Origin of the sequence: Polaribacter sp. IC066 (assembly GCF_007997085.1) — a bacterium.
Lineage (GTDB): Bacteria > Bacteroidota > Bacteroidia > Flavobacteriales > Flavobacteriaceae > Polaribacter.
The window spans coordinates 1-57,671 of sequence record NZ_VORR01000013.1 but is presented as its reverse complement, the minus strand read 5'-3'; the positions used below and the strand labels follow the sequence as shown (position 1 = coordinate 57,671).

General features: G+C 31.0%; 52 protein-coding genes and 1 other RNA gene (1 of these 53 running past the window's edge). 30 read left to right on the top strand and 23 right to left on the bottom strand.

What is annotated here, in order from left to right; all coding sequences use genetic code 11:
• The 3 genes from ES044_RS06290 to ES044_RS06280 form a co-directional block, all read left to right on the top strand.
• A protein-coding gene (locus ES044_RS06290) for a PIG-L family deacetylase (RefSeq protein WP_147118458.1) crosses the window boundary here: on the top strand, positions 1–817 show its 3' portion. 1,673 nt of this gene lie to the left of the window's left edge; only the last 817 of its 2,490 coding nucleotides appear in the window; its start codon lies off the left edge, out of view; it ends in the stop codon at positions 815–817.
• A gap of 430 nt (positions 818–1,247) precedes the next feature.
• Entirely contained in the window at positions 1,248–2,972 is a 1,725-nt protein-coding gene (locus ES044_RS06285; RefSeq protein ID WP_147118459.1) for a sodium:solute symporter, read from the top strand.
• Positions 2,973–3,095: 123 nt separating this feature from the next.
• Positions 3,096–4,067, top strand: a complete 972-nt coding sequence (locus ES044_RS06280; RefSeq protein WP_147118460.1) for a Gfo/Idh/MocA family protein — start codon at positions 3,096–3,098, stop codon at positions 4,065–4,067.
• Positions 4,068–4,217: 150 nt separating this feature from the next.
• On the opposite strand, the gene ES044_RS18830 is transcribed toward ES044_RS06280, so the two are convergent.
• The 3 genes from ES044_RS18830 to ES044_RS06265 all read right to left on the bottom strand — a co-directional run bounded on the left by ES044_RS18830 (position 4,218) and on the right by ES044_RS06265 (position 6,767).
• Positions 4,218–4,373, bottom strand: coding sequence for a hypothetical protein (locus ES044_RS18830; protein ID WP_223269133.1), 156 nt, complete (start codon positions 4,371–4,373; stop codon positions 4,218–4,220).
• A 788-nt stretch (positions 4,374–5,161) separates the two neighbouring features.
• Positions 5,162–5,629, bottom strand: a complete 468-nt coding sequence (locus ES044_RS18825) for a hypothetical protein (RefSeq protein WP_223269134.1) — start codon at positions 5,627–5,629, stop codon at positions 5,162–5,164.
• 574 nt (positions 5,630–6,203) lie between these two features.
• Positions 6,204–6,767 carry an acyl-CoA thioesterase gene (locus ES044_RS06265; protein ID WP_189663206.1) on the bottom strand — a complete coding sequence of 188 codons (564 nt, stop codon included), beginning with the start codon at positions 6,765–6,767 and terminating at the stop codon, positions 6,204–6,206.
• Positions 6,768–6,979: 212 nt separating this feature from the next.
• Between ES044_RS06265 and ES044_RS06260 the strand changes: the two genes are divergently transcribed.
• From ES044_RS06260 to ES044_RS06250, 3 genes are all read left to right on the top strand, one after another.
• Positions 6,980–7,603, top strand: a complete 624-nt coding sequence (locus tag ES044_RS06260; protein ID WP_147118461.1) for a T9SS type A sorting domain-containing protein — start codon at positions 6,980–6,982, stop codon at positions 7,601–7,603.
• A 37-nt stretch (positions 7,604–7,640) separates the two neighbouring features.
• Positions 7,641–8,036, top strand: coding sequence for a hypothetical protein (locus ES044_RS06255; RefSeq protein WP_223269135.1), 396 nt, complete (start codon positions 7,641–7,643; stop codon positions 8,034–8,036).
• A 241-nt stretch (positions 8,037–8,277) separates the two neighbouring features.
• The gene (locus tag ES044_RS06250) at positions 8,278–9,453 is read left to right on the top strand and encodes a GlmU family protein (protein ID WP_147118462.1); all 1,176 of its coding nucleotides are present in this window, start codon (positions 8,278–8,280) and stop codon (positions 9,451–9,453) included.
• A 659-nt stretch (positions 9,454–10,112) separates the two neighbouring features.
• On the opposite strand, the gene ES044_RS06240 is transcribed toward ES044_RS06250, so the two are convergent.
• Positions 10,113–11,063: a hypothetical protein gene (locus tag ES044_RS06240; RefSeq protein ID WP_147118463.1), complete on the bottom strand. Its 951-nt coding sequence runs from the start codon at positions 11,061–11,063 to the stop codon at positions 10,113–10,115.
• Positions 11,064–11,246: 183 nt separating this feature from the next.
• Here ES044_RS06240 and lon point away from each other — a divergent pair, with 183 nt between their 5' ends.
• Entirely contained in the window at positions 11,247–13,718 is a 2,472-nt protein-coding gene (gene lon / locus ES044_RS06235) for an endopeptidase La (protein ID WP_147118464.1), read from the top strand.
• A 210-nt stretch (positions 13,719–13,928) separates the two neighbouring features.
• Here the strand turns inward: lon and ES044_RS06230 are convergent, their stop codons facing one another.
• A complete protein-coding gene (locus ES044_RS06230; protein WP_147118465.1) occupies positions 13,929–14,147 on the bottom strand; it encodes a hypothetical protein in 219 nt (72 codons plus the stop codon).
• A gap of 579 nt (positions 14,148–14,726) precedes the next feature.
• Here ES044_RS06230 and ES044_RS06225 point away from each other — a divergent pair.
• Together ES044_RS06225 and ES044_RS06220 are read left to right on the top strand one after the other, a co-directional pair.
• Complete coding sequence (locus ES044_RS06225; protein WP_147118466.1) at positions 14,727–15,533, top strand: SHOCT domain-containing protein; 807 nt, start codon at positions 14,727–14,729, stop codon at positions 15,531–15,533.
• A gap of 666 nt (positions 15,534–16,199) precedes the next feature.
• Positions 16,200–16,379 (top strand): hypothetical protein, encoded by a 180-nt coding sequence (locus tag ES044_RS06220; RefSeq protein WP_147186946.1) that lies wholly within the window; start codon positions 16,200–16,202, stop codon positions 16,377–16,379.
• Positions 16,380–17,034: 655 nt separating this feature from the next.
• On the opposite strand, the gene mazG is transcribed toward ES044_RS06220, so the two are convergent.
• The 4 genes from mazG to ruvX form a co-directional block, all read right to left on the bottom strand.
• Positions 17,035–17,814, bottom strand: a complete 780-nt coding sequence (mazG, locus tag ES044_RS06215) for a nucleoside triphosphate pyrophosphohydrolase (protein ID WP_147118467.1) — start codon at positions 17,812–17,814, stop codon at positions 17,035–17,037.
• A gap of 104 nt (positions 17,815–17,918) precedes the next feature.
• The gene (locus ES044_RS06210; RefSeq protein ID WP_147118468.1) at positions 17,919–18,344 is read right to left on the bottom strand and encodes a DUF5606 domain-containing protein; all 426 of its coding nucleotides are present in this window, start codon (positions 18,342–18,344) and stop codon (positions 17,919–17,921) included.
• Between the two features lie 99 nt (positions 18,345–18,443).
• Entirely contained in the window at positions 18,444–19,034 is a 591-nt protein-coding gene (def, locus tag ES044_RS06205) for a peptide deformylase (RefSeq protein WP_147118469.1), read from the bottom strand.
• 51 nt (positions 19,035–19,085) lie between these two features.
• Complete coding sequence (gene ruvX, locus ES044_RS06200; protein ID WP_147118470.1) at positions 19,086–19,496, bottom strand: Holliday junction resolvase RuvX; 411 nt, start codon at positions 19,494–19,496, stop codon at positions 19,086–19,088.
• 186 nt (positions 19,497–19,682) lie between these two features.
• On the opposite strand from ruvX, the gene ES044_RS06195 reads away from it, so the two are divergent.
• The 4 genes from ES044_RS06195 (at position 19,683) to ES044_RS06180 (ending at position 23,471) form a co-directional block, all read left to right on the top strand.
• Complete coding sequence (locus ES044_RS06195; protein WP_147118471.1) at positions 19,683–20,498, top strand: 2,3,4,5-tetrahydropyridine-2,6-dicarboxylate N-succinyltransferase; 816 nt, start codon at positions 19,683–19,685, stop codon at positions 20,496–20,498.
• A 15-nt stretch (positions 20,499–20,513) separates the two neighbouring features.
• A complete protein-coding gene (locus ES044_RS06190; protein WP_147118472.1) occupies positions 20,514–21,266 on the top strand; it encodes a glycosyltransferase family 2 protein in 753 nt (250 codons plus the stop codon).
• Positions 21,263–22,252, top strand: coding sequence for a glycosyltransferase family 2 protein (locus tag ES044_RS06185; protein ID WP_147118473.1), 990 nt, complete (start codon positions 21,263–21,265; stop codon positions 22,250–22,252). Before ES044_RS06190 ends, ES044_RS06185 begins: the two co-directional genes overlap by 4 nt.
• 217 nt (positions 22,253–22,469) lie before the next feature.
• A complete protein-coding gene (locus tag ES044_RS06180) occupies positions 22,470–23,471 on the top strand; it encodes a Stealth CR1 domain-containing protein (RefSeq protein ID WP_147118506.1) in 1,002 nt (333 codons plus the stop codon).
• Between the two features lie 131 nt (positions 23,472–23,602).
• Here the strand turns inward: ES044_RS06180 and ES044_RS06175 are convergent, their stop codons facing one another.
• A complete protein-coding gene (locus tag ES044_RS06175) occupies positions 23,603–25,624 on the bottom strand; it encodes an LTA synthase family protein (protein WP_147118474.1) in 2,022 nt (673 codons plus the stop codon).
• 174 nt (positions 25,625–25,798) lie between these two features.
• Positions 25,799–26,602, bottom strand: a complete 804-nt coding sequence (locus ES044_RS06170; RefSeq protein ID WP_147118475.1) for an alpha-1,2-fucosyltransferase — start codon at positions 26,600–26,602, stop codon at positions 25,799–25,801.
• Between the two features lie 127 nt (positions 26,603–26,729).
• On the opposite strand from ES044_RS06170, the gene ES044_RS06165 reads away from it, so the two are divergent.
• A complete protein-coding gene (locus ES044_RS06165; protein ID WP_147118476.1) occupies positions 26,730–28,142 on the top strand; it encodes a CCA tRNA nucleotidyltransferase in 1,413 nt (470 codons plus the stop codon).
• A gap of 178 nt (positions 28,143–28,320) precedes the next feature.
• Positions 28,321–31,773, top strand: coding sequence for a pyruvate carboxylase (locus tag ES044_RS06160; RefSeq protein WP_147118477.1), 3,453 nt, complete (start codon positions 28,321–28,323; stop codon positions 31,771–31,773).
• Positions 31,774–32,180: 407 nt separating this feature from the next.
• Here ES044_RS06160 and ES044_RS06155 read toward each other — a convergent pair whose 3' ends face one another.
• The 4 genes from ES044_RS06155 to ES044_RS06140 all read right to left on the bottom strand — a co-directional run bounded on the left by ES044_RS06155 (position 32,181) and on the right by ES044_RS06140 (position 37,319).
• Positions 32,181–34,010 carry an ABC transporter ATP-binding protein gene (locus ES044_RS06155; protein ID WP_147118478.1) on the bottom strand — a complete coding sequence of 610 codons (1,830 nt, stop codon included), beginning with the start codon at positions 34,008–34,010 and terminating at the stop codon, positions 32,181–32,183.
• Positions 34,010–35,725, bottom strand: coding sequence for a phospho-sugar mutase (locus ES044_RS06150; protein ID WP_147118479.1), 1,716 nt, complete (start codon positions 35,723–35,725; stop codon positions 34,010–34,012). The genes ES044_RS06155 and ES044_RS06150 overlap by 1 nt, the downstream gene beginning before the upstream one ends.
• Positions 35,726–35,765: 40 nt before the next feature.
• On the bottom strand, positions 35,766–36,722 hold the full coding sequence (locus ES044_RS06145) for a glycosyltransferase family 2 protein (protein ID WP_147118507.1): 957 nt from the start codon (positions 36,720–36,722) through the stop codon (positions 35,766–35,768).
• 75 nt (positions 36,723–36,797) lie between these two features.
• On the bottom strand, positions 36,798–37,319 hold the full coding sequence (locus ES044_RS06140) for a DUF4199 domain-containing protein (protein ID WP_147118480.1): 522 nt from the start codon (positions 37,317–37,319) through the stop codon (positions 36,798–36,800).
• A 174-nt stretch (positions 37,320–37,493) separates the two neighbouring features.
• On the opposite strand from ES044_RS06140, the gene ffs reads away from it, so the two are divergent.
• Both ffs and ES044_RS06130 read left to right on the top strand, forming a co-directional pair.
• Positions 37,494–37,592: signal recognition particle sRNA small type (ffs, locus tag ES044_RS06135), an RNA gene on the top strand.
• Positions 37,593–37,809: 217 nt separating this feature from the next.
• Positions 37,810–38,613 (top strand): SDR family oxidoreductase, encoded by an 804-nt coding sequence (locus ES044_RS06130; protein WP_147186944.1) that lies wholly within the window; start codon positions 37,810–37,812, stop codon positions 38,611–38,613.
• Here ES044_RS06130 and ES044_RS06125 read toward each other — a convergent pair.
• Positions 38,610–39,635, bottom strand: a complete 1,026-nt coding sequence (locus ES044_RS06125) for a hypothetical protein (RefSeq protein ID WP_147118482.1) — start codon at positions 39,633–39,635, stop codon at positions 38,610–38,612. The genes ES044_RS06130 and ES044_RS06125 overlap by 4 nt on opposite strands.
• 215 nt (positions 39,636–39,850) lie before the next feature.
• Here ES044_RS06125 and fsa point away from each other — a divergent pair, with 215 nt between their 5' ends.
• The 4 genes from fsa (at position 39,851) to ES044_RS06105 (ending at position 43,645) form a co-directional block, all read left to right on the top strand.
• Positions 39,851–40,504, top strand: a complete 654-nt coding sequence (gene fsa / locus ES044_RS06120) for a fructose-6-phosphate aldolase (RefSeq protein ID WP_147118483.1) — start codon at positions 39,851–39,853, stop codon at positions 40,502–40,504.
• A gap of 263 nt (positions 40,505–40,767) precedes the next feature.
• Complete coding sequence (gene menD, locus ES044_RS06115; protein WP_147118484.1) at positions 40,768–42,498, top strand: 2-succinyl-5-enolpyruvyl-6-hydroxy-3-cyclohexene-1-carboxylic-acid synthase; 1,731 nt, start codon at positions 40,768–40,770, stop codon at positions 42,496–42,498.
• Positions 42,498–42,953, top strand: coding sequence for a DNA-binding protein (locus tag ES044_RS06110; RefSeq protein WP_147118485.1), 456 nt, complete (start codon positions 42,498–42,500; stop codon positions 42,951–42,953). Before menD ends, ES044_RS06110 begins: the two co-directional genes overlap by 1 nt.
• On the top strand, positions 42,950–43,645 hold the full coding sequence (locus ES044_RS06105; protein WP_147118486.1) for a transporter: 696 nt from the start codon (positions 42,950–42,952) through the stop codon (positions 43,643–43,645). The genes ES044_RS06110 and ES044_RS06105 overlap by 4 nt, the downstream gene beginning before the upstream one ends.
• Before the next feature lie 10 nt (positions 43,646–43,655).
• On the opposite strand, the gene ES044_RS06100 is transcribed toward ES044_RS06105, so the two are convergent.
• Positions 43,656–44,813, bottom strand: a complete 1,158-nt coding sequence (locus ES044_RS06100) for an alpha/beta hydrolase-fold protein (RefSeq protein ID WP_147118487.1) — start codon at positions 44,811–44,813, stop codon at positions 43,656–43,658.
• Between the two features lie 70 nt (positions 44,814–44,883).
• Here ES044_RS06100 and ES044_RS06095 point away from each other — a divergent pair, with 70 nt between their 5' ends.
• The 9 genes from ES044_RS06095 (at position 44,884) to ftsY (ending at position 51,598) form a co-directional block, all read left to right on the top strand.
• Positions 44,884–45,723 (top strand): 1,4-dihydroxy-2-naphthoyl-CoA synthase, encoded by an 840-nt coding sequence (locus ES044_RS06095; RefSeq protein WP_147118488.1) that lies wholly within the window; start codon positions 44,884–44,886, stop codon positions 45,721–45,723.
• A gap of 162 nt (positions 45,724–45,885) precedes the next feature.
• Positions 45,886–46,755, top strand: coding sequence for a formyltetrahydrofolate deformylase (gene purU / locus ES044_RS06090; protein WP_147118489.1), 870 nt, complete (start codon positions 45,886–45,888; stop codon positions 46,753–46,755).
• A gap of 171 nt (positions 46,756–46,926) precedes the next feature.
• On the top strand, positions 46,927–47,535 hold the full coding sequence (locus ES044_RS06085; RefSeq protein ID WP_147118490.1) for a fumarylacetoacetate hydrolase family protein: 609 nt from the start codon (positions 46,927–46,929) through the stop codon (positions 47,533–47,535).
• A gap of 34 nt (positions 47,536–47,569) precedes the next feature.
• Entirely contained in the window at positions 47,570–47,887 is a 318-nt protein-coding gene (locus tag ES044_RS06080; protein ID WP_147118491.1) for a hypothetical protein, read from the top strand.
• A gap of 459 nt (positions 47,888–48,346) precedes the next feature.
• Positions 48,347–49,594: a CinA family nicotinamide mononucleotide deamidase-related protein gene (locus ES044_RS06075; RefSeq protein ID WP_147118492.1), complete on the top strand. Its 1,248-nt coding sequence runs from the start codon at positions 48,347–48,349 to the stop codon at positions 49,592–49,594.
• Between the two features lie 77 nt (positions 49,595–49,671).
• Positions 49,672–49,911, top strand: a complete 240-nt coding sequence (rpmB, locus tag ES044_RS06070) for a 50S ribosomal protein L28 (RefSeq protein ID WP_147118493.1) — start codon at positions 49,672–49,674, stop codon at positions 49,909–49,911.
• 26 nt (positions 49,912–49,937) lie between these two features.
• The gene (gene rpmG / locus ES044_RS06065) at positions 49,938–50,120 is read left to right on the top strand and encodes a 50S ribosomal protein L33 (protein ID WP_147118494.1); all 183 of its coding nucleotides are present in this window, start codon (positions 49,938–49,940) and stop codon (positions 50,118–50,120) included.
• Positions 50,121–50,172: 52 nt separating this feature from the next.
• Positions 50,173–50,325 carry a DUF4295 domain-containing protein gene (locus ES044_RS06060; RefSeq protein ID WP_147118495.1) on the top strand — a complete coding sequence of 51 codons (153 nt, stop codon included), beginning with the start codon at positions 50,173–50,175 and terminating at the stop codon, positions 50,323–50,325.
• Positions 50,326–50,623: 298 nt separating this feature from the next.
• The gene (ftsY, locus tag ES044_RS06055) at positions 50,624–51,598 is read left to right on the top strand and encodes a signal recognition particle-docking protein FtsY (RefSeq protein WP_147118496.1); all 975 of its coding nucleotides are present in this window, start codon (positions 50,624–50,626) and stop codon (positions 51,596–51,598) included.
• 32 nt (positions 51,599–51,630) lie between these two features.
• Here the strand turns inward: ftsY and ES044_RS06050 are convergent, their stop codons facing one another.
• From ES044_RS06050 to rfbA, 6 genes are all read right to left on the bottom strand, one after another.
• Positions 51,631–52,689 (bottom strand): MBL fold metallo-hydrolase, encoded by a 1,059-nt coding sequence (locus ES044_RS06050; RefSeq protein ID WP_147118497.1) that lies wholly within the window; start codon positions 52,687–52,689, stop codon positions 51,631–51,633.
• Between the two features lie 420 nt (positions 52,690–53,109).
• Complete coding sequence (locus tag ES044_RS06045; protein ID WP_147118498.1) at positions 53,110–53,730, bottom strand: HAD family hydrolase; 621 nt, start codon at positions 53,728–53,730, stop codon at positions 53,110–53,112.
• Between the two features lie 184 nt (positions 53,731–53,914).
• Entirely contained in the window at positions 53,915–54,976 is a 1,062-nt protein-coding gene (gene rfbB, locus ES044_RS06040; RefSeq protein ID WP_147118499.1) for a dTDP-glucose 4,6-dehydratase, read from the bottom strand.
• 54 nt (positions 54,977–55,030) lie between these two features.
• The gene (gene rfbD / locus ES044_RS06035) at positions 55,031–55,888 is read right to left on the bottom strand and encodes a dTDP-4-dehydrorhamnose reductase (protein WP_147118500.1); all 858 of its coding nucleotides are present in this window, start codon (positions 55,886–55,888) and stop codon (positions 55,031–55,033) included.
• Positions 55,881–56,453 (bottom strand): dTDP-4-dehydrorhamnose 3,5-epimerase, encoded by a 573-nt coding sequence (gene rfbC, locus ES044_RS06030; RefSeq protein WP_147118501.1) that lies wholly within the window; start codon positions 56,451–56,453, stop codon positions 55,881–55,883. The genes rfbD and rfbC overlap by 8 nt, the downstream gene beginning before the upstream one ends.
• Complete coding sequence (gene rfbA / locus ES044_RS06025; protein ID WP_147118502.1) at positions 56,440–57,336, bottom strand: glucose-1-phosphate thymidylyltransferase RfbA; 897 nt, start codon at positions 57,334–57,336, stop codon at positions 56,440–56,442. The genes rfbC and rfbA overlap by 14 nt, the downstream gene beginning before the upstream one ends.
• Between the last annotated feature and the right edge of the window lie 335 nt (positions 57,337–57,671).

Here is a 57,671-nt window from a genome sequence, read left to right as displayed (position 1 = left end):
AAACGATCAACAAACCATCGATTTTTTAGTCACAGCGCCCAAAAATGAATCTGTGGGGAAATTAAAAGTAGTAGCAACATCAAACGGAAAAAATTATACAAAAGAATTGGTAGAAATTAATTATAGCCATATTCCTAAACAGTCTGTTTTGTTAATTTCAGAGGCCAAAATAGTGCGTTTAAACATTAAGAAAGTAGGCGATAAAATTGGGTATATAAAAGGTGCAGGAGATGCTGTTCCAGAAAGTTTACGCCAAATTGGTTACAATGTTGTAGAGATCAATCCGTTAGAAATTAATGCAACAAATTTAAAGAAATTTGATGCTATTGTATTAGGAATTAGAGCGTACAATGTTGTAGAGGAATTAAAATTTAAGCAAAAATTTCTGTTAGAATATGTTAAAAATGGGGGAAATATGATTGTGCAATACAACACCAATAGAGGTGTAGATGTAGATGCGCCTTTTAAATTAAGATTATCTAGAGATCGAGTTACCGATGAGCTTTCTAATGTGTTTATTTTAGACCAAAGTCACGAATTATTAAATTTTCCTAATAAAATTACCGAAGAAGATTTTAAAGGTTGGGTGCAAGAAAGAGGTTTGTATTTTCCGGATGCTTGGGATGAAAACTTTACACCTATTTTATCGATGTATGATAAAGGCGAATTGCCAAAAAGCGGAAGTTTATTAATTGCAAAATACGGCAAAGGGAATTATATGTATACCGGTTTAAGTTTTTTTAGAGAATTACCAGCAGGAGTGTCTGGAGCGTATAGATTGTTCGCAAATATGCTGTCTGTTGGCAAAAAAAAGTAACCATAAAGTTCTAGGTAATCAAAATTATAAACTTTGAGCATATAATTGTTTTGTGGTTTCTGCGAAGTCAGCAATTCAGAAATAAATAGCTTTTATACAATGGCTATTTTAAAGATTATTTGAAGTAGCAAAAAAGTTTAAGCTTGGGTTAAACGGCATTTTTTTAATTGTTAATGAAAAAATATAGCTGCTTTTAAATTAGAGATTGCAACATCAGACCGTAAAATTTTAATTGGTACAATATAGTTAAAAAGAAATTGCTTTAAATAATTTTAGGATGTAGTACAAGCAGAAAATAGCTTCAAAAAAAAGGTAAAAATGAAAAATCAAAAATACACTTGGAAAAAAGAATATACACTGGTTTTAGTAGCTAACATAGCGTATATTATTGCTTTTTATTTTATAACCAATTATTTTACAGTTTAATTTTATGGAAATAGAAAGCAAATTACACGCTGTAGATTGGAGTATTTTAACAGTAACCTTACTTTTTATTGTCGGTTATGGAACTTACGTAACTAGAAAAAATGCGAACGTTACCGACTATATAAAAGGCGGAAGCGATTCTAAATGGTGGACAATCGGTTTGTCTGTGATGGCAACACAGGCAAGTGCAATTACATTTTTATCAACGCCAGGACAGGCGTTTCATAGCGGAATGGGTTTTGTTCAGTTTTACTTCGGATTGCCCATTGCAATGGTGATTATTTGTGTGGTTTTTATTCCTATTTATCACAAGTTAAAAGTGTACACAGCGTATGAATTTTTAGAAGGAAGATTCGATCTGAAAACCAGAAGTTTAGCAGCGATTTTATTTTTAATTCAGCGTGGGTTGGCAGCCGGAATTACCATTTTTGCGCCAGCAATTATTTTAAGTGCAGTATTAGGTTGGGATTTGTTAACTTTAAATATTATTATCGGTTTTTTAGTGATTATTTACACCGTTTCTGGAGGAACAAAAGCGGTAAACGTAACACAAAAGCAGCAAATGATTATCATTTTTGTAGGAATGCTCATTGCATTTATCATGATTATGAGTCAGCTTCCAGAAAATATTACGTTTACAAATGCATTAGAAATTGCTGGCGCAAGCAACAAAATGGAAGTGTTAGATTTCTCTTTCGATTTAAGCAATCGATATACCGTTTGGACAGGGATTTTAGGCGGAACGTTTTTAATGTTGTCTTATTTCGGAACAGATCAAAGTCAAGTGCAACGGTATTTGTCTGGGAAATCTGTTCGAGAAAGTCAATTAGGGTTAATTTTTAACGGATTGTTAAAAGTGCCCATGCAGTTTTTTATTTTGCTAATTGGGGTGATGGTTTTTGTGTTTTATCAATTCAATCCTTCACCATTAAACTTTAATCCAGGCGCAAATGAAGAAGTTTTAAAATCGAAGTATGTTAATGAATACAAGGCATTAGAGCAAGAACACATCCAAATAGAAAACAGTAAAAAAGCACTTTTTATTGATGGTTTTCAGTTAGAGGAAAAACAACAAATTCAAGATTTAAATGAAAGAGATTTAGCCTTAAAAGTAAAATCAAAAATAATTATTGATAAAATTGATGAAGAAAACACGTTGGATAAAATAGAATCGAATGATAAAGATTATGTGTTTATTCATTTTATTTTAAATAACTTACCAAGAGGTTTAATCGGACTTTTATTAGCGGTAATTTTATCTGCAGCAATGTCATCTACCGCATCAGAATTAAATGCGTTGGCAAGCACAACCGCGATGGATTTATACAAAAGAAATGTAAAAGGAGAAAAAAGCGATGCGCATTTTGTAACAGCATCTAAATGGTTTACGTTAGCTTGGGGAATTATTGCTATTTCTGTGGCCTGCGTAGCCAATTTATTCGATAATTTAATTCAGTTAGTCAATATTATTGGTTCTATATTTTATGGAAATGTTTTAGGCATTTTCTTATTAGCATTTTTTGTAAAATATGTAAGAGGAAATGCGGTCTTTATTGCAGCGGTTATTACACAAATATTAATTATTACAGTTTTTATGTTAGATTGGTTGCCTTATTTATGGCTCAATTTATTGGGCTGTGCCTTGGTAATGGGAATTGCAATTATATTACAGACTTTTATCCCTACAAAAGAAAAGTTCGAAGATTTAGAAACAATTGGAACAGATTAATAGGGTTTGAAAATGAAAAATATGCATTTATTCCTGTGAATAAATGCATTGCCAATCCAAAAATCTCATATGATAATGTATGAATTGACACAGGCTTTAGTTTGTGTAATAAAAATATTAAAAATGAAAAATAAAACCATAAAATGGGGTATTATTGGCCTCGGAAAAATTGCTGATAAATTTGCTACAGATTTAGCAACTTTAGAAAATGCAGCATTGTTTGCAGTGGCGTCTAGAAGTCAAGAAAATGCCAATAAATTTGCAGAAAAACACCATGCCAAAAAAGCGTATGATTCTTACGAAGCATTAATAAAAGATTCTGAAGTAGATGCCATTTATATAGCAACGCCACATAGTTTTCATAAAGAACACTCCATACTATGTTTGCAACATAAAAAAGCCGTTTTATGCGAGAAACCTTTTGCAATGAATGCGCAAGAAGTAGCAGAAATGATTTCCGTGGCAAAAGAAAATGATACGTTACTAATGGAGGCTTTATGGACGTATTTTCTACCTCATTTTAATGTTGTTCTAGAGATTGTGAAAAGCGAAAAATACGGAAAATTAAAAAAATTAGAAGCCGATTTTGGTTTTTTTACGCCTTACAATACTAAAAGTAGAGTATTTAAAAAAGAAGTTGGTGGTGGTAGCTTATTAGATATCGGAATTTACCCAATTTTTGCAGCTTTAGCAACATTAGGGAAACCAAACAATATGGAAGCAAAAGCTACTTTTTTTGAAAACGGAGCAGACGCTAGTTGCGCAATGATTTTTGAATATGACGATGCAAAAGCGCATTTAAAAAGTACGTTATTAGAAGAAACACCAACAGAAGCAATTTTTACCTTTGAAGATGCTGTTGTGAAATTGCATAGTCGCTTTCAAGAACCTGCAAGCATATCAGTTATAAAAGATCACAAAGAGGAAGTTATTGATTTAAAAGTAACAACAATTGGTTACAGTTTTGAAGCCGAACATTTTAGTCAGCTTATTAAAGATGGCAAAAAACAAAGTGATGTGATGACCTTTGAGTTTTCTGAAAATTTAATAGCAACTTTAGATGAGGTTAGAAGAGTTATTGGTTTGGAATATTAGCTTTTAAAAAGTTTTCTTAAAATTATAAATAAGATTAGTTTCGAGGTTTCTTTAGAATATTATTACCAAGAACATTGTTAGAAAGTATATTTGTGTTTTTGTAAACAGGGTAAAATCAACAATTAATTTTATGCCGTGTTGTATGGCTTTTTATGCTTCTTTAATTTCTAATTCTTTCCATTTTTCATAAGAAATCACTCCGTTTTCAGGTTTAAATTGTAAATTTAACATACCGATAAAATCGGGATAATGCCCGACTGGATCTGTAAAATAGATTGCAATTTCGGGCATCCAAGCAAAGACCATGGGGCTTTCAGTTTCGTCACTTAAAAAATTACAGAAATGTAGATTTCTTTTTTTTAGATAATTTATCGATTCATTTAAAATTTAATAGGGCTCACAGGCAAAATCAAAATGACGAATATTAATTTCATCTTTTGGCTTTTCCCATAATCCGAGTATAGACTGTTATTTCTCCCCAATCCAGAGAAAGGCAAGACGGCGCTTTGGGCAGAAACGGTATTGCTGTAATTCAAGAGGAATATCATAAAAATTCACAGAACGTTCAATATTTTCAAGAAATAAATGTGTTTCGAAGAGTCCTTTAATTATTTTTATTGTGGTTTTTTAAAATTACAGTTTTACAGTTGCCACCTTGGTTTACTACTAAATAAAGTTTATTGCAGGTATTTTAGATCAATATTTTGGACGTTAAAGTTTTTATAATTAAAATATGAACCCTTTTTTTAAAGTAAGCTAGATTAATTTTAGAGTTACTACTTTCAAAAAGGAGCAAATAACTATCAACATAAAAAAATGTACGTAAAATCATTAAATTTTTAATGGCTGTCTTTTTATAACGGTGTAAAAAAAATAATTTAGGTAATTATATTTTCTTATTTGATGTTCGTGATGGTTTTAAATTCCTTTTGTGAGTTTTCTAAATTTTCTAGAAACTCTTTCATTTCCTGGGTTAATAGCAAATCTTCTTGCTTGTACCAAAAGTCTTTATAAAAAGGCTTTTTTAACTTGAAAATGTCTTTTTTAATGGAAACATTTTTATCTATCTTATTGTTGGTTTTGCCCAACGTAATCTAAGAGTATTCTAAATCATAAAGACTACCTTTATTGTCTGTAATAACTTCTACTTGCGCTATTTTTTTTGATTTGTCTACATAATACAGGTCATCAAGGGTATCCTTTTTAAAGGAAACTAAATATTCAAAAGAAGTTGTTCTAAATTTAATTTCTTGGACTTCGGTAAACGGACTTTTGATACGATGGTTTGATGTAAACTCTATAATCGCCTTATCTTTATTATTGATTAAATAAGATCCTTGTATTTTCGTTTTTTGGTCTGGTTTTGGTAAAAAATGATATTTGGTACACTCATTATTATCAGAGAATTTTTCTTTGAAGTTGTATAATTTAGGATCGATTATAAGGGAACTAGTTAAGTTTAAAATTTCCTTGAAACTAAACATTTTAAAATAGATTCCTTTTTCTTTAATACCAGCTTTGCGCATTTGTAAAATTTCTACCTTGTAGTTCTTTTTGGGCATTGATTTTTTTGAAGAATCAAAAAGCGTCTTTCTTTTTACCAACCCGTTTAAATCTTGCAATTTTAAAAATGCGCCATCTTTTTTTAAAAAACATCTTAAAAAAAAGGATTCAGAATACGGTTTAAGCGGATAATTATTTGGGAATTCTTTATAAATAGCAGATAGTGAATTAGAGTTTCCTAAAATAATTTCGTCTAATAGTTCAAACTTATTTTCTAAAAATATAGTGTCATTTTTTATGTTTTTAAAAGTGGTAGCTATTGGTGTATAACCAAGTAATCTTATATGTATAGCGTCTTGTTCTGAAGTGAATAAAGACTTGCCTTCAGAATTGGTAGACGTAAAATTAGTGCTGTTGTAAATATCGACATATTCGATAGGATTTTTAGTGTCTGAATCAACTACAATTCTGCTTAATCTATTTTGGCTACAGACGTTGTTTATCCATAAAATTAAGAATAGTAGTAGTATTTTTTTTATCTTTTATGGCGTGTTATTCTATTTCAAGATTCTTAACTTCCTATATTTTTAGTTTAGTTGTTTTGATTCAATTCAAAAATCAAAAAGAAAAAGCCTATTTTTCATCTAGCTCAATTCTAGAATTACTGCTTTCAAAAAGATGTAAATAGTCATCAACTTTAAAAACTTTGCTATGAAAACGAGAAGTTCTATTTTTACCCTCTTGTTGCCTAATAATACTTCTAGCAAAACGTCTTATTTCTTGTTTAGAAGTTAGAATAATACCAGGAATAGGAGTGCTTTTTCCGTTATCATCTTTAGCGACCATCGTAAAATAAGAAGAGTTGCAATGTTTTGTTGCACCCGTTCTAATATTTTCTGAAATAACGCGCAAACCAACTACCATAGAAGTTCTTCCAGTAAAATTTATAGAGGCTTTTAAGGTCACTAATTCGCCCACTTCAATAGGGTTTAAAAAATCTACCTTATTTACAGAAGCTGTTACGCAGTAATTACCCGAATGTTTAGACGCACAGGCAAAGGCAATTTGATCCATCAAATTTAAAATATGTCCTCCATGTATTTTTCCACTAAAGTTAGAGTGTGAGGGTAACATCAATTGCATAATGGTAACTTGAGATTCACTAATTTCTTTAAAGTCTTTTTTAATCTTTGTCATAAAATCAAAAATACAATTCTTTCGTACTTGATGTTCTATTTCATTAAAAAAAGTAAAAAATTCAAGTGAAGTTCTTCCCTTTTAGGTGCTTTTTTTCCCTTTTAGCTTTTTATTATTGGGTCAAAGCCTTGTTTTTAATTTATTTGTGATGTTCTTGAGAACAGTATTTCTTGAACTATAAAATAAAATTAACACGTTAAAAACTTTAAATTATGATTAAAAAATTACTTTTTCTATGCCTTTTAATGCTTGCAACAAGTATTGCAGCGCAAACCGTAAACACCGTTACGATTGATTGGAGTTTTAATTCTACCCCATCTGCAACCGGTAACACCAAGTCTAGTAGAACCATAGAGGTTGGCGACACTGTTATCTGGAATTGGTATTCTGGAGGTAGCCATAACGTGCAGAGCACGTCAACAGCCAAAGAGAGCTTTGAAAGCTCATTTTTTACTCAAGGAGGTACTTTTTCTAAAACCTTTACGCAGGTCGGAACGAATGATTACATTTGCTCTCCTCACAGAACCAATATGTTCGGAACAATTACTGTCGTTGCAGAAGGAACTTTAAGTATTGCCTCTTTTGATGCTCTAGGAACTATCTCGATGTACCCTAATCCAACGGATTCAAAACTTACTATAGACTTTCAAATTCAAAATACTGAAAAGCTAAATATTAAAGTTTTTAATCTATTGGGTAAAGAAGTGTTAACGAAGCAAATTTCAAAAAATGATACTTCAGTAATGGTTTCAAACTTAAATAACGGCGTTTATATAGTAAGAATTACATCTTTAAATGGCGAGAATTCTATGACAAAACGTTTTGTAAAAATCTAATAATATTGTAAATTTAGGGTATTTATAACTTTTAAAGATGAAAAAGATGAAAGTACCCTATAAAAAAAGACATTTAAACACGCACTTATTGTACAGTTTATTTTTTGTAATAACAGGATTTATAACATTAAAGGAGCAACAAAATCAGTGGTATACTGTTTTTGCTATTTTAGCACCTATCATGTTCGTGTCAAAATATTTTTACTTAAAACACACTAAATATTTAACGATTAATAAGAAGGTTATAAAGAATAACAGTTTGTTTGGTAGGCAAGTAAATCTGTCTAAAATTAAGCAGATAGAAAAATATGCTGGTAAGTATATTATTAAAACTGATAAAAAAAAACTAACTATTGATACACATGTTATCGAGACCAAATCGCTAGTTCAATTAAATGCTGCATTAGAAAACCTAAACGTACATTGGGTTTAAGCAAGGTACAACTTTAACTAAAATTTTCTATGGCTGGCTTACTCAATAAAATTTCAGCAAAATTTTCTAGGTGTAATGTAGCAGTAGCATTAATTGTTTGAACAGGCAATTATTTAAATTTAAACAGCTTTTTGATTTTGAGTACCACCTAAAAATAAGTCTTTGTTTTTTTTAATTGTAATTTTTTATAAAAAATACCAATTAAAAATGGCAAAGATTTATATTTGCCTAAAGTTTTTTTATGAATTATATCCTTTTTGATGGCGATGTTAGAAATTCGCTATTACCTTTTACCTATACAAGACCTGTTGCAGATATTAGAATAGGTATTTTAACCATTAGAGAAAAATGGGAAAAACATTTAAGTTTGACCACAACAACTATTACCGAAGAATATTTAGAAGAAAAGTATCCGATGGTTGAAATGGCAGAAAATATATTGATAAATGGCTCTTTTTGTCCGACTAAAAGTTTGGTAGAAAAAGTAAAAAACTTATCTGAAAATGAAGCTATTTTTAAGGGTGATGATGTCATTGCTTTTTTTACAACAGATACCCAAGAAGAAGTAAACTTTGAAGATTATACACATATTGAGTTTGAGGACAATCTTCTTAAAATAAATAATACTTGGGATATTTTCTCTTTAAATTACGAAGCCATTCAGCAAGATTTTGATTTGGTTACAGAGGGTAGAACATCGCAACCAATTCCTGAAGGAACGAGATATATTAACAAAGAAAATATTTTTATAGAAGAAGGTGCAGAAATAACTTTTGCTACTTTAAATGCTTCTGATGGACCTATTTATATTGGTAAAGATGCCGTTATAATGGAAAATAGTTCTGTGAAAGGACCTTTTGCCATGTGTGATCATGCAGTTTTAAAAATGGGTGCAAAAATTTACGGAGGAACCACAATGGGGCCTTATTGTAAAGTTTCTGGTGAGGTAAATAATTCTGTCTTATTCGGGTTTACAAGCAAAGGGCATGACGGTTATTTAGGGAATTCTGTTTTAGGAGAATGGTGTAATTTAGGGGCCGATACAAATAATTCTAATCTAAAAAATAATTATGCCGAAGTTAAATTATGGGATTATGAAACAGGTCGTTTTGCCAAAACAGGTTTACAGTTTTGTGGTTTAATGATGGGCGATCACTCTAAATGTGGCATCAATACCATGTTTAATACAGGAACAGTAATTGGTGTTTCTGCTAACATTTATGGAAGCGGATTTCCAAGAAATTTTATTCCGTCTTTTAGTTGGGGTGGCCCAGCTGGTTTTACAGAATATAAAACAAACAAAGTTTTTGAAGTTGCAACTGTGGTTATGAAACGTAAAAACTTGGTTTTTGAAGACAAGGATCAACGTATTTTAGAACATGTTTTCGAAGCAACAAGTCAGTATCGCAATTACTAGGTTCTTTGATGAGAGAGAGAAAAACAAGTTAAGGGAAAAGAAACAAGACCAAAAAAATTAAAGAGGCAAAACGAAAAAAAATAAGATAGTGTTTCGTTGCTTTTATTTAAAGAAGGTTTAAAGAAGAACTAAAGGAAAAGAAAACATATGAAATACTTTAATTTCTCTAAAATAACTATTTTTTTCTTTAAAGCTTTATAAGTTTTTTGGAATACCTTATTAATTTAAAGACTCACTTTCATCTACATCATTCAGAATAACTTCCATTTTAACTTCTTGGTAGCGACTGTTTTTTTTTAGTTGCGTTAAACTCTTATTAATTACAATTCGTTTTAATCAAGCGCCAAAAGTAACTTCGTCTTTATATGTATGCATTTTTGTGACAGCTGTTAAAAAAAGCTTCTTGCATTATATCTTCGGCTTCAAAACTGTCTTTTAAAATACGATATGCCGAATTATACATTGCTATGTAATATACAGTTGCAATTGCGCGTTTTTATCTAACGTTTTACAGCGTTCTATTCTATAAGATTGGTTATATGTGGTTGATGAACTTTCAATAAAATATATCTATACTAAAGACAAAACTATTTTTGAGTTGTGACAGTTGTGCGAAAATAAAAATAGTGTTTTTAAAAGCAAGCTGTAAAATCTGCTATTTATAGGTTTTGTAACACAGATCGAAGCGCGCTTTTTTTATCCACAGTTTGCAAACTCCACTGTAAATCATACTGTATCGTTTCTCCTATTTTTAAGGTTTTTTCAGGGCTTAAACACTCTAATTCGCTAAATAAATTGTTTCCGAAAATAGTACAAGAAGTGCCACCGTCTGGATATTGGTCTTTTTGATCAGTAGTAAAGGTATACTTTTCTACAAATAATGTTTTCTTTATAAGACCAGCAATCCAGTTTTTAGAGTCAGAACCAACTTTTTGAGGCAAATCTTTAGAAGATTTTATTTCTAAAATAGCATTATTTACAGACACATTTTTAAAGGCATTATTCTCTGCATCTGGCCAAACAGATATTAAAAATCCATTTTCAAAAACGCTTTCTGGATTGATGGGTATATAACTAAAATTCGGAGTTTTAATTTTTGATAAGCTCCAGATTGTTAAAGGAATTTCTTCTAAATTTATATTTTTTGCAGCAGTTTTTTTTATGAGTGTCTGTTGGATGTTTACAGCAGTTCCTGTTTCAGAAATGGTGAAAATTCTTTGTATTTGTATGCCCAACAATTTACTAATTGGACTTTCTAAAACAATGCCATTTTCTAAAAGCGAATATGAGTAAGCGCTGGCGTTTATAAAAGGATCAGGTAGATGTCTGCTTCCTGTAATGCGATCAAAATACTCTTCAGAACACGGTAAAACTCTATTGCCACCAATGTTGGGCGCTTGTGTACTATTGTCTTTTTGAAAATAGACACCTTCCTTAAACTGCACGCCCTCTAATTCTTTATTCTCATAAAATACGTTTTCACCGGCCAAAAAACCATAATGAAGTACTCTGCCAATTGCTGGAACTACTAAAATTTTAATCTCTAAATTAGAAACTGCAATAGCGTTCCAGTTTTTATAGCGTATTTTACGAATGGTTATTTGAGGCATTTTCTATTTTTTTTGCAAAAATGATAAAAAATAATGAGCTATTCATATTATAATTAGCAATGGCACAACTATTGTTTTTATAATAGATGAAATTAGACTATAAATTTTTAGGTATTTGATTATCAGAAAATTAGAAAAATTAAATTGACATTGATTTTTTATCTTTAAAAAATCAATGTCATAATGACAGATATACAGTATATGAGCAAAACAAAAGTTATAAAATTAGACAGTTTGTCCTTTCAGAATATCATGAACGAAGATTCAGAATTGATTCCGTTAATGACACCCGAAGATGAAGAAATTATTAATAAAGAAAACGTTCCGCATATATTACCAATTTTACCTTTAAGAAATACAGTTTTATTTCCTGGAGTTGTAATACCGATTACTGCAGGTAGAGATAAATCGATTCAGTTAATAAAAGATGCGAATAAAGGCGATAAAATAATCGGAGTCGTTGCCCAGCGCAATGAAGATGAAGAAAATCCTACTTTAAAAGATTTAAATACAACAGGTGTTGTTGCGCAAATTTTACGTGTTTTAAAAATGCCAGATGGCAACACAACGGTTATTATACAGGGTAAAAAACGTTTTGAAATTGATGAAATTATTCAAGACGAACCGTATTTAAAAGCAACTGTAAAAGAGGCAATAGAAGATAGAAAAGTTGAAGACGAAAAAGAGTTTGAAGCGATCATAGATTCTATAAAAGAGCAAGCGTTAGAGGTTATAAAAGAAAACCCAATGTTGCCATCAGAAGCGTCTTTTGCGATAAAAAATATTCAATCAAATTCGTTTTTGGTGAATTTTATCGCTTCAAATATGGATTTAACGGTAATGCAAAAACAAGTTATTTTAGAACAAAACAATCTAAAAGAGCGCGCATTATTAACGCTTAAAAACCTAAATAAAGAGCTTCAGAAATTAAAATTAAAGAATGATATTCAGTCTAAAACACGCGAAGATTTAGATCAGCAACAACGTGATTATTATTTAAATCAGCAACTAAAAACCATTCAAGAAGAATTGGGTGGCGTTTCTAACGATGAAGAATTGGAAGAAATGCGCAAGCAATCTAAAAAGAAAAAGTGGACGAAAGAAATAGGAGCAACTTTTGAAAAAGAGTTGAATCGACTAAAAAGAATGAATCCGCAAGCTGCCGAATATGGTGTGCAAAGAAGTTATTTAGAGTTGATGTTAGAGTTGCCATGGGGTGTTTTTTCTGAAGATAAATTCGACTTAAAAAATGCAACGAAAGTTTTAGATAGAGATCATTTCGGATTAGAAAAGGTAAAAGAAAGAATCATAGAACATTTGGCCGTCTTAAAGTTAAGAGGAGATATGAAATCGCCAATTATCTGTTTATATGGGCCTCCTGGAGTTGGTAAAACCTCGTTAGGGAAATCAGTAGCAGAAGCTTTAGGACGTAAATATGTGCGTATGTCTTTAGGTGGTTTAAGAGATGAAGCAGAAATTAGAGGTCATAGAAAAACATATATAGGTGCTATGCCAGGTCGTTTAATTCAGAATTTGAAAAAATCAGGAACTTCAAATCCTGTTTTTGTGTTAGATGAAATTGATAAATTAGGCAAAAGCCATCAAGGAGATCCTTCTTCTGCAATGTTAGAAGTTTTAGATCCTGAGCAGAATGAATCTTTTTATGACAACTATTTAGAAGTTGGTTATGATTTATCAAAAGTACTTTTTATAGCAACAGCTAATAATTTAGGCGAAATTCCTTGGGCTTTAAGAGATAGAATGGAAATTATTAATGTTTCTGGATATACGATTGAAGAGAAGATAGAAATAGGGAAAAGACATTTATTACCAAAACAATTAAAAGAACACGGCTTAACCGCTAGTCATATAAAATTAGGTAAAAAACAGTTAGAGCAAATTGTTGAAGGCTACACCCGTGAATCTGGAGTTCGTGGTCTAGAAAAGAAAATTGCTAAAGTGGTTCGTTTCGCAGCAAAATCTATTGCTTTAGAAGAAGAATACGACATTACAATTTCTACAGAAAAAGTAGAAGATATTTTAGGAGCCCCTAGAAATAGAGGTAAATTTGAAAATAATGATGTTGCCGGTGTTGTGACAGGTTTAGCTTGGACGCAAGTTGGAGGCGATATTTTATTTATAGAATCTATTTTATCTAAAGGAAAAGGAACCCTTTCAATTACAGGTAATTTAGGAACTGTTATGAAAGAATCTGCAACGATTGCATTGCAATACATCAAATCGAATGCAGAAGAGTTCGGTATAAAACCAGAAATTTTAGAGAAATATAATGTACATATTCATGTTCCTGAGGGCGCAACACCAAAAGATGGCCCAAGTGCTGGTATAACGATGTTAACTTCTTTAGTTTCTTCTTATACGCAGCGAAAAATTAAAAATAAATTAGCCATGACTGGCGAAATTACTTTGCGTGGAAAAGTATTGCCCGTTGGCGGAATTAAAGAAAAAATACTAGCTGCAAAAAGAGCAAATATTAAAGAAATCGTTCTCTGTGAAGATAATAGAAAAGACATTTTAGAAATTAAAGAAAGTTATCTAAAAGGCTTAACTTTTCATTATGTTTCCGATATGAAACAAGTCATAGAAATTGCACTTACAAAGCAAAAAGTGGCAAATGCTAAAAAGTTAGTATAAATTATAAAGCCTCCAATGATGCTGATTTTGATTCAGTATCCTTGGGGGCTTTTTTTATGTTTTTCTAAATTCAATGCAGTACTTTATGTTTACAAAGCCGTTACAAGACCTTTTAAGGTCTAAAGATATTGTTTATCTATCTTGCAGTTCCGCCTAAATGCCCATATCTAACGTATCTTAAATTTTGATAATCATACATTTTTGTTTGGCTCACCTTTGCAGGGCTACATTCGCATTAGAATTATGAACTTCTGGCTTACTACAACTTCGAACTCCAGAAAAACCTTCAGTTTGATTTTCCTCTATCCTGAAAATTTCATTTTTAGATAAATTTAAAAGTGATAGTGCGTTGGCTTCGTCAAATAAAAGTTCTTGTTCAATTTTTCCATCTCCTTTACTGTCTTGAGTAAAAAATTTTTCATAATTCAAAAGTATAATTTTAAACATTGGTGTCCGATTAAAAATATTTTTAGTTTGATAAACCCTTTTAAAATAAAGGATTCTGCGAATTTTTTAAATCACACCTTTCTTTTTTAAAAATAATTTCATCAACATAAAATAGACAATTTTATTTTAATTTGTTACTGTTTGTCAGGTGTTTAGGGTTAAATCTTGTTCTTGGTTCTGAAAGCGGAGCAATCTCGAGTCTTTTATCGAACAAGTATAATTTTTAAATTATTAATTATTTAAAACTACTAAAAGACAGCTTCAATTTTATCGCTATGAGTAGGTATTTTTATTAACTAGATTTTTTTCTTTCTAACCACCATTGAGAATTGGAGGTTTTTAACAAGTTTAGAAATTTACATTCAAAAAAAGCAAACCAAATTGCTGCCGTAACGATTAAAATAATATCTGCTAGAATAACTTTTAAAGGCTATATTTAACTAAAATTCAGTTACTTTACATTAAAAATTCTATAAAAAACAAACTCAATCAGATTCTTTAAGACTACCTTTACGCCGAAAATGTGAAACAAACATTTTTATACTAAATAAGAGAAAGATTATGAATGCAATATTCACAGATGCTAGTTTTCAAAACATGAATAACATAGCAAGTCGTTACGGAATAAGTATAGGTGCGGTTACAGATTTAACACAAACACTTATGAGAAGCAACGGCACAATGGCACAGTTTAATATTTTTGAGTTAGGAGGCGGAGGTCAATGGATGCAAGGAGGAATGACGATGGTTGGCGATATGTTTAACAATCAGTTAAAAGCAACTGTAGATGGTTTGTGTATCGAAATATCTAATTTAATACATCAAGGCGGAATTCAGTACAAACCTTTACCTAAAATTCAAAATCAAGGTCAAGGAGGTTTTCAGTCTGGTTTTAGTGGCAATTGGTGGGGAGATTTAGGCTTTCCTAATTCTACAGGAAGTCAGAATAATACAAGTTACGCAATTTTTTCTAATATTAGACGTTTAGCAATTCAACAAAACGGAAAAGTAACTGTTTTTGATACGTTAGATAATAATATTGGTGGCGTAGGGCAGCAGCAAGGTGGTACGTATTCAGTAAATTTTACCAGTCAATACGGAACGGTAGATTTAAGTTCTTTGCCGATTGTTTCTGGTGCAGAAAATAAGCCAAAGCCGCAAGAAACTGCTAATAATCTGAATGCGAATGTTCAAAATCAACCGGCTCCTATAGTTGCAGAAAGCGCTCAACCTATTCAGAATACAATGAATAATTTAGAGGAAGATATTTTTGCTAAAATAGAAAAGTTAGCAGCGTTGAAAAACAAAGAGATTATTTCTTTTGAAGATTTTGAAAATAAGAAAGCAGAATTATTAGGTAGATTGTAAAATACCTATTTTTATATTTTAAAGCTTAACTAACTGAATCGAAAGGTTTATTAGTTAAGCTTTTTGAATTTTAGAACACTTTTAAAAATAGATTTTATAACACTAGGGTTCATTAAAAAGATTTAAGACCGCTTCGCTAAAAGACACAACCTTCTGCAGTCATGGAAACAATATTTTCTTATAGAACTGCATTTGAGTGACTTGTGAGCTACAAAAAGAACACTTTATAGTATAATTTTATTCATAATTAAAATATCTAACTCAAATATACACCCAATGATTTATGTGGAATACTGTGTATTTCAAAAGTTATTTGAAACTAAAATGTTTTTAGTGGGCACTTGTAATTTTAGAAATAAGCAAAAATTATTATTTCTTGCATTTCTATTTATTTGAACATACTCTTTTACTTTTATGAACAATAATTTTGGTGTTTTTAATATTGAAGGAGGTGCAGCTGGTTAGATTTTAGCCAGAGAATTGAGCAAAATCAAATGAAAAATGTTGTTTTAGATCGAAAAATAAATTTGCTAGATTTCTCTTTTTAACATTTTGGGAAGTTTTATAAACCTCAAAGATTTCGATTTTACGTACGATTTGGTTGCTCAAATAATTCACACAATCGTTTTTCGCTCTTAAAGCTTTCAAAGAAAGGTAAAACCTGATTTGTACATTTTGGATAAAAGAAAAGTGCATGAACAAATTTTAAATCATCTTGATGATAAGTTTATCACCATTAAAACCGATATACATATCGAGACTATTGAAACAGCTATTGATGTAAATTTTATTTCAGTAACACATCAACACAAAGAAATATACGTAGGTAAAATACTTGATGCTTGAGGCACAAACGGATTGATTCGTGAAAAAAAAGCGGGGCTTTGTGATTAAAAAATCAGTTTAGTAAAAGGTGTTGCATATACTGTGCAATATTTAGGAAACCTTAAAGAAGTGTTTTTGCTGATTGGTAAATAATATCTGGTAGGTTGTCGTTAGATTTTTTCACTAAAAGATTAAAGAGCAATTATTGGTTTTGATATTTTTGATGACGAAATTGTAAAAGATTTAAAAAATCGTTTGCATACAATTTTAGAAATTTCATGTATAGTTGAAGATACTGATAAATTATAAGGCGGCAGTGCGCCAATAACTCCCGTTTTAGATTAATTTGTATGAAACACTTTAGTATGCGTTGGCAATAGTGTTTAGAAAGTACATCTGATTGTGGGTAAAGGGGGGTAAATTTATTTTAAAGCCGCTTTCATCGCGAGCAAAACGATTGAAAAATCTTTAAGAAAAAATGATTGCAGTTATATGGCAACTTACAAATTTGATTGTGAAAATAGATTTTCTGCAAATTGCAATCGTTTAAAAAATATTTTCAAGTATGCTCAAAATAACTTTTTAAGGAATACCGTATTATTCTTTTCAAAATTTGTTTTGGATAAGAAAGCTATAAAATCGTTGTTTAGAGAATATCGTTTAGCAGAAAATGAAGTTATTTAAAAAACGCTTTAGATTTTTCCCAATACACATCCATTTCTACTAAAGACATGTCAGAAATCTCTTTGCCTTCTTTTTTTGCCTCTTTTTCTAAATACTGAAAACGATTGATAAATTTCTTGTTGGTTCTTTCTAATGCATTTTCTGGGTTTACACCAATAAAGCGGGCATAATTAATCATAGAAAACAGAACATCACCAAACTCTTTTTCGGTATTTTCTGTATTGCCAGCTTTAACTTCTTCATTGAGTTCAGAAAGTTCTTCTTGTACTTTTTCCCAAACTTGTTCAGGTTTTTCCCAATCAAAACCAACGCCTGCAACTTTTTCTTGAATTCGGCTTGCTTTTACAACTGCAGGTAAACTTTTAGGAACCCCTTCTAAAACAGATTCTTTACCTTCTTGTAGTTTTAGTTGTTCCCAATTGCGTTTTACATCTGCTATATTATCAACTTTTGCATCTCCATAAATATGAGGATGTCTGTGAATTAATTTATCAGAAATAGCATTGGCAACATCACCAATATCAAACGCTTTTTTTTCGCTACCAATTTTGGCGTAAAAAACAATGTGTAATAAAACATCACCCAATTCTTTTTTAATTTCGGGTAAATCATTGTCAAGAATAGCGTCTGCTAATTCGTAGGTTTCTTCAATGGTTAAATGTCGCAGACTTTCTAACGTTTGTTTTTGATCCCAAGGACACTTTTCACGAAGTTCATCCATAATGTCTAACAAACGGTTAAAAGCGGATAATTGTTCTTTTCTTGAGTTCATGTATTATAAAAGTTGCAAATTATAGTCGCGAAAAATCACGAACAAGCAATACTGTAAAGTTTATTTTTAGTTTTTACTAAAAACTAAAAACTAAAAGCTAAAAACTAGGATTCACTTTCAGTCTCTTTTTTCGAAGTTTCTGCTATTGCAGCAAAATCCATTCCTGTTGCAACTAAAATATTAAACCACTGAATTACTTTTTTAATGTTAGAGGTATATACTCTTTCATCATCATAATTTGGTAAAACTTCTGTAAAAAATGCCGCTAATTTTTTACCGCTTTCTTTGTGAGAAAGAGCTTCTTTACCTTCCGTTTTTTCAAACATGGCTTTAAAAACATTCAATAACGGAACGTCTTCTTCAAAAGTGTAAATAGCAATGTTTTCTAATAAACTAACATTTTGAGTTGAGTTAATTGCTATTCTTTTTTGATCTGCTAAAGAGGATACAATAATTGCATTTTTAGATTGAGATACTACTTGAAATAAACCAGGCTTACCTGTAACCGAAATAATTTTACTAAATTCCATATATATTTTATATTGTTTGTCTTTTTTAGCGCAGTGGAACATATTTCAGTCCTGAAAAATTATAATTTCTTACTGGCTTTAAATAGACATTGTTTTTTATTATTTACCTTTTTTTAAATTCGGAAAACGCATTCTATAGTCTGCATTTATTTTTCCTTTTGAGATATTTTCTAATTTTTTCTTGATCAATCTTTTTTTGAGTGATGAAAGTTTGTCTGTAAATAAGATGCCTTCTATATGATCATATTCGTGCTGAAAAACTCTAGCCGCTAAACCTTCTAAAACTTCTGTGTGTGTTTTAAAATCTTCATCTTGGTATTCAAATGTAACTTTTGGCTGACGAAATACATCTTGCCGAACATCAGGAATACTTAAACATCCTTCATTAAAAGCCCACTCTTCACCTTCTTCTTCTAAAATTTGTGCGTTGATAAAAACCTTATTGAATGTTTTTAGCGTAGCTCTATCTTCATCATCTAAATCTTCATCTTCTGCAAAAGGAGAGGCATCAATAATAAACAAACGTATTGCTTTGCCAATTTGTGGCGCCGCCAAACCAACGCCAGAGGCATTGTACATGGTTTCTTTCATATTGGTAATGAGCTCTGTTAAGTTTGGGTAATCAGCATCAATTTTCTTGCTTTCTTTTCTTAAAACAGGATCTCCATACGCTACAATTGGTAAAATCATTTTCTCATTTTTGTGGATTGCAAAAGTACAAAGTTTGTAACTTGAACAAAACTATTTACTGTATAAATACGACTGTAATATAATTGTGGCACTAATTTCATCAACCAAAGCCTTGTTTTTACGTTGATTTTTTTTCAGTCCGCCATCAATCATCGTTTGAAAAGCCATTTTAGACGTAAAACGTTCATCAACTCTTTGCAAAGGTATTTGTGGTATTTGCTTTGATAATTTTTTTAAAAAAGGGATAATTAAAGCCTCACTTTCACTATCTGAATTATCCATTTGTTTTGGTTTACCCACTAAAAAAAGTTCTACGCTTTCTTTAGATATATACTCTTTTAAAAACGGCATTAATTCTTCAGTATTTACGGTTGTTAATCCAGAGGCAATAATCTGTAATTGATCTGTTACAGCAATTCCTGTTCTTTTTTTTCCGAAATCGATGGCTAAAATTCTTCCCAAGTGGTTTACTTTTTTTGCAAAAATAAAGTTTAAAATATAATTGAGAAGTATTAATTTGAATTAAATCAATCCGTTAAAAGAAAAGTGATTTTGTATTTTAAACAAGGACAGGTAATATGTTTAAAAAATGTATATTCGCTCTAGATTTTACAGATAAATTTATATTTGCAAAAAGTAAGTTTTAAAATGAAAGATATCAGAGAAATTATAGAGTCAGCTTGGGAAAATCGTGATTTGCTAAAGGAAGAAACTACGATAAACACCATTAGAAAAGTAGTTGATTTATTAGACAAAGGAGAATTAAGAGTTGCAGAGCCAATAGATGGCGGATGGCAAGTGAATGAATGGGTTAAAAAAGCAGTTGTTTTATATTTTCCGATTCAAAAAATGGAAACTTTAGAAGCGGGTATTTTTGAATATCATGATAAAATTCCGTTGAAAAGAAACTTTAAAGAAAGAGGTATTAGAGTGGTGCCAAACGCAGTAGCAAGGCATGGTGCTTATATTGCTCCAGGAACTATATTAATGCCAAGTTATGTAAATATTGGTGCGTATGTAGACGAAGGTACTATGGTAGATACTTGGGCTACAGTTGGTTCTTGTGCGCAAATTGGTAAAAATGTGCATTTATCTGGTGGTGTAGGAATTGGAGGTGTTTTAGAACCTTTACAAGCAGCACCTGTAATTATAGAAGACGGTGCGTTTATTGGTTCTAGATGTATTGTTGTAGAAGGTGTAAGAATAGAAAAAGAAGCAGTTTTAGGAGCAAATGTTGTCTTAACAATGAGTACTAAAATTATAGATGTTACGGGTGATGAGCCTATAGAAATGAAAGGGATTGTACCTGCAAGATCTGTGGTGATTCCTGGAAGCTATCCTAAAAAGTTTGCTGCCGGAGAATACAATGTGCCTTGTGCCTTAATTATCGGAAAAAGAAAAGAAAGTACCAATAAAAAAACTTCTTTAAACGATGCTTTGCGTGAGTATAATGTGGCCGTTTAAGAGCTAAAAAAAGCTATGACTAAAATTACCGCAATTATACCTACGCTGAATGAAGAAATTCATATTGCAGCAGCCATTGAATCCGTCAGTTTTGCGGATGAAATAATTGTAATTGATTCATTTAGTTCAGATAAAACGTTAGAAATAGCAGAAAAATGTAATGTAAAAATCATCAAGCGCAAGTTTGATGATTTTTCTTCACAGAAAAACTTTGCAATTCAGCAAGCAAAATATTCTTGGATTTATATTTTAGATGCCGATGAAAGAGTAACACCAGAGGTTGAAAAAGAAATTTTAGAAGCTGTAAATGAGCCAAAAGGTTGTGTTGGCTTTTATGTAAGAAGAACTTTTTTCTTTTGTGGAAGTCAAATAAATTATGGCGGTTGCCAAAGAGATAAGGTCGTTCGTTTATTTTTAAAGAAAAAGGCCAAATACAAAGGAGTCGTGCATGAAACTATAATTTCTAAAGGTAAATTAGGGTTTTTAAAAAACAAGATAGAACATTATTCTTACAAGAGTTATGACCATTATATTTCTAAAATGAATCATTACGGGGCATTAAGAGGAAAACAATATTTCGAAGAAGGGAAAAAAATAAATTTATTTCATATTTTAATAAAACCTCCTGCAAGGTTTGTAATTCATTATTTTATTCGATTTGGTTTTTTAGATGGACTACCTGGATATGTTTTTGCAAAATCTCAAGCTTATGGGGTATATACAAGGTATATAAAACTTTGGTTGTTGAATAATAGAATTAAAGAATGATTATTGATAAATTAAAAATAGATATTTCAATTGTAATAGTAAATTACAAAAGTTGGAAACATCTTGAAAACTGTTTAGATTCTATAAACTTAAGTGTTTCTAAAGATTTTTCTTTAGAAGTAATTATTGTTGATAATTGTTCGCATGATGATCTATTTGAAGTCTTTAAAAAGAAATTTCCTCAATTAAATTTTATAGAGAATACTGGTAACAATGGTTTTGCAAATGGTTGTAATTTAGGAGCAAAAAACTCAAATGGAGACTTTTTGCTTTTTTTGAATCCAGACACTATTATTTCTGAAACGGCTTTGTTAAAAATATTTAACTATGCAAAAGGAAATAAAAATGTAGGTATTGTGTCATGCAATCAGCGAAACACTAATGGTTCTTACGAAAAAAATACTCGTTTTTTTCCAGACTCAGAAACACTTTTTGGTTCTTTTAGAGCAGTATTTAAAAAGAGATTAAATGCAAAAATACTTAATAAAAACAATGTTCTTTATCCAGATTGGGTTTCAGGAGCAATCGTTTTTATAAGTAAAACTTGGTTTGATAAGGTTAATGGCTGGAATGAAGATTTTTGGATGTATTATGAAGATGTAGACTTATCGAAAAAGGTGTCTAAATTAGGAGCTCAAATTGTTTTATTAACAGACACAGAAATTATTCATAACCATGGAGGCTCATCAAGGTTAAATATAAAAACAGCGAAAATAACGAAGACAGAACTAATAATTTCAAAACATGTTTACATTAAGAATCATTTTAAAGGTTTAAAATATTTTATTCTTCAATTTCTAGTTGTTTTAACAACAGTAATTAGTAAATTAATTTTGGCTTTGCTGGGTGTTTTCTTCTTTTTTGTGCCTAAATTGAGGTTTAACTTTTATTTATGTATTGAGCTTATGACGTATTATCTTTTTGCAATAAAGAATAGAACTTGGTTAAGTAGAAAATCTATGAAGCATCCGAATAAAACTAATTAATTTTTAAAAAAAAGGTGCAGCGTAGAGCAGGTATTGATGTAGTTTCAAATAGAATCTAGATAGTTTCTGCTATATTACAATAAAAAAGAAAAGCATAATTCCTGGACTCCCTGAGTATTTAATTAATTTTTCTTATTAATAAATTATTTTCCATTATTTTCCATAGTTTTTCAAGAATGCATATAATTTAAAGTTGTTAATTTAAAAAATAAACTGAATGTATAATAATGAAAATTTTCCTGTTGATGCTGTTATTACATGGGTAGATAGTACAGATGTTGTTTGGCAAAATAACATAAATAAATATTTAGAAAATAAAGTTGATTGGAATAATAACAAAACAATTAATGCATACCATTCAATCAATGAAATTGAAATTACAATTATATCTATCATTAAAAATGCAAAGTTTATAAGAAATATTTATTTGGTGACAGATAATCAGGAGCCAAAAGATTTTGATAAACTTCAGATTATCGCAAAAGAATCTAATGTGAATTTGGTAATTATCGATCATAAAGTTATTTTTAGAGGATACGAGCATTATTTACCCACGTTTAATGCTATTACCATCGAAACAATGATTTTTAGGATTCCAAATTTAAACGAACATTTCTTGTTTTTTAACGATGATTTTTTTTTAATGAAGGAAACAAAAATTGAAGATTTTTTTGTGGGTGATTTAACCGTTATAAGAGGACGATGGGATTCTTTTTATGAAGATAAAACGATCAGAAAACTTGCTTTAAAGCTTAAATCTATGTTTAAAGAAGTAGATACTAATAAAGCTGGTTATAAATTATGTCAGCAAAATACAGCTAAATTATTAGGGCTTAAAAAATATTTAAGAATAGATCATACCCCAGTTGCTATAAAAAAGTCTACGATTGAAAAGTATTTTAAATCAAATTCTAAATCGTTAGACGATAATGTAAAACATAGATTTAGATATAAAACACAGTTTCTTATCATGTCGTTATCTAATCTTTTAGAGATTAAAAAGAAAACTTTTATCTTAAAGAGTAATTTTAATTTAAGTTATTATCAATCTTACAATTATCTAAAGGTCGTTTTTAAATTATATTTGTTTGATAAGGATGAAACTAAAAAATTTATGTGTTTTCAGATGCTAGTTTTAGCCAATAAGAAGACATTATCATATATTTTAACATGGATAGATAAGAAGTTAGAGACAGACTTTAATAAAACAATGAATTAATACCAGATTTATTTGAAAAGAACTCTAATTCCTTAAAGTTGCCTTTTTATTATGCATTTACATAAAGATACAATGAAACCAAAATATGACAAAATTCAGGGTGCTATGATTTTCTTATCAAGGGGTGAGCTTTACTTTAAATCTTTAACAGGTTTAGCTATTTTTTTATTATTAAAATACAAGTATTTTGTAGAATGATAGTATGCCGATAAAAGGCTGTCCATTTGTTTTGTAATATTGGGTTTATCGAGCCTAATGTCTTTTAGTGTATTTGTTTGTAAACTGTATAAACCTGCTTTTTTAGAGATGTTTGTTTTTACATAATAAAAACTATCTTTTAACACCCCAACAGCTTTTTCTCCTTTTCTTGTGATGTATAAAAAAGCAGTAGTATTTACTGCTGTGCTATCTAATAAATCTCTTCCTAAAGTGTAGTTTGTGTAGTCTATTTTCGCCAAACTTGTAGCTGTTGGGAAAATATCTACCAATTTCGCATATTTATCCAGCTCTTGTGGTTTTATAAATTTTGGTGCATGAATAAAAAACGGAACATGATGTCTTTGTATTCCTAAATCATCTTCATTATTTTTTAAAAAATTTAGTTTTTTCATTCCTCCTCTATGATCCCCAAAAAACACAAAAATAGAATTGTCGTAATAACCAGATTCTTTTGCTCTTTCTAAAAAACGAGCAACATTAAAATCTAAATACCGAATTCCGTTTAATTGTCCTAAAGATCTAAAACCTCCTTTTAGCAAAGTTTCTTCTGTAATTTCATTTTCTAAAATAGGGGTAAAGCTTTCTTTTTTATCAGGCACTGTAAATGGCATATGGTTGGTTGCTGTTTGAATGTAAGCAACAAAAGGTTTTCCTTTTTTATGCAATTTTTTTAATTTTTTGTCAGATTCTTTAAATAAGTCGTAATCATCAATTCCCCAAACATCAGCTCTATTTTCTTCCTCAAAACTTCCTTCTTCATAGATTTTTAAGCCTTTTATATTGGATTGAAAGACCCCTCTTATATTTGCCCAATTGGCAGAGCCGCCTAAAAAATAGAGTTTTTCATATCCTTTAAATTGATCAAAAATAATACGTTGATCAATAATCAAAGGGTTTCTAGAAGCTGTTTTTATATCCTCAATATCTGGCAAGCCAGTAATACTAGAAAAAACGCTACCTGCGGTGCCTGCTTTATGAACATAAAATTTAGAAAAACTTAAGCTTTCTTTAAGAATCGAATCCATTTTTGGAGAACTATTTAATGGATTTCCGTAGAAACTCATTGTCGCTGTTCCTGTAGATTCTAACATTACAAAAACAACATTGGGCTTCTTTTTATAAGGAGCAGTAAAAGTTACTTTTTTTTCAAAATTAATGCTGTCTTTTGGTAAGTTTAGATGTTTGGCAATTACTGGATAATAGGTTTTAAATTTTTCAAGATCTACACCTTCACTTCTAAAAGCAAAACTATCAAAGAAAAATAAAACAGGGTTTAAAGCGAATTGATTTATAGCATTATTTTTAGAGAAAAAAGCTTCACTCCATCGCAAAGGGTAGTGCGTTGTGCTGTTATAAACGCCAAAAGAGAACAAAAGTATGATTAAAGTAAAGAATGCAGCCTTTAGTTTTTTAGTTATTTTTTGATGTGGTTTAGAAAAAAATTGATACACAAAACCAGCGTATTTATAAATGATAAAACATAAAATGACTACTGCGATTAGACCTTTGTAAACGGGGTAACTTTCAATTAAAACTTGTGCAGATATTCTTAAATCGCCTAAAAAACGGAGTGAAGAAGCATCTAAACGGATGCCCAAATACTCATAATATCCAAAATCGAAAAGATAGAACAGCGTTAAAATTAAGTAGGATATAACGAGGTAAATAGTCGCTATTCTTTTATAAATGACACGTTCAAAAAAACGATAATTTGTAATTAAAACGAATATAGTTAAAGGGAAAAAAGTAAGAATAGCTAATTTTAAATCAAAACGAATACCTAATAAAATAGCTTTTTGTATTTCTAGAGAAGAACTATTGTCTAGTTGAGTAAAAAAAAGATAGAAAATTACTCGAAAAAAAACAGTAAAAATAAATATAAAAAAAACATTTGTAAAAATGTATTTTATATAATTCGGGATTTTTTGAAACATATTTTTAATATAGCTTGCAAAGGTACTATTTTTAGAATTATTTTGAATCGAAATCTTGACCAAACATTGTTGAGATTAATGCATTAGGCATCTTCAATTCTTTAAATTGTTTTTCCATAAACTCACGTCTCTCAATACTTTTATCGAGGTTTATATAATAAACTTTGTAAGTAATCATAACTGAATCCAATTAGCACAAGCAACTTCGTTTTCTTTACGAACAAACCATTTTTTTGGAGCAATTACAGTTTTATCTTCATGCTGATTTAACCAAGCGCCCCACCAAGAGAAACTGCTATTTGCCGTAATATTATGTTTGCACAAACTCATTAAATGCATGTCTTCGTGCGGTATTACATTATGTGCTATATAGGTTGTATTTTTAACAATAAGGTTTTTTTGAGCCCAAGAAATATCATCAGAAAAAATAAAGAAATGACTGTCTCTAAATTTATCTTGAATCAATTTTATGGCTCCTTTGTAATACTTTAAATCACAAATTCCGTGCACACTATTCGCTTTTTCATCAGTAATATAATCGCCTCTTCGGATATGCAAAGAGCAGGCGTTTTTTTGAATGGTAATTTCTTTTAGATAATGAAGAGTAGTATTTGAGAGCTCTTTTTTTAGAACAAATTGTTTTAATAAAACAGTTCTAATGGATGCAAAATATTTTTCTGTTTGAAAGTATCCTTTGATATATTCTCTTTGGGGTACTTCTAAAAATTTTTGATCAAAAAGTAAACTTTTTTCTTTTACAGATTTCCGGAATCCTATTTTACATAGAATGTTTGCAATTGGTGTCGTAGTTTCTAAATCAATTTTTAACTGATTTAATTGGTAACCGCCATGCAACTTGTAATTTTTAAATTTTGTAAGATCAATTTTAACGTCGTACCCTTTTTGTTGCAGAGCTTTTGCATAAGCATACTGAAACATTTGATTTCCAAGACCGCCAACAATTCTTACAATAATCATAAAAAGCTATTATTTAAAAAAGATACTTTATTTGTGTAAGCAAAAGTACAAATGTAATTAGAATTTTCTTTTACCAATCACTGTTTAAAAGAGTAGAAAACAATAAATTTGCGTTTTCTTATAAAATATGGACTATAAAGAAGCAATTTCTTCAGAGATTTTTACAATAATATCAGATGCATCAGAACAATTACAGGTTAAAAGCTACGTAATTGGCGGTTTTGTGCGCGATTTTATCTTAAAAAGAGGTACTGCAAAAGATATCGATGTTGTTGCGGTTGGTAGCGGAATAGAATTAGCTTTAAAAGTTTCTAAACTACTGCCAAACAAACCAAAAGTACAAGTTTTTAAAACCTACGGAACGGCAATGTTGCGCTATAAAGACATTGAAATTGAGTTTGTTGGCGCTAGAAAAGAGTCTTATACAGAAGATAGTAGAAATCCTGAAGTTACCGAAGGTACTTTAAAAGACGATCAAAATAGACGAGATTTTACGATTAATGCGTTGGCGTTAAGTTTAAATAAAGAGAGTTTTGGCGAATTATTAGACCCGTTTAACGGCATAGAAGATTTAGAAAATAAGGTTCTCAAAACGCCTTTAAATCCTGATATTACCTATTCTGACGATCCGTTAAGAATGATGCGTGCTATCCGTTTTGCGTCACAATTAAATTTTGAAATTGAATCGCATTCTCTTTTGGCTATTTCTAGGAACTCAGAGCGATTACAAATTATTACAAGAGAACGAATTGTAGATGAATTAAATAAAATTTTATCATGTACAAAGCCATCAATAGGGTTTTTATTATTAGAACAAACAGGTTTATTACCACAAATTTTGCCTGAAATTATTGCTTTAAAAGGAGTAGAAGAGGTGGAAGGTCAGAAACATAAAGACAATTTTTATCACACACTAGAAGTAGTCGATAATATTGCCGAATATACCGAGGATGTTTGGTTACGTTGGGCGGCTTTACTACATGATATCGGAAAAGCACCAACAAAGAAATTTAGTAAAAAAGTAGGTTGGACGTTTCATGGACACGAATTTGTTGGGTCTAAAATGGTTTATAAGTTATTTAAAAGGTTAAAAATGCCTTTAAATAATAAAATGAAATTTGTGCAGAAAATGGTCTTGTTAAGTTCACGACCAATTGTGTTGGCTTCAGAGGTAACAGATGCTGCCATAAGACGTTTGGTTTTTGATGCTGGTGATGATATTAATTCTTTAATGACCCTGTGCGAAGCAGATATAACTACAAAAAACCCGAAGAAATTTAAACGCTACCATGAAAATTTTGATGTAGTTCGTTTTAAGATTAAAGAAGTAGAAGCGCGTGATAAGGTTAGAAATTTTCAACCACCAATTACTGGCGAAGAAATTATGAAAGCTTTTCATTTAAAGCCTTGTAGAGAAATTGGTCAAATAAAAGAAGCAATTAAGGAGGCTATTTTAGATGGTGAAATTCCGAATGAACACAAAGCTTCTTATGATTTTATGATCAAAAAAGGGCATACTTTGGGTTTGCAACAAGGCTAACAATTCTAGCTACTGATTGCACTTTATGTGTATAAAAGTAGTTTTTTGTGAGATTAATTTTACGAATAGGTTAAAACCTGTTTTATTTTTAAATATTTTTTAAGAAAAACGTTATTTTTTTTTATTTCTTGAATTCTCTATTGTATCTTTAAGAGATATAATAGTAATCATCCAAGAAATGAAAATTAAAAAGGTACTCGTAGCCAATAGAGGCGAAATTGCAATTAGAATATTTAGAGCTTGTACAGAAATTAATATAAAAACGGTCGGAATTTACACTTTTGAAGATCGATATTCTTTGCACAGATATAAAGCTGATGAATCGTATCAAATTGGCGAAGACAATCAACCTTTAAAACCTTATTTAAATATTGACGCTATTATTAAGGTAGCCTTAGAGAATGATGTAGATGCCATTCACCCAGGTTATGGTTTTCTCTCTGAAAATGCAGATTTTGCTCAAAAATGTGAAGAAAATAACATTGTTTTTGTGGGCCCAAAAGTATCGGTTTTAAAATCTTTGGGTGATAAAATTACTGCAAAAAAAGTAGCAATTGCAAATGATATTCCGATTATTGAAAGCAATATAAATCCATTAGAAAGTATTGAGATTGCTTTAGAAGAAGCAAAAAACATAGGTTATCCGTTAATGTTAAAAGCAGCTTCTGGTGGCGGCGGACGTGGAATGCGTGTGATTAGAAATGAAGAAGAATTAAAGAAAGCTTTTAATGAAAGTAAAAGAGAAGCTTTAAACGCTTTTGGAGACGATACTGTTTTTTTAGAAAAGTTTGTAGAAAACCCGAAACATATAGAAATACAAATTGTTGCCGATAATTTTGGAAATACAGTTCATTTATATGAACGAGATTGTTCTGTTCAAAGACGATATCAAAAAGTAATTGAATTTGCGCCCTCTTTTGGACTGAAAAAAGAAATTAAAAATGATTTATACGGCTATGCAATCAAAATTTGTAAAGCCGTAAATTATAATAATATTGGTACTGTAGAGTTTTTGGTTGATGATGATGGGTCTATTTATTTTATCGAAGTAAATCCTAGAATTCAAGTAGAGCATACGGTTACAGAGGTTGTTACGAATATCGATTTGGTAAAAACACAATTATTTATCGCTGGTGGTTATGCATTAGATAGTCAGCAAATAAAAATACCAAATCAAAAAGCCATAAAAGTTACGGGATATGCGTTGCAGTGCAGAATAACTACAGAAGACCCACAGAACGATTTTAAGCCAGATTTTGGTACTATTTCTACGTACAGAAGTGCCTCTGGTTTTGGCATACGTTTAGATGCAGGAAGTGTTTATCAAGGAGTTACTATTTCGCCATTCTTTGATTCTATGTTGGTGAAAGTTACCGCAAATAGTAGAACTTTAGATGGCGCGATTAGAAAAGTTAGAAGAGCTTTAAGTGAATTTAGAATTAGAGGTGTAAAGACCAATATGTCTTTTTTACAGAATATCTTATTGCATGAAACTTTTAGAAAAGGAGAAATTACCGTCAATTTTATCAAAGCTACTCCAGATTTATTTATTTTTAAAGCACCTCGAAACAGAGCGAATAAAATAGTTTCTTATTTGGGCGATATTACTGTAAATGGAAATCCAGATGTAAAAAAAGTAGATAAATCAAAAGTTTTTGTAAAACCCGAAGTACCTAAATTTGATGCAACTGCGGCATACCCAAAAGGAACAAAAGATTTGTTGACAGAATTGGGCCCAGAGAAATTCTCTACTTGGTTAAAAAATGAGAAGAAAGTGCATTTTACAGATACCACAATGCGCGATGCACATCAGAGTTTATTGGCGACTAGAATGCGAACTTTTGATATGCTAAAAGTAGCCGAAGGATATGCCAAACAACATCCAGAAATTTTTAGTATGGAAGTTTGGGGTGGTGCCACGTTTGATGTTTGTTTGCGTTATTTGCAAGAAAACCCTTGGGAACGTTTGCAATTATTAAGAGCAAAAATGCCAAATGTTTTATTACAAATGTTAATTAGAGGTTCTAATGGCGTTGGTTACACAGCATACGCAGATAATTTAATAGGGAAGTTTGTAGAAGAATCTTGGGAAAACGGTGTAGATGTTTTTAGAGTTTTTGATTCTTTAAATTGGATGAAATCAATAGCGCCCTGTATAGAGCATGTAAGAACAAAAACAAAAGGTTTGGCAGAAGGTTCTATCTGTTATACAGGCGATATTTTAGATGTTAAAAACACCAAATATAATTTAAAATATTACATCAATTTAGCAAAAGAAATCGAAAATTCTGGGGCGCATATTTTAGGAATTAAAGATATGGCAGGTTTGCTAAAGCCTTATGCAGCATCAGAATTGATTACGGCTTTAAAATCAGAAATTAATATTCCGTTGCATTTGCATACACATGATACATCTTCGATACAATCTGCAACGTACTTAAAGGCAATTGAAGCTGGTGTAGACGTGGTTGATGTTGCTTTAAGCGGACTTTCTGGTTTAACATCACAACCGAACTTTAATTCGATTGTAGAAATGATGAAGTTTCATGAGAGAGAAAACCCTATCAACACAACTTCTTTAAATGAATATTCTAATTATTGGGAAGCTGTGAGAGAATATTATTATCCATTTGAATCAGGTTTAAAAGCCGGTTCTAGTGAAGTATATCAGCATGAAATTCCTGGAGGGCAATATTCAAATTTAAAACCACAAGCGCAATCTTTGGGTTTAGAAAGTCGTTTTCATGAGATTACAAAAATGTATGGAGAAGTAAATACGCTGTTCGGTAATATTGTAAAAGTAACACCAAGTTCTAAAGTTGTGGGCGATATGGCGCAATTTTTAGTGAGTAATAATTTAACCATTAACGATGTTTTAGAAAAAGGAGAAACGATTTCTTTTCCGCAATCTGTGGTTAGTTTTTTCAAAGGCGATTTAGGGCAACCTGTGGGCGGATTCCCAGAGAAGCTACAAAAACTTATTTTAAAAGACCAACAACCCTTTACAGAAAGGCCTAATGCTCATATACCGCCAGTAGATTTTGAAAAAGAATATGCAGAATTTAGAAGAATATTTGAAAACGATTTGGGCAGAAGTATCGATTTTACTGACTTTCTATCGTATAAATTGTACCCAAAAGTATTTACAGATGCTTATAATAATCATTTAAAATATGATAATTTAACCAACCTGCCAACGAAAAACTTCTTTTATGGTATGGACAGAGGCGAAGAAATTACGGTAGAATTAGATCGGGGAAAAACTCTGCTGATTACATTAGATTCTATAGGGCAGGCAAATTCAGAAGGAATGGTGGCCGTCTATTTTAGAGTAAATGGTCAGGGAAGAACGGTACAGGTTCAAGACAGATCTATAAAAGTTGAAACGATTACAAATGTAAAAGTTGATAAGAGTAATGCCAATCAAATAGGGGCGCCTTTGCAAGGATTATTATCTACAATTTTGGTTAAAACAGGAGAAACAGTTGCTAAAAATCAACCTTTATTTATTATTGAAGCGATGAAAATGGAAACAACAATTACAGCCAATGAAAATGCTATGATTAAAAAAATTGTTTTAAAAGAAGGAGCAATGGTGCATTCTGATGATTTGGTGATTGAATTAAAATAAAGACAATTTAATTTTATAATTACTTTTAAAAGCTTTAAGTATTGTTCGGATAAAAACCAAAACAATATTTAGGGCTTTTAGGATTTTTTGATAAAAACGAAGAAAATTTAACGAATTGCAAGCGATTAGAAATAAATAACAGGACTTTATGTGTTTAAAACATTAATGTCTGATTAAAAAGAGTGGTAGTTAACAAAGTACTCTATAATAAAGGGATTACACTTGTTTTTTCAGAATTACACTTTGTTTTTAGAATTAATTTTGAATTTAAAATTTCACACTTTTTTTTAGTTGACTTTAAGTTAGTTATAGTCTAGTCGGTCTAGTCTAGTTTTGGTTCTCGGCTCTAAAAGCGAAGCGCTCTTGTTTCTTTTATCGGACAACCATGTTTTTAAAATAAATAAGAATTAACTTAAAGATTGCATAGAAACCAACTTAAAATATTCGCCTTTTTTAGCAAGTAATTCTTCATGTTTGCCTTGTTCTACAATCTTTCCTTTTTTCATTACAACGATTTTATCTGCTTTTTGAATGGTAGATAACCTATGGGCAATGACTAAAGAAGTTCTGCTTTGCATCATTTTTTCTAGAGCTATTTGCACCAATTGTTCTGATTCTGTGTCTAAAGCAGAGGTTGCTTCGTCTAAAATCATGATTGGTGGGTTTTTTAAAACAGCTCTTGCAATCGATAAACGTTGTTTTTGTCCGCCAGAGAGCGTGTTGCCACTATCGCCAATATTTGTCTGATATTTTTGAGGTAAATTCTGAATAAAATCGTCTGCATTTGCAATTTTAGCAGCTTCTAAAATTGCTTCATCTGTAGCATCTTGTGCTCCTAACTTAATATTATTGGCTATTGTATCATTAAATAAAATTGAATCTTGAGAAACAATGCCCATTAAATCTCTTAAAGATTTTTTTGTAACATCTTTAATATCATAATCATCAATAATAACATTCCCTTTATTAACATCGTAAAAACGCGTAATTAAATTTGCCAAAGTAGATTTGCCACTTCCAGATTGTCCAACCAAAGCAACCGTTTCACCTTTATGAATCGTTAAAGAAAAATCTTTTAAAACATATTCATCTTTATATTTAAACGAGATATTTTTAAATTCAATTATATTTTTAAAACCTTCTTTAACAATAGCATTTGGTTTGTCTTTAATACTATTTTCTGTGTTTAAAATTTGCATGATGCGTTCTGCAGAAGCTTCACCTTTTTGAATATTGTAAAACGTGGTAGTTATTAATTTGATAGGATTTAAAACCGTATAGAATAATAAAATATAGCCTAAAAACTTGCTTGAATCTAATGTGCTCGTTTCATTTAAAACATCTGTTCCGCCATACCAAAGTATCGCAATAATGGTTGCCGACCCTAAAAATTCACTCATCGGTGAAGCCAATGTTTGTCTATGAAAAACACTCGTCATTAATTTTCTGAAATTTTGTGTAGAATTATTAAATTTTGTCGCAATGACACTTTCCGCATTAAATCCTTTAATAATTCTTAAACCCGTTAACGTTTCTTCTATAAATGACAAAAAATTACCGGTTTCTTTTTGTGCCTTTGCAGAGTTTGCTTTTAACTTTTTACTAATCGATGAAATTATAAAACCAGAAACTGGCAGCAAAATAAACACAAAGAGTGTTAATTCTACACTTATATAAAGCATAATAGAAATAGAAATAATAACCGTAAGAGGCTCTCTAACCAACGCTTCTATAGAGGTTAAAATAGAGTTTTCTACTTCTTTTACATCAGAAGTCATCCTTGCAATGATATCTCCTTTTCTTTTTTCTGAAAAGTACGCAATGGGCAATTCTACAATTTTAAGATATAGTTGATCTCGTAAATCTTTTACAATTCCTGTTCTTAAAAAAGTGATTACATAAGAGGCTAAATATCTAAATAAGTTTTTAAAAAAGAATAAAGATAACGATAACAAACAGATGAATAGCAAGACGCTAATTTCACCATCGTTTATAATTTTTTCAGAAATAAAATAGTTAAAATTATTTTCTAAATAGCCACCAAGATCCCCTAAACCTTTATAGATTGGTTTATTTATTACTTCTTTTTCTGTGCTAAATAGAATTCTTAAAACAGGAATAAAAGCTAAAACAGAAAGCACATTAAAAATTGCATACAGTATATTAAATAGAATATTTAGAACTGTAAATTTTCGATACTTCTTTTCATATTTTAAAATGTCTTTGAAATAACTCATTAATTCAATTTCATCTCTATTATAATACGCTGAATTTTGGCATCTAATTTGGCTTCTACATTTTTAGCATTTTCTTTGCTGTCTAAAGGCGTATTTACACTAAAGTAAAACTTAATTTTTGGCTCTGTTCCGCTTGGTCTTGCCGCAATCCTTGTTCCTGATGCCGTTTGATAAATTAATACATTAGATTTTGGTAAATCTATTTTTGTAACAACGCCAGTAATTAAATTTTTGCTCGTAGATGCTTCGTAATCAGAGAGTGTTTCAATTTTTTCACCATCGAGCTCTAAAATAGGATTGTTACGCATATCGCTTAACATCTGCTTAATTTCTGCAGCGCCATCCATTCCTTTTTTAGTGATCGAAATTAAATGTTCTTTATAAAATTTATTTTTGATGTAGATGTTTAGCAATTCGTGGTAAAAAGAGCTACCGTTTTGTTTTGCTATAGCAGCTACTTCGCAGGCTAATAAAGTAGCTGTAACAGCATCTTTATCTCTAACAAAGTCACCAACCATATAGCCAAAACTTTCTTCGCCACCGCCAATAAAATCTTGCTCAGGAAAATCTCTCACCATTTTAGCAATCCATTTAAAACCCGTTAAACCAACTTTGGTCTCAACATTATAGCTTGTAGCCACATCATTTACCAATTCTGTAGAAACGATGGTAGAACCAACAAACTGTTTTCCATTTAGTTTCTGCTCGTCTTTCCATTTTTTTAATAGAAATTCAGTCATGATCACCATGGTTTGGTTGCCATTCATCAATTTGATGTTTCCATCAGCATCTCTAACGGCAACTCCTAAACGATCACAATCAGGATCTGTACCAATTACAATATCAGCTCCAATTTTATCTGCTAAATTTGTTGCCATTGCTAAAGCCTCTGGCTCTTCTGGATTTGGAGATTTTACCGTAGGAAAATCGCCATTCGGCTCTCTTTGTTCTTCTACAATATGCACATCTGTATACCCAGCTTTTGCTAAAGCATCTGGCACAGAAACAATAGAGGTTCCGTGCAAAGAAGTAAAGACAATTTTTAAATTTTTTCTATCAATTTTTTCTGATAAAGAACCATTTATGACAGAAGCGTCAATAAAAGCGTCATCAACATCTTTACCAATAGTTTCAATTAAAGCTTCATTTGCCTGAAACTTAATTTCAGAAAAATCTAACGCGTTTACGTTGCCAATAATTCCACCATCATGTGGAGGAACTATTTGACCACCATCTGCCCAATAGACTTTATAGCCATTATATTCTGGCGGATTGTGAGAAGCAGTTAATACAATACCGGCATCACAATTTAAATGACGAACGGCGAAAGATAATTCTGGCGTTGCACGCAAATCTTCGAATAAGAAAACTTTAATATTATTTGCCGAAAAAACATCGGCAACTAGTTTTGCAAACTTTTTACTGTTATGTCTACAATCAAAAGCAATTACAACTTTTAATTGTGATGATTTTACATGATCAATTAAGTAATTAGACAAACCTTGTGTTGCTCTTCCTAAAGTATATTTGTTAATTCTATTGGTTCCTGCACCCATAATACCGCGCATTCCGCCAGTACCAAATTCCATGTCTTTATAGAATCTGTCTGCTAAATCATCAGGATTGTTAGTGAGTAAATCTTGAATTTCTGCTTGAGTTTCAGCGTCAAAAGTAGGAGTAAGCCATTTTTTTGCTTTGTCTAAAATGCCATTCATTAGTTTGTGAATTTAGTTAATTGTGCTACAAATATAAAGGTTAAAAACTTATTTTTTCTTTGATTTTGTAGTGTTTTTCTTCACCTTTATTTTTAATGATCAGTTCTCCAATAAAACCCGCTAGAAAAAGCAGTGTTCCTATAATCATCGACGTTAAAGCGATGTAAAACCAAGGATTATCGGTTACTAAAATTGTCTTAATGTCATGATACAATTTATAAAGTTTGTAGACGCCAATATAAAATGCAGTAGAGGTTCCGAATAAAAACATAAAAGTACCCCAAAGACCAAAAAAGTGCATGGGTCTTTTGCCAAATTTAGATAAAAATGAGATCGTAATTAAGTCTAAAAAACCGTTTACAAAACGTTCCATACCAAATTTTGTTTCGCCATATTTTCTGGCTTGATGTTGCACTACTTTCTCGCCGATTTTTGTAAAACCTTCATTTTTGGCGAGTACAGGAATATAACGATGCATTTCTCCGCTGACCTTAACGGTCTTAATAACTTCGTTTTTGTACGCTTTTAAGCCACAATTAAAGTCATTTAACTTTAATCCAGAAGTCTTTCTTGCTGCTGCATTAAATAATTTAGACGGAATATTTTTGGTTATTAAATTGTCATATCGTTTCTTTTTCCAACCAGAAATCAAGTCGAAATTTTGTTCAATAATCAAAGTATATAATTCAGGAATTTCTTCTGGATTATCTTGTAAATCGGCATCCATGGTAATGACAACTTTACCGCTTGCTAATTCAAAACCTGCATCTAATGCTTGACTTTTACCAAAGTTTTTTTGAAAGCGAATGCCTTTAACTGATTTGTTTTTAGTTGATAGTTTTTCGATAACCTGCCAAGAAGTGTCTGTGCTGCCATCATCAATAAAAATAATTTCATATACATAACGATTGGATTGCATAACTTTTGCAATCCAATCGTGTAATTCTTGTAAAGATTCTTCTTCGTTAAGAAGTGGTATGACTACCGAAATATCCATAGTGTGCATTCAAAATTTGTAAATCAATATTCAAAGTTACTATTTTAAACACACTTTGAATTGTAAACTTTAAATTTAGTAAGAATCTTCTTCTGTTTTTTTTACAACCGCAGCAGTAATTAAAGAAGTAATTCCCCCTAAAAATAAGTTCCAAACCAAAATACCGCCAAATAGACTTAAGTAAAAATTGTCTTCAGAGTTTTTAGTAGCTTCTTCAATCTGACCTTCCGTCATACCAAAAGAATCTGCGAACATTACCTTCTGCGCTTCCATAGTATTGGCCATAAAATCTGGTTCAATAACCGTTGAAAGTAAAAAATAATAGGCAATAATAAGGATTGTACCAATTAAAGTAAGACCAACTCCTATTTTTACAGCTTCTCCAAAACCTATTAATCCTTTATTGGTAGCTTTAAAATTTTTAATTCCTAAAATAACAAAGACAATGACTATTAAAACACCTAAAATTCCTGAATAGAATTCAGTAACATATAAGTTTCCGGTCGCGTATTTAACGAGTCCGGTTAAAATTGTAATTAGACCTAAATATAAGCCGTAATTTAGGATGATACTTTTACTACTTGCTTGGTTTTCCATTTTGTTTTTAAAATTTAGTTAGTGTTACAAATATATTCATTTCATTTTGAAAGTACTTTTTATATTTGATTAGAATACTACCAAAACATCTTATTAGTATTCAACACTTTAAAAATGTTACATAAATTTTAGTTTTTTTCGTTGCTAAATTAAAAATAGATTGTAAATTTGCCTCGGCAAGTCCTACACAACTAGCTCCCTTTGAATCCTCCAGGGCGGGAACGCAGCAAAGGTATTAGGTTGTAGCGGTGTGATGTAGGTAGCTTGCCATTTTTTTTACTCCAAACTTTTTTAGGTCTTTTCATTTTACTTTTAGCATCGTTTTAAGGTTTCTCCAATTTTTATTTTTTAGCTTATCAGAATTAATTTCGTTTCAAGGATTAATAGAATTACTTTTTCAATTTTTAGATTCCTAAATTTACTTTTTAGATATTTGTCTTTCTTTAGAGTTTTAATGGAAAAACTTTAAAGCTAACCATGTAAACATTTTATGTCTAAAGTTATATTAGTTACAGGCGCATCATCTGGAATAGGAAAAGCAATTGCTACTTTTCTACAAGCAAAAGGGTATCGGGTGTTCGGAACCAGCAGAAACCCTAAAAATGTTGAAGATTTTTCTTTTGAAATAGTTGCTTTAAATGTTTTAAAAGTGCCAACTATTGAGCAGGCGGTTGCTTACATCATACAAAAAGAAGGCAAGTTAGATGTTTTAGTGAATAATGCAGGAATGGGAATTACAGGTCCTATAGAAGATACACCAACTGATGAAATGCGTAAAGTATTTGACACAAATTTATTTGGTGCAATTGATGTTATGAAAGCTGTTTTACCACAAATGAGAAAACAAAAATCGGGTACAATTATCAATGTAACTTCTATTGCAGGGTATATGGGGCTGCCGTTTAGAGGTTTGTACTCTGCTTCTAAAGGAGCTTTAGAATTGGTAACTGAATCGATAAGTATGGAGGTTAAAGGCTTCGGAATTAATGTTGTAAATGTAGCTCCAGGAGATTTTGCAACCAATATTGCAGCGGGTAGATATCATACGCCCGTTTTTAAAGAATCTGCTTATAAAGAAACGTATGAAGCTAATTTAAAGTTGATGAATGCGCATGTTCAAGGTGGCATGAATCCGATAGAAATGGCAAAAACAGTGCACAAAATTATAGAGACTAATAGCCCGAAAATACATTATAAAGTTGGTGGCTTTATGGAGAAATTTTCTATTGTTTTAAAAAGAATTTTACCAGATACACTCTATCAAAAATTATTGATGAATCATTACAAACTTTAATCTACGCTAATCGGTTCATCAGCAATAGTATTTAAATAGGTATCTAAAACTTCTGCAGTACAATTTGCAACGCTAAATGTAAAGTGTATCCAACCATAATACTCTTTATTATCAAGACCCATTTTTATAATATAATAATCATCCTTTTCATTTTCTAAATAGTCTTTATAGGTTAAATTATTATTTAAAAAATAGTTGAAATTCTGATAAGGCGCATCAAATTCATAAAAAACATCCAACGCATTTTTTACATCATTAAAATATTGTCTTGTATTTTTTGATGTAAACGGAGGTTCAAAAAGCACAGAATAAGGACCTTGGTTTTTTCTAGGAGATAAAATTTCATTCTCATCTTCATTGGTAGAAATCAGTTTTATGGTATATTGTTTAAATTTTGGTGTGTTTCCGATATCCCTAACCGTTTCAGGTATTATTTTAAAATCAATAATTCCGTCTGAATTGATATCTAAATTAATCGGTAATTGCGCACCAAAACAAGTATCAAAAAGTAAATAATTGGTGTTTTCTATTTCTAAATTTTCTTCTGTAAAGGTTACCCAAAACTTTCGGCTATACACTCTTTTGTCATGCGGATCTTTATAAATTACGTATCCCGTAAATTTTTCATCAACTTCCCATTCTTTTGTGTAAAATTCTAAAACATTTATTTCTGTGATGGCAGAAACATCTACTTGGTTACCGTCGTAAAATTTAAATGCACGTTTTATCTTTAAGCAACTATCTACTTTATCAAAAATAAATGTAAAAGTTTCAGATTCGCTCCCAATAGGTTTTGTAAAGCTTATTTTTACAGTTGTTTCATTATAAGTGCCCTCCCAAATTACAGGCTTTGTAGCATGTTGAATTACAATAGCATCCTCTTTAGTAATACGAACATCGGTATTAGTGCAATTTATAAGAACGTCAGGTTCTTCTTCTATAATTTCAGTACCTGTTTTTGATGAACACGTAAAAAGCAAGAGTAAGCTTAAAAAAAATAGTAGGTATCTTAAATGAATCACTTTATATTATTTTTTACAAAAATAAAACTTTATTTTTAAGGTACTTATAGAAGGTTTAGAAACCTTTCCGTGTTTTTAAAGAAAACAAAAGCAGCGCTATCAATTTTATTTTTTAAGAATTTTATGTAACAGCGTATTTAAAACTTGTAGTTAATATGGTAAAGATTAAGAAGCAATCTTGTTATCTTTGTACAAATTAATTATAACCTTAAGAGATGAAATTTTTTATAGATACTGCAAATTTAGAGCAAATAAAAGAAGCCCAAGCTTTGGGTATTTTAGATGGTGTTACTACAAACCCATCTTTAATGGCGAAAGAAGGAATTACCGGACAAGCTAATATTATAGACCATTATAAAGAGATTTGTAATTTGGTAGATGGCGATGTTTCTGCGGAAGTAATTGCAACAGATTTTGACGGAATGGTGAGAGAGGGTGAAGCCTTGGCTGCTTTAAATCCGCAAATTGTGGTAAAATTACCGATGATAAAAGACGGAATTAAAGCCTGTAAATATTTTTCATCTAAAGGAATTAAAACAAACGTAACCTTGGTTTTTTCTGCAGGTCAAGCATTATTGGCAGCAAAAGCAGGTGCAACCTATGTTTCTCCTTTTATTGGGCGTTTAGATGATATTTCTACAGATGGTTTAAATTTGATTTCAGAAATTCGTTTAATCTATGATAATTATGGATACAAAACTCAAATTTTAGCAGCTTCTGTGCGCCATACAATGCATATTATAGATTGTGCAAAATTAGGATCTGACGTAATGACTGGACCATTAAGCGCTATTGAAGGCTTGTTAAAGCATCCTTTAACAGACATCGGTTTGGCTAAATTTTTAGCAGATTATAAAAAAGGGAATTAAATAGTTTTTAGTCTTTAGTTGTGGGTTTTAGTGCTTATTTTAAAGATAATAATAATTAGAAACTATTTTCTGCTTTGGTTATTCGCTTCTCACCCGAAAGCGTGAGAGCTCAAACAATGAGCCTGTCTAGAGATTGTCGAAAGGCTCAATTAGGGCTAAATTTGTTTATGAGCCATTAGCTTAATATAAATAAAATGGACTCTAAATTTTTTTAATTTAGAGTTTCTTTTCAAAAGAAAACACCAGAAAGTAAATATTTCTGAATGATAAAAAAAGATAAGCAAACTTTATCGAACAAGAGTTTTTCTCCTTCGGGGAAATTAAAAGGGGCTTTTTTCTATCCAAAAAAAGAACTTGCACAAATTGTAATTTCAGCTTGTTGTCAATTCAATATTGAGACGGTTGTAGTTTCACCAGGTTCAAGAAGTGCTCCGCTAACCATAGGTTTTTTTAACCATCCAGAAATAGAAACCTTAAGCATTGTAGATGAACGTTGTGCCGCCTTTTTTGCTTTAGGTATTGCCCAACAAACTAGAAAACCCGTGGCTGTTTTGTGTACTTCTGGTTCGGCATTGTTAAATTATTATCCTGCAATTGCAGAAGCATTTTATAGCAATATTCCGTTAGTTGTAATTTCTGCCGATAGACCAAAGCATTTGATAGATATTGGTGACGGACAAACCATTCGGCAAGAAAATGTGTTTGAAAATCATATTTTATTTTCTGCAAATTTAATTGAAAACGAAAAGTATAAAACTCGAAATTCTCAATTAATAGGCGAGGCATTACAAATCTCTGTTTCGCAACAAGGTCCTGTTCATATCAACGTTCCTTTTGATGAGCCTTTGTATGAAACAGTGACTGAAATGAAGACGTTTAATTTTCCGCATATTTCTTTGAGTTCTCTTGATAATTCTCATATAAATTATGATGAATTAGCAGAAATTTGGAATGCATCAAAAAAGAAAATGATTCTGGTTGGTGTAAATTACCCAAATGCCGAGTTGCATAAACTAATAGATTTATATGCAGAAGATGAATCGGTGCTTTTATTTACAGAAACTACCTCTAATTTACGCCATAGCAAAGCAATAGATTCTATAGATCAGTTAGTTTTTTCTTTAGACCATGCTGAATTTAACGAATTAAAACCAGACGTTTTAATTACGTTTGGTGGTATGATTATTTCTAAAAGAATTAAAAAATTCTTAAGAGAGTATCAACCAAAACATCATTGGAATATAGATTCAAGAAAAGCAACCAATACTTTTTTCTGTTTATCAGAATTTATACAAACATCACCCGTAGATTTTTTCTCACATTTTAATCAATTTATTACGCCTTTAAAAAGTAATTATCAACCAAAATGGTTGGCTTTTAGAGATGAAATGAGAAAGAAACATGCTGCCTATTTTCAAGATTTACAACATTCAGACTTTAAGGTTTTTGAGCAAGTTTTAGAGAGCATTCCTGCTATTTGTCAATTGCAAGTTAGCAACAGTTCTATTATTAGATATGCCCAACTATTTTCTATAAAAGAAGCAGTACATATTTTTTGTAACAGAGGCACAAGTGGTATTGATGGCAGTACATCAACAGCTATCGGAGCAGCTTTTGCAAGTGAAAAAAGAACCGTTTTTATTACTGGAGATTTAAGTTTTTTCTACGATAGCAATGCACTCTGGAACAAACATATTCCTGCTGACTTCAGAATTGTTTTAATTAATAATTCAGGGGGCGGAATCTTTAAAATTATTCCTGGGCCAGGAACTACGAATGCATTAGAATATTTTGACACGCCGCATTGTTTAACTGCAGAACATTTATGCAAAATGTATGAGTTTGAGTATCAACAAGCATCATCAACCAAAACTGTAAAAACGGAATTAGAAAACTTTTATAAAGTTTCTGATAAACCAAAAATTTTAGAGATTTTTACACCAAGTTTAGTAAACGATTCAGTTTTAAAAGAATACTTTAAATATATAAAATAATGGAAGAACAAGAAGATTTACAAGAGAATGAAATGAATTTAAAAGAAGGCGATAAAGTAAGTTTAATCATCGAAACAGAAACAGGTTTAGGATATACTGTTTTGATCAATGAAGAATTTGATGGGTTGCTTTTTAGAAGTGAGGTTTTTCAGGCATTAGAAGAAAACATGGAGGTTACCGGTTACATTAAAAATATTCGTGAAGACGGTAAAATAGATGTTTCTTTAAGACCGCAAGGTTTTAGAAATGTAATTGATTCTGATGTAGATAAAGTTTTAAATAAATTAAAAGATAGCAGAGAAGGTTTTTTATTGTTAACCGATAAAAGCTCTCCAGATTCTATTCGTTTTCATATGAAAATGAGTAAAAAAGCCTTTAAAAAAGCCGTTGGAAACCTTTACAAGCAAAAATTGATTGACATTAAAGAAGATAGAATAGAATTGATAAAGGAATGATAAAAAAAATACTATTTATTTTTTTGATGTTGTTGGCAACCGTTGCAAAAGCACAGTTTACAGAAACATTAGCTTCAGATAGACCTGGCCAAGCTTTGTCTGCAAATACGGTTGGCAAAAATGTTTTTCAAACGCAGGCAGGAATCGATTTTTTTGACAGTACTTCTTATTTTTATCCCAATTCCTTTTTTAGATATGGTTTTTCAGAAAAGTTCGAGTTAAATACGGGCTTTATCTTATCAGGAAGTAGTTTTGAAAGAGATTTAGAGTCTTTTACCATTGGTGCTCGATATCTTTTAAGTAATCTCGATAGTAAATCGAAATCTAGTGTACAGTTGTCTTATGATTTTGGAGCTGTCCATAAAAACACACAGCTTACATACATTTATGGCAATTCTTTTTCTGAAAAACTCTCTTATACCGTAAATTTAGGAATGAATATAGATGATACTTTTGAGGTAAATAACGCACTTTATGTGCTGAATTTAGCCTATGCGCTCAATAATAAAATGGGCGTTTTTATAGAGTCATTTGGTACTTTCTTAAATGATGCTGCTCAAGTAAATTTTGATGCTGGTTATTATTATCTTTTAAATAATAATGTACAGTTTGATTTTCTGATTGGCGAAAATGACGGACTGTTTTTAGGCGCAGGTGTAACCTGGAGAATTCCTCCAATAAGTAAAAAATGAAATTAGAAAACTATTGTCCGCCCAGTCTTAAAATATTTTCATAATAAGCATCAGAATTCGGGTCAGAAGGATCCATTTTACCATAACCAATCTTATAATAATTTAATGCTTTTTTATACATTTTGCCATATTCATAATAGCGTCCAATATAATATTCACCCAACGGGGAAGAAGGAAATAATTTTAAAATCATTTTACCAAAATTTCTTAATTGATCTCCGTTTTCTTTTTCGAGAATAATGCTTTCAATGGCGTAAATATCTTTTACTCTAATACCTAAATTTGTACCGAAAAGAAATTCAATTTCTAAATATTTATTTTCTAAATAGTAAATAGCATCTTCCGGCGATAAATCTTTGATGTTTTTATTATATTCTTCGTCTGAAATACCAGAATAAATTTCGAAAATTTTAGTGAGCGCTCTCGGTACCGCTTCGCCAATGGCAGAGACGTAACTATACGTATCAATTACATCATTAATAACATTAAAATTTTTAATTTCTAAACCTGCTAATGCTTTTTGAATGAGATCGATTTTAAGCTGTTTGTCAGAAGAAAATGAGGTTGAATTATTGGTGTAAAAATAGAATGTGTTATCTTTTTGGCTAAATTTAGCCAAGTTATAAGAATTTAATTCTTGGCCAATAAAATCAGAAAAACTTGCATTAATACAAATAAAAGAATTAATGAAAGCCGTATCTTCCTTTAGAAAATGAGTAATTAAATTTGCAGAATACCCCTGACCAACCAAACTAACAAAAGGAGAGGTTCTATAGGTACTCTCCATGTAAAATAAGACTTCATCTCTTAAAAAATCGTAAAAATAGCTTGCAGTAGCTGTTAGTACTCCAGAATTTATATTAAAAGAAATATCTTGTCCTTTTGTTTCTTCCATAGAAACACCAACCACAATTTGTTGGGGCGCTTTGTCTTTCTTCGCAAATAAAATGGAGTTTGCAACATAAATATCAAACAAATAGTCCTCATCTAAAACGATTGCTAAAGGATAGTTTTTGATCTTGTCTCTCTCATATCCTTCTGGAATAAAGATTCGAATATTTCTTGTGGTTTCTAAAATATCAGAGTTTAACGTTTTTAATATTGTTTCTTGAGAAAATGCTACAAAATGAAAAAGAATAAATAATAATGAAAGCGATTTTTGAATCATAGGTTAGATTGTTTATTTTTGCAAAGAATGATTTTTTGTTCTCATTTTAGAACGTCCAAAATACAAAAATATGATACAACCTGAATGGAAAACCGCTAAAGAATACGAAGATATTACGTATATGAAGTGCAATGGCGTTGCCCGAATAGCATTTAATAGACCAAATGTTAGAAATGCTTTTCGGCCAAAAACTACAAAAGAATTGTACGATGCTTTTTATGATGCAGGTGAAGATACAACTATCGGAGTCGTGTTGCTTTCTGCAGAAGGACCGAGTACAAAAGACGGCGTTTATTCTTTTTGTTCTGGTGGCGATCAAAAAGCACGTGGTCATCAAGGATATGTGGGCGAAGACGGTTATCACAGATTAAATATTCTAGAAGTACAGCGTTTAATACGTTTTATGCCAAAAGCAGTTATTGCAGTAGTTCCCGGTTGGGCTGTGGGTGGCGGACATAGTTTGCATGTTGTTTGCGATTTAACGTTAGCATCTAAAGAACACGCTATTTTTAAACAAACAGATGCCGATGTAACTTCTTTTGATGGTGGTTATGGCTCTGCATATTTGGCAAAAATGGTGGGTCAGAAAAAGGCCAGAGAAATCTTCTTTTTAGGAAGAAATTATTCAGCACAAGAAGCCTATGATATGGGCATGGTAAATGCTGTAATTCCGCATGAAGAACTAGAAAGCACCGCGTATGAATGGGCACAAGAAATTTTAGAGAAATCGCCAATGTCTATCAGAATGTTAAAATTTGCTATGAACTTAACCGATGACGGTATGGTTGGGCAACAAGTTTTTGCGGGTGAAGCAACGCGTTTAGCGTATATGACCGACGAAGCAAAAGAAGGAAGAGATGCTTTTCTTGAAAAAAGAAAACCTAATTTTCCTAAAAAGTGGATACCATAAACCCATCTTAATCTTCCCGAAGGGAAGAAACTGTTGCGTTAAAATATGGGCGCAATTAATTTAGAAGAAAATTAAGTTTAAATTCATTTTTATTTCAAACTTTTTAAGTTAAACCTAACACAAAAGTATTTTCCCTTTGGGGGAACTAAAAGGGGCTTTTTTATGAAATCACAAATAGTAACTTTTTTAATTAAATGTCCAGATCAAAAAGGATTGGTTTCGAAAATAACCAGTTTTTTTTATGAAAAAGGATTCAATATCATAAGTTGTCAGCAATATGTAAATGCGATTGAAGACATGTATTTTATGAGGGTTCGTTTAAATGCAGACGGAACAAATATTTCTAAAAAAGAATTAGAAACTAGCTTTTTAGAACTGGCGGCGCCTTTACGGTTTAAATGGGCGGTTAATTATGGTGATAAAAAACAAAATGTGGCTATTATGGTATCGCATACAAGTCATAATTTATACGATTTGTTAGAGCGTTTTAAAGAAGGAAGTATCGATGGTAACATCAAAATGATTATTAGTAACCACGATAAATTAAGGCATATTGCCGACATGTTTCAAGTGCCTTTTCATTATTTGCCCGTTACAAAAGAAACAAAGTTGCAGCAAGAAGCTGATGTTATCAAGTTGTTAGACTCTAATGAGGTTGATTTGGTGATCATGGCAAGATATATGCAAATTTTGTCTTCAGACTTTATCAATCATTATCCAGAAAGAATTATCAATATTCATCATTCTTTTTTACCCGCTTTTCAAGGAGCAAATCCTTATAAGAAGGCTTACGAACGTGGAGTGAAATTAATTGGAGCAACAGCGCATTATGCCACAGAAGATTTAGATGAAGGGCCGATTATTGAGCAAGATGTAAAACCTGTTTCACATGAAAGTACGCCAACAACTTTAAAAAGAATTGGCGCAGATATCGAAAAATTGGTTTTAGCAAATGCTGTAAAATGTCATTTAAACAATCAAATAATTGTATCAGGAAATAGAGCAATCGTTTTTCCTGAAGCTGGGGAGTAAAGTCCATCTTAATCTTCCCGGAGGGAAGAAACTATTGGGTTAGTAGTAGAGTGAATAAAAGTATAGAAACGAAAAAAAATAGAAGTGTATCTTACAAGAGATTATTCAATTTTTTTTTGCAACAATAAAGAGAAGAGTGTTTTCTCTTCAGGGGAAATTAAAAGAGGCTTTATGAAAATAATTTGTATTGGGCGCAATTACGCAAAACATATCGAAGAATTAGCTAATGAAAAACCAGAAAGTCCTGTTGTTTTTTTAAAGCCAGATTCTGCAATTTTACCAAGAAAAAATCCGTTTTTCATTCCGCCTTTTTCTGATGATGTGCATTATGAAGTAGAGGTTTTGATAAAAATTAATAAAGTAGGTAAACATATTGATGCCAAGTTTGCCCATAAATATTATGATGAAATTGGTTTAGGAATCGATTTTACGGCAAGAGACATTCAGGCAAAATGTAAAGAAAAAGGGTTGCCTTGGGAAAAAGCAAAAGCCTTTGATGGAAGTGCTGTGATTGGTGAATTTTATCCGAAGGAAAATTTCGATTTAGACAATTTAAAGTTCCAGTTATATAAGAATGATGAACTCGTTCAAGATGGAAATACAAACGCAATGTTATGGAAAGTTGATGAACTAATTTCTTATGTTTCTCAATATTTTACCCTTAAAAAAGGAGATGTTATTTTTACAGGAACACCTGCGGGTGTTGGCAAAGTGCTAGAAAATGATGTTTTAAAAGGAGTTATTGAAGATAGAGAAGCATTTAGTATTCGAGTGAAGTAAATAAAATCTAATAGATTTTAAACGAAATAAATTATTGGAATATTTAGGATACATAGTTGTTTTTTATATCGGTTTTTACTTTTACAGACTTGCGGAAAATCACAATAAAAATAAATGGTTATTTGGTTCTTTAGGAATTTTGTTTTTTATAACAAGCGTTGTATTGTATCTACTTTTCAGTCGATTTTTAAATTCAAAAGAGTACAATATATATAATTTGGCCTCAATTGGGATAGAAGCATTTTTTGCAGGATTAATTTTATCAATCATACTATTTCAAATAATAAGTTTTGTTTGGACCAGAAAAAAGAAAATAGAAAGTAATTTAATAGATAAAATAGGCAAGCAATAGAAATAAAAAGACAGTCGTGTTTACAAATTTAATAGTATTTGTTTTTTTGTAGCTATACTTTTTTTCTTTTTAGCAAAAAAAACATAACAAAAATTTATTTTTAAACACGCTTTTTGGAGCTTTATCTTTTTTAGGGAGTTATTTTGTGTTTTCCTTATCATCAATAAATTTATTTTCTTTGGCTTTTGATAATTTATCTTTTTCTAATGAGATTGTGATGGGGTGCTTTACAATCCCTTTTGCGATGATCATTTTAGGAATATATTATAAGTTTTTAGAGAATACGTTTAAAAAGAGAAATAAAAAATCTATGAGGAATCAGGTAGGAAATGAATACTCATTTTGGAAGGTTTTTCCATTTAATAATGGAGCTAAATGATCCTTTAATACTAGTGTAAGCAAATATTTAAACCTGACAGGCTTTTAAAACCTGCCAGTTCTAAAATTCAAAACAAACAAATGAAAGCAGAAATTATAACCATTGGAGATGAAATTTTAATCGGTCAGATTGTAGACACAAATTCACAATGGATAGGAACTGAATTAAATAAAATTGGGGTTTCTGTCTATCAGATTTCTTCGATTCAAGATGATAAGCAGCATATTTTAAATGCGTTAAAAGAAGCACAAGAAAGAGCAGATCTTGTTATTATTACCGGCGGATTGGGCCCTACAAAAGATGATATTACAAAACATACCATTGCGGAATATTTTAATGACACTTTAACATTAAACGAAGACGTTGTGCATCATATTAAAACGTTGTTCGCAAAATATGACATCCCTTTTGGTGAATTAAACCGCCTACAAGGCATGATACCCACAAAAGCTACTTATTTAAAAAATGAGTACGGCACAGCGCCAGGAATGTGGTTTTACGAAAATGAAACTGTATTTGTGTCGCTTCCAGGAGTGCCAAATGAAATGAAAGGTTTAATGACTGCTGAAATTTTACCAAGAATTCAAGAGCAATTTAAGCTGCCATTTATCATTCATAAAACATTAATGACCTATGGGCAAGGAGAAAGTTTAATAGCAGAAAGAATTGAAGAGTTCGAAAACAATTTACCTAGCATTATAAAATTGGCTTATTTACCAAATTACGGTAGAGTTCGGTTGCGATTATCCGCCAAAGGCGATGATAAGAAATTACTAGAAGACACACTGCAAGAACAAATAGTAGCGCTGTATAAACTCATTCCAGATATTATCTCTGGTTTTGACGAGGGCGGAAAAATAGAGGATAAAATAGGCGCCCTTTTAACTCAAAACGGAAAAACGATTTGCACGGCAGAAAGTTTAACTGGCGGAAAAATAGCATCGATATTAGTTTCTGTTGCAGGTGCATCGGTCTATTATAAAGGCAGTTTTGTTGCCTATTCAGCAGAAACAAAAGTAAGTTTATTAGGGGTTTCTTTAAAAACCATAGAAAAGTATTCTGTGGTAAGTAAAGAGGTGGCTATAGAGATGGCAAAGGGGGCTAAAGAGAAATTACAAACTAATTACGCACTTGCCGTAACCGGAAACGCCGGGCCAACAATAGATGATACAGATAAAAGTTTAGGTGTTGTTTTTATCGCTTTGGTAACAGATACCGAAGTTTTTGTAGAAGAATTTAACTTCGGAAAGCCACGAGGAAGGGTTATTGACAAAACAGTGAACAAGTCATTAGAAATATTACAAAAAAAAATATTAAAAAATTCATAAAATAGTTTTGTTCACAATGAGATTTATTTGTAAGTTTGCACCTCGTTTAGAGATAACACTATAAAACTGTCCAGAAGATGTCTAGAGTTTGTGAATTAACAGGTAAAAAAGCAATGGTTGGAAACAACGTTTCCAAAGCATTAAATAGAACAAAAAGAAAATTTGACGCTAATTTAATGACCAAGCGTTTTTATATACCAGAAGAAGATAAATGGATTACTTTAAAAGTATCTGCATCTGCTTTAAAAAATATCAATAAAAAAGGAGTTTCCGCAGTAATAAAGGAAGCTAGAGCTAACGGTTTTTTAACGAAATAAGTTAAAGCTCATAAAATTATAAAGAGATGGCAAAAAGAGGAAACAGAGTTCAGGTAATTTTAGAATGTACAGAGCATAAAGCTTCAGGAGAAAGAGGTACTTCTAGGTATATTACTACAAAGAACAAGAAAAACAGTCCTGATAGAATGGAAATTAAGAAATTCAATTCTGTCTTAAAGAAAATGACTGTTCACAAAGAAATTAAATAATTAAATTATCTAGAACTCCGAATAGAGCACATAGATTTAAAACATTTACACAATGGCAAAAAAAACAGTAGCATCGTTACAAACATCTTCTAAAAGATTAAGTAAAGCTATAAAAATGGTAAAGTCTCCAAAATCTGGTGCTTACACTTTTGTAGAATCAATCATGGATCCAACAGCAGTAGACGCTTTTTTAGCAAAAAAATAAGCATTTACTTACAAAATAAATCAAAGCTACTTTCTAATTTAGAAAGTAGCTTTTTTTTATACCTTTTAATTACGTATTTTTGGGCGTTACCAAGCAGAAAAAGCTTGGTCGGGCTTTTCACTATATCTTTTTGTTTTAAGATTTCTGAAAAAGAAATCTTAAAACAAAAAGGATGTCGTTTCAATCCCTAACGCAGCTTGTTTGCCAATAAATTGAATATCTGCCAAATTGACTATTATTAATTTGGCATCATATTAGACAAGGAAATACTAATAACTAAAAACCAACAACTCGAATTATGAGTTTTTTAAAAAATATATTTTCAAAAGAAAAAAAGGAAACATTAGATAAAGGTTTAGAGAAATCTAAAGAAAGTTTCTTTGGTAAATTATCAAAAGCTGTTGCCGGAAAATCTAAAGTAGATGAAGATGTTTTAGATAATTTAGAAGAGGTTTTAGTAGCCTCCGACGTTGGTGTAAATACAACTCTTAAAATTATCAGTAGAATTGAAGAGCGCGTTGCAAAAGATAAATATGTTGGTACAGAAGAACTAAATTCTATTCTTCGTGAAGAAATTGCAGGTTTATTATCTGAAACAAATAAAGGTAATGAAACCGAATTTACAATTCCAGATTTACCCCAAACGAAAGAAGGCAACAAAACGCCTTATGTTATAATGGTTGTTGGTGTAAACGGAGTCGGGAAGACAACTACCATTGGTAAGTTAGCAAGTCAGTTTAAAAAACAAGGATTAAAAGTAGTTTTAGGAGCAGCAGATACCTTTAGAGCTGCAGCAATAGATCAATTACAAGTTTGGGCAGACAGAACAGATGTGCCAATTGTACGTCAAGAAATGGGTTCAGATCCTGCTTCTGTGGCTTTTGATACCCTAAAATCGGCAGTAAATCAAGATGCAGATGTCGTAATTATCGACACTGCAGGTCGTTTGCATAATAAAGTGAATTTAATGAACGAGTTGACTAAAATAAAACGTGTAATGCAAAAAGTGGTCGATAATTCTCCTCATGAAGTTTTACTAGTTTTAGATGGTTCTACAGGTCAAAATGCTTTTGAACAAGCAAAACAATTTACTTTAGCAACAGAAGTTACTTCTTTAGCCGTTACTAAATTAGACGGAACTGCAAAAGGTGGTGTTGTTATTGGTATTTCTGATCAATTTAAAATTCCTGTAAAATATATTGGAGTAGGAGAAGGGATTGATGATTTGCAAGTTTTTAATAAAGTGGAGTTTGTAGATTCTTTTTTTAAGTAAAATATATTGAAATTAAAAGTATTTATAAATAATCAGAATTCATAGAAAATTCCTTCATCCGGAATTATAAACTGATTGTTGGTAATTTTATTCTTAAGTAGTGCTATTTTTAGGTCTTTGCCTGCCTCACCCTGACTTTCATCAGCCAAAGCAAAGGTTCCAAAATGTGTAGCTACAGACTTTCTCGATTTTAAATCTAAATGTATTTGTACTGCCTCACTAGGATTGGTATGAATTGAAGACATAAACCAATTGGGTTTATAAGCACCTATTGGAATAATGGACACATCTATATTCGGATTCTCACTGCCAATTTTTTTAAAAATATGTTCATCATAGGCGGTATCTCCTGCAAAATAAATCTTTTTAGATCCTTCAATTAAGTAGCCACACCAGAGTGTTTTATCTTTATCAAATGCACCTCTGCTAGAAAAATGCACTGCGGGTGTTCCTTTAATTTTGATAGATTTAAACTCAATTTCTTCGTTCCAATCAATTTCAATGACATTATCGATTCCTAATTTTTTAAAGAAATGTGATACTCCTAGTGGAACAACAAATTGAGGAGCGTGTTCCTTTTGCAGTTGTAGAATTGTGTTTTTGTCTAAATGGTCATAATGATTATGACTAATTAAGACCAAATCTATCTTTGGTAAACTTTTAAAGGTTACTCCTGGAGGTCTATTTCTTTTAGGTCCCATCCATTGTACAGGGCTGCATCTGTCTGACCAAATTGGGTCGGTTAAAATGTTTAAAGTATCTAGCTGAATAAGGAATGTGCTGTGATTTACGAAAATTAATTTGATACTGTCGGTATTATTATTTTCTATGAGTGTGTCTCTAGAATAGGTTTCATAATTTTTAATCCACTCTCCGGGCTCTCTAGTTCGTAGAAATTTAAAAACATCTTTAAGTCCGTTTACTTTACTGCCATTGGTATTTACAAACTTCTTGCCATTAAAATGATCAGAAATTTCTCCTGAATAAACATTCTTGGATGCTCTGCAACTAATAAATAGACTAATAATAAAAATGGAAAATATAAAAATTAACATATTTGCACTCGTTTTTTTTAAATTTTTAAGCTTCATTATGTAACTTTTTTTCAAATTGCATCAAACCCAATGAATTAAAAAATAGATCTGTTTTGAATAAATTTTCTTTAACTGAAGCTAATTTATATTCTTTTGGACTCTTAAACAAGTCTAATTTTAAAGAATCGCTTTATTGTTTCATCAATCAACAGTTTATTTCTGAAGATACATCGATATTAAAAAGTAGTAAGAGCAAAAACATACGTATTTGCTGCTTGTTTCATTTTTAGAATGCTAAAATATTTTCTAAAATTAATATAGGTTCTTAATTTAAATTACTCGGGCTTTTCGAAAACTTGTCATCTTAATATTGTCTTTTAATTTCATGTTTTGTGTTCGTTCACAAGGTTTTAGGAATATGAAACAATAGATAAAAATCAACTTAATTTACATTTTAAATAATGGTTTAAGTAGTTTTTAGTTCTTTAAAAGTTCTAAAACATTCGTTACATTATAATTCTGTACATGAAATGTTTTGATGCCTAATGTTTCGGCAGCTTTTACATTTGCTATAGAATCATCTAAAAAAAGTGTTTCTTCTGCTTTTAAATTACTGTCTTTTAAAATGTATTGAAATATAGCTGCGTCTGGTTTTCTAATTCCGATTTCATGAGAATAGTATGCTTTTTTAAAAATCTTATTAAATGAGGTTTTATGTTGATTTTTAAAATGATCTAAATATTTTTTTTGATGTATGCTATTGGTATTGCTTAAAAGGTAAAGATTGTACTTTGGTTTTAGGTTGTTTAAAAAAGCGATACGCGCTGCTGGCATTTCTAAAATCATCTCATTCCAAGCTTTTTTTATTTCTTGGTAACTAGGAGTTTGATCTGATAATTGAAGTAATGACTCCAAAAACGATTCTTCAGAGATTTCACCAACTTCAAATTCGTAAAAAAAAGAATGCTGATACGCATGACCAGTACTATTAACAAGATCGGTAATGCCTAATTCTTTAAAAGCCGCAATGGTTTTAGGAACATCTAAATTCATAATGACACCTCCTAAATCAAAAACTAAATTCTTTATGTGCTTCATTTTTAAAGTATTTTAATGATTTATAACTTGAATTTAGTTATTAATTCAGTTGGACTGTATGCTATGAATAAGATGTAAAAAAGTATTTAAAAGGCAAGAAAATCAAAAATATAGCAAGAAAACACACTCTTTATAATTGAGGTTGCTCGACACTTCATGCTCTTAAGCAGAGTGTTTTTTTACCTTATTTGGATGTAGTATACATATCTGCATAATACTGTTCATAAGCTCCTGAAGTAATGTTTTCCATCCACTCTTTATTCTCTAAATACCATTTTACCGTTTTTTCAATCCCTTCCTCAAATTGTAAAGAGGGTTCCCATCCTAGTTCATTTTTTAATTTGGTCGCATCAATAGCATAACGTAAATCATGGCCAGCACGGTCGGTTACATAGGTAATTAATGTATCAGAAGTACCTTTTGGTCTGCCTAGTAACCGATCTGTAGTTTCAATTAATACTTTGATCAAATCAATATTTTTCCATTCATTAAAACCACCGATGTTGTACGTATCTCCTAATTTTCCATTACTAAAAATAGTATCAATAGCACTTGCATGGTCGTTTACAAACAACCAATCACGAATATTCTCTCCTTTGCCATAGACAGGTAAAGGTTTGTTGTTACAAATATTATTGATAAATAGCGGTATTAATTTTTCTGGAAATTGGTAGGATCCATAGTTATTAGAACAGTTAGAAATAACAGTTGGTAGTCCGTAAGTATCATGAAAAGCTCTTACAAAGTGATCGGAAGATGCTTTAGAAGCTGAATAAGGAGAGTGTGGATCGTAGGCTGTTGTTTCTAAAAAGAAACCTTTATCACCTAAAGAACCATAAACTTCGTCGGTAGAAACATGGTAAAATAATTTGCCTTTAAAATTGCCTTCCCAAGCAAATTTTGCATTTTGTAACAAACTTAAAGTTCCCATAATATTGGTTTGGGCAAATGAAAACGGATCTATAATGGAGCGGTCTACATGAGATTCTGCGGCTAAATGAATAACATGGTCTATTTTATGATTTGTAAAAACATCTTTTACTTTTTCAAAATCACAAATATCACATTTTACAAACGTGTAGTTTGGTTTGTCTTCCACATCCTTTAAATTGGCTAAATTTCCGGCATACGTTAATACATCCATGTTTATAATGTTGCATTCAGGATATTTATTTACTAATAAACGTACTAAATGTGAGCCTATAAAACCGGCTCCGCCAGTCACTAAAATATTTTTACTCTTCATCTTTTTTGTTTTTTTATTTAAAATAAATTCTTTGAAAAACCTAGAATACTATTTTTATAATTTTTTTAAACACTCTTTTAAAGAATCTCTCCAATAAGGAATTTCTAATTGAAACGTGTTTTCTATTTTATTCTTATTTAAAACACTGTAAAATGGTCTTTTTGCAGCGGTTGGATATTGTGATGTTTCAATCGCATTTAATTTTATATCAATCTCCTTTAAATCGAAAATTGCTTTTGCAAAATCATACCAACTTGAAACACCTTTATTAGAAAAATGATACACCTCTACATTTGTATTATTTATTTTTGGAATGATTTCTAAAAGCAGTTTTGCCAAATCTCTGGCATAAGTTGGTGTTCCTACTTGATCTAAAATTACTCCTAATTCATCTCTTTCATTCGCCAAACGGAGCATTGTTTTTACAAAATTATTTCCAAAATTAGAATACACCCAAGAGGTACGGATAATAATTGAGTTTGCAGGGTTAATTTTTTGCATCGCTTGTTCGCCCGCTAATTTTGTACTACCGTATACACTTTGAGGGTTTGTCTTATCATCTTCTGAATATGGAATATGATTGGTACCATCAAAAACATAATCCGTTGAAATATGGATTAATTGAATGTTGTTGGTCTTGGCAATTTTTGCAAAATTTTCAACAGCTAAATGATTCAGTTTAGTTGACATTTCTTTGTCAGTCTCTGCTTTATCAACAGCTGTGTGTGCTGCACAGTTTATAATAACTGAAATATTAGCTGCTTTTACAAAAGCATCAACAGCAGCATGATTTGTAATATCTAATTCCTTATAATCTGTGAAATGGAAATTATAAGTAGCATATGTTTGTTCTAATGCTTTAAGTTCAGAACCTAATTGTCCGTTAGCACCTGTTATTAGTATATTAATCATATAATGAAATTAAATCTTCAAAATGCGTCGCATCTTCAAATAGAGGTTGTTTTTTGTCTTTAGCTGATAATTGCATTTTTTCAACCGGTATCTTCCAGTCAATATTTAAAGATGGGTCATTAAAAGCGATTCCTCGGTCACATTCAGGGCTATAATAATTGTCTACTTTATAGGCAAATGTAGCTTCTTTACTCAACACTAAAAATCCATGAGCAAATCCTCGAGGTACAAGTACTTGTTTTTTATTCTCGCCTGTTAATTCAACAGTAACATGCTTTCCGAAAGTTTTCGAACCTTTTCTAATATCAACGGCAACATCTAAAACGCTGCCTGTTAATACTCTTACCAACTTTGTTTGCGAAAATGGTGGTAATTGGTAGTGTAGGCCTCTTAAAACTCCAAAAGTAGATTTAGATTCATTGTCTTGGCAAAAATTAATTTTAAATCCTAAAAATTCTTCTAGCTTGTCTTCTCTAAAAGTTTCTACAAAATAACCTCTATCGTCACCAAAGACATTGGGCTCACAAATAATTACATCTGGTATTAATGTTCTAATAAATTTCATGTGCACCTTTTTCGTTTGCTCTTTGCAATAAATATTGCCCGTATCCATTTTTTTTCAAGGGTTCTGCCAATTTAAGTAATTGTTCTCTTGAAATATATCCCTTTTCAAAGGCTATTTCTTCTAAACAAGCAACTTTTAATCCTTGTCTATTTTCAATAGTTTGTATATAATTTGAGGCTTCTAATAAACTTTCGTGCGTACCAGTATCTAGCCAAGCGTAACCTCTTCCCATAAGTTCTACTTTTAAGTTTCCTTGTTTCAGATACTCTTGATTAACGGTTGTTATTTCTAGTTCACCACGATGACTAGGTTTCACATTCTTGGCAATTTCCACAACACTATTGGGATAAAAATACAAACCAACTACGGCAAAATTACTTTGAGGGTTTGTAGGTTTTTCTTCAATATTTAGCGCATTTCCGGTAGCATCAAATTTTACCACCCCGTATCGTTCAGGGTCTTTCACGTAATATCCGAAAATCGTAGCTTTTTTAGTTTCCTCTATTGTTTTAACGGCATTGGCTAAAATTTTAGAAAATCCGTAGCCATAAAAAATATTGTCCCCAAGTACTAAACAAACATTATCATTTCCTATAAATTCTTCTCCAATAATAAAAGCTTGTGCTAATCCATCAGGTGATGGTTGTTCTTTATAAGAGAATTGCATTCCAATATCAGTTCCATCGCCCAATAAATGCTCAAATCTAGGCAAGTCAATAGGAGTAGATATAATTAAGATTTCTTTAATTCCTGCCAACATTAAAACTGATAATGGATAGTAAATCATCGGTTTATCGTTAATGGGAAGCAGCTGCTTGGATGTTCCTTTTGTTAGAGGATATAATCTGGTTCCAGATCCGCCTGCTAATATGATTCCTTTCATAATTAAATATTTTATTTAGCGTTTAAGTTGTGATAAAATAGGTTGATAGTTTTTAGTAAAAAAAGATTTACATGGAGTTTTTAATTTCTCAAATCCATGATTTTTTAAATGTAGTTGTTTTCATTTAAAAATGCAAATGTGTTCTTTTTTTATTCATAATTTTCTATTGATTCTCTTATTATTCTAATTCTTTTAGTATATTTTTAAGGTAACTATTCAGCCATTTCCGGTAGGAACGGATTTTTGCTAAAAGCAAGCTGAATATTTTCTAGTACTTTTTGTTTATTTTTTTTGAGCGTTGTAATATATCCTCTAATTCTAGCAAAATATTGTGC

Coding starts and splice junctions, on each gene's coding strand:
- ES044_RS06285 (WP_147118459.1), top strand. CDS start 1,248: ATGGAAATAGAAAGCAAATTACACGCTGTAGATTGGAGTATTTTAACA.
- ES044_RS06280 (WP_147118460.1), top strand. CDS start 3,096: ATGAAAAATAAAACCATAAAATGGGGTATTATTGGCCTCGGAAAAATT.
- ES044_RS18830 (WP_223269133.1), bottom strand. CDS start 4,373: ATGGTCTTTGCTTGGATGCCCGAAATTGCAATCTATTTTACAGATCCA.
- ES044_RS18825 (WP_223269134.1), bottom strand. CDS start 5,629: ATGCCCAAAAAGAACTACAAGGTAGAAATTTTACAAATGCGCAAAGCT.
- ES044_RS06265 (WP_189663206.1), bottom strand. CDS start 6,767: ATGACAAAGATTAAAAAAGACTTTAAAGAAATTAGTGAATCTCAAGTT.
- ES044_RS06260 (WP_147118461.1), top strand. CDS start 6,980: ATGATTAAAAAATTACTTTTTCTATGCCTTTTAATGCTTGCAACAAGT.
- ES044_RS06255 (WP_223269135.1), top strand. CDS start 7,641: ATGAAAAAGATGAAAGTACCCTATAAAAAAAGACATTTAAACACGCAC.
- ES044_RS06250 (WP_147118462.1), top strand. CDS start 8,278: ATGAATTATATCCTTTTTGATGGCGATGTTAGAAATTCGCTATTACCT.
- ES044_RS06240 (WP_147118463.1), bottom strand. CDS start 11,063: ATGCCTCAAATAACCATTCGTAAAATACGCTATAAAAACTGGAACGCT.
- lon (WP_147118464.1), top strand. CDS start 11,247: ATGACAGATATACAGTATATGAGCAAAACAAAAGTTATAAAATTAGAC.
- ES044_RS06225 (WP_147118466.1), top strand. CDS start 14,727: ATGAATGCAATATTCACAGATGCTAGTTTTCAAAACATGAATAACATA.
- mazG (WP_147118467.1), bottom strand. CDS start 17,814: ATGAACTCAAGAAAAGAACAATTATCCGCTTTTAACCGTTTGTTAGAC.
- ES044_RS06210 (WP_147118468.1), bottom strand. CDS start 18,344: ATGGAATTTAGTAAAATTATTTCGGTTACAGGTAAGCCTGGTTTATTT.
- def (WP_147118469.1), bottom strand. CDS start 19,034: ATGATTTTACCAATTGTAGCGTATGGAGATCCTGTTTTAAGAAAAGAA.
- ES044_RS06195 (WP_147118471.1), top strand. CDS start 19,683: ATGAAAGATATCAGAGAAATTATAGAGTCAGCTTGGGAAAATCGTGAT.
- ES044_RS06190 (WP_147118472.1), top strand. CDS start 20,514: ATGACTAAAATTACCGCAATTATACCTACGCTGAATGAAGAAATTCAT.
- ES044_RS06185 (WP_147118473.1), top strand. CDS start 21,263: ATGATTATTGATAAATTAAAAATAGATATTTCAATTGTAATAGTAAAT.
- ES044_RS06180 (WP_147118506.1), top strand. CDS start 22,470: ATGTATAATAATGAAAATTTTCCTGTTGATGCTGTTATTACATGGGTA.
- ES044_RS06175 (WP_147118474.1), bottom strand. CDS start 25,624: ATGTTTCAAAAAATCCCGAATTATATAAAATACATTTTTACAAATGTT.
- ES044_RS06170 (WP_147118475.1), bottom strand. CDS start 26,602: ATGATTATTGTAAGAATTGTTGGCGGTCTTGGAAATCAAATGTTTCAG.
- ES044_RS06165 (WP_147118476.1), top strand. CDS start 26,730: ATGGACTATAAAGAAGCAATTTCTTCAGAGATTTTTACAATAATATCA.
- ES044_RS06160 (WP_147118477.1), top strand. CDS start 28,321: ATGAAAATTAAAAAGGTACTCGTAGCCAATAGAGGCGAAATTGCAATT.
- ES044_RS06155 (WP_147118478.1), bottom strand. CDS start 34,010: ATGAGTTATTTCAAAGACATTTTAAAATATGAAAAGAAGTATCGAAAA.
- ES044_RS06150 (WP_147118479.1), bottom strand. CDS start 35,725: ATGAATGGCATTTTAGACAAAGCAAAAAAATGGCTTACTCCTACTTTT.
- ES044_RS06145 (WP_147118507.1), bottom strand. CDS start 36,722: ATGGATATTTCGGTAGTCATACCACTTCTTAACGAAGAAGAATCTTTA.
- ES044_RS06140 (WP_147118480.1), bottom strand. CDS start 37,319: ATGGAAAACCAAGCAAGTAGTAAAAGTATCATCCTAAATTACGGCTTA.
- ES044_RS06130 (WP_147186944.1), top strand. CDS start 37,810: ATGTCTAAAGTTATATTAGTTACAGGCGCATCATCTGGAATAGGAAAA.
- fsa (WP_147118483.1), top strand. CDS start 39,851: ATGAAATTTTTTATAGATACTGCAAATTTAGAGCAAATAAAAGAAGCC.
- menD (WP_147118484.1), top strand. CDS start 40,768: ATGATAAAAAAAGATAAGCAAACTTTATCGAACAAGAGTTTTTCTCCT.
- ES044_RS06110 (WP_147118485.1), top strand. CDS start 42,498: ATGGAAGAACAAGAAGATTTACAAGAGAATGAAATGAATTTAAAAGAA.
- ES044_RS06105 (WP_147118486.1), top strand. CDS start 42,950: ATGATAAAAAAAATACTATTTATTTTTTTGATGTTGTTGGCAACCGTT.
- ES044_RS06100 (WP_147118487.1), bottom strand. CDS start 44,813: ATGATTCAAAAATCGCTTTCATTATTATTTATTCTTTTTCATTTTGTA.
- ES044_RS06095 (WP_147118488.1), top strand. CDS start 44,884: ATGATACAACCTGAATGGAAAACCGCTAAAGAATACGAAGATATTACG.
- purU (WP_147118489.1), top strand. CDS start 45,886: ATGAAATCACAAATAGTAACTTTTTTAATTAAATGTCCAGATCAAAAA.
- ES044_RS06085 (WP_147118490.1), top strand. CDS start 46,927: ATGAAAATAATTTGTATTGGGCGCAATTACGCAAAACATATCGAAGAA.
- ES044_RS06075 (WP_147118492.1), top strand. CDS start 48,347: ATGAAAGCAGAAATTATAACCATTGGAGATGAAATTTTAATCGGTCAG.
- rpmB (WP_147118493.1), top strand. CDS start 49,672: ATGTCTAGAGTTTGTGAATTAACAGGTAAAAAAGCAATGGTTGGAAAC.
- rpmG (WP_147118494.1), top strand. CDS start 49,938: ATGGCAAAAAGAGGAAACAGAGTTCAGGTAATTTTAGAATGTACAGAG.
- ES044_RS06060 (WP_147118495.1), top strand. CDS start 50,173: ATGGCAAAAAAAACAGTAGCATCGTTACAAACATCTTCTAAAAGATTA.
- ftsY (WP_147118496.1), top strand. CDS start 50,624: ATGAGTTTTTTAAAAAATATATTTTCAAAAGAAAAAAAGGAAACATTA.
- ES044_RS06050 (WP_147118497.1), bottom strand. CDS start 52,689: ATGAAGCTTAAAAATTTAAAAAAAACGAGTGCAAATATGTTAATTTTT.
- ES044_RS06045 (WP_147118498.1), bottom strand. CDS start 53,730: ATGAAGCACATAAAGAATTTAGTTTTTGATTTAGGAGGTGTCATTATG.
- rfbB (WP_147118499.1), bottom strand. CDS start 54,976: ATGAAGAGTAAAAATATTTTAGTGACTGGCGGAGCCGGTTTTATAGGC.
- rfbD (WP_147118500.1), bottom strand. CDS start 55,888: ATGATTAATATACTAATAACAGGTGCTAACGGACAATTAGGTTCTGAA.
- rfbC (WP_147118501.1), bottom strand. CDS start 56,453: ATGAAATTTATTAGAACATTAATACCAGATGTAATTATTTGTGAGCCC.
- rfbA (WP_147118502.1), bottom strand. CDS start 57,336: ATGAAAGGAATCATATTAGCAGGCGGATCTGGAACCAGATTATATCCT.